Below are 57,481 nucleotides of genomic sequence, written 5' to 3'. Positions count from 1 at the left end.
AGACCTGCGTGTGGCCGCTGTACGAGGTGGTTGAGGGCAAGTATATCCTCAGCTATAAGCCCAAGAACAAGCTGCCGGTGGAGGAGTATCTCAAGATGCAGGGCCGCTTTGCCCACATGTTCAAAAAGGGCAACGAGTGGATGATCGAGGAAGTTCAGAAGGAAGTCGATAAGAATTGGGAGGAGCTTTTGTTCCTCTGCGGCGAATAATTTATTTCATACACTTACCTCTTGCATATATACTTTCCCGTTTTGGCCGGAGGGCGGACGCAGTGATGCGTCCGCCCTCTGGCCATCTGGCTTGCTCTGCTGGGATGGTTTTTGCGTCGTGGCAGATAAAGAGGTCGGTGCGATAAGACATGACCGCAACATAAAAGTCTTATGCTGTTGAATTTACTTTTCCCGAAAGAATCAGCGCCAGCTTATAACAGATATGGCCGTATACGGCTTCAATATATGAAGGGATACCGCATGGCAACCTCCCTACTCTTCCGGTCTGTATTAGTATGCAATAAAGCGATAACGCCTAGAAAGCAGCCATAAAATGCAGGTTTAATCAATAAATTTCGCGTCAACTAAATGACAACAGGTATAACCATTATCCTCATAGGTCTGAAAGACACCTGTGACGGTAATCTGCGAACCCAGCTCCGGATAATCATCCGGGTAAGTAAAATCACCATCCAACACAAATTCCAGTCCCTGCTGGCAGCAGGCAGTCGCGTCGGCAATGACACAGGCATAGTATACCGGTTCGGGGTCTAGTTGTCCGTTTTCATCCACGTATTGACCGACCGCAAACTGACCGCGCATTTTGACCGTCTTGTCAATGTAATCCTCCGGCGTAAACATCATGTTGTAGACCTCGGCGTAGACCATCGTACTGCTGAGAACCGTTAAATCGACCACATCACTTTCATCGGACGCAGGCGCGGAACCCTCTGTCTGCTGGGAAAATTCGTTTTGATTGGAAGCTGCGGGGCTTGAGTCCCCACCCGCAGACACGCCTGATTGCGTACCGCACCCGCACAGGCTGCAGCACAGAATGCATACGGCGAAAAATAAGCAGACTGTCGTTTTCATTTTGCAATGCCCCCCATCACGGCTCCTGCAAGCCAAAACATGATAAATCCTCCAATGTCAATGGCGACAATGGTTGATCCTACCGGTGTACCGGCAAGAATCGAAATCAGTATCCCAATAGCGGCACAAACAACCGAAAAGATGGCAGAGCAGATAATAACCGAACCAAAACTCTTGAAAATCCGCATAGAGGACAGCGCCGGGAAAATCACCAGTGCGGAGATCAGCAAAGAGCCCACAAGGTTCATAGCAAGAACGATGACAAGCGCAATGACGATGGCAATTATTAAATTATAGAAATTCGCCTTTGTTCCTGTGGCCTGGGCAAAGTTTTCATCGAAGGTAACGGCAAAGATTTTATGATAGAGCAGCAAAAATACCGCAATCACAAGCACGGATATTGCCACACAGAGCCAGACCTCCCCCTTGGACAGCGTCAAAATCGAGGTTGAGCCAAACAGAGTGGAGCAGACATCGCCGGTCAAATTGGCCGAGGTGGAAAAGAGATTCATCAGGAGGTAGCCAAGCGCCAGCGCGCCCACAGAAATCATAGCGACGGCTGCGTCTCCTTTGATTTTTGTGTTCTGGCCCGTGCGAAGCAGCAGAACTGCACAAATTACCGTAACAGGAAGGATTAGCAGCATATTGCTGGTCAAATTCAGCACAGTTGCAACCGCCATGGCCCCGAATGCCACATGGGAAAGACCGTCTCCGATAAAGGAAAAACGCTTCAACACCAGCGTAACCCCCAGAAGAGAGGAACAAAATGCAATCAGGATACCCACCACCAACGCATAACGCACAAACGGGTACTGAAAATAGAACATTAGTTTATCGAGCATCCTGAGCGCCTCCTTCCATCATCACAAAAGCCTTGCCAATGGGGGTTTGCAGATAATCGGCAGTTGTTCCGTAAAAGAGCGGCTTGCTGCTGATGTGCAGAATATGACTGGCGTACCGGGTTGCGGCCGCAATGTCGTGAGAGATCATGATAACGGTGATTCCCTCATCACGATTCAGCTTTTCAATCAAAGCATACATTTCCGCTGTAACCTTGGGATCAAGCCCCGCAACCGGCTCATCCAAAAGCAGCAGCTTTCGGGTTGCGCAGAGTGCCCGGGCAAGCAGAACGCGCTGCTGCTGACCGCCGGAAAGTTCTCGGTAACAGCGCTTTGCCAGACTCGCAATCCCCATTTTTCCCATATTCATTTCCGCAAGGGCCTTTTCCTCTCGGGAGTAGTAAGGTCTGAATCCGCAGCGATTCAGACAGCCGGACAAAACAATTTCTCGAACAGATGCAGGAAAATCTTTTTGAACCACGGTCTGCTGTGGCAAATAGCCGATCTCCGTCTGCTTTAGGCCGTCACCTGTCGAGATCTGACCGGACAGCGGCGCTTTCAGCCGGAGTATTGTTTTCATGAGTGTGCTTTTTCCCGACCCGTTTTCGCCAACAATGCACAGATACTCTCCGGACTCCACTGTGAAGGTCAACCCTTCAACCACTTTTTTGCCCTCATAGCCCAGCGACAAATCTCGACAGGTGAGTATTGCCATGTTTATTCCTCCTGCTGTTTGAACTGCTCGTCAAACCATTTTTCAAACTCGTCCATCACAGCGTCCAAAATATCTTCTGATTCGATATTCAACAGTTCAATGTCATTTTCCCCATGTTCAATGAACCGGTAAAAGTACACATCTTCGGATTCCTCCCCGGGCGGCGTCAGGGCAAGGTATTCAAGACCGTCGATTTCGATTGTGACAAGGGGCTGGAGCTGGAGGACGGAATCGTCCTCCAGCGTGAGCGTAATCAACCCGTGACCGGGATTGCTGTCATGTGTGTGGTGTTCCGTCATCCGTTCAGCGCCTCCGTCAAAACATGAAGATTTTCTTCCATAATCGAGAGATAGGTCGTTCCGCTGCCGACATCCGCAGAAGTCGTGGACTGCATCGAATTCATTACCAGTACAGACTGGTTTTTCTCTGCCGTATTCTCAATAATGGTTTCCGCAATTTTATGCTGGGCGCCTTCGATGGTCATCACGCTGGTAAGGCCAAGTTCATCAACCTTCCTTGCCAGAAATGCAATTGTTTCAAAACTGGCCTCTGTTTCTGCGGAGCAGCCCACAAAGGCGGCATAATAATCAAGGTCGTAATCGTCCACCAGATAGCGGAAGGGGAAGCGGTCGCCAAACAGCACCGTATGGAATTGAGCGCGGTCAACGACAGACTGATATTGCTCGTCAAGAGAATCCAGCTGGGCGAGATAGGCCTTTGCATTGGCTTCATAAATGTCTGCATTTGCGGCGTCAATCGTCTCAAGCTGCTTGGCAATATAATTGCAGAGAATCTCCGCGTTTTTCAGAGACAACCACACATGCTCATCGTACTCCGGCTCCGCCTCCACTTCTTCGCTCTCTTCTTCCGCCTCGGCCTCCATGCCCTCAACGACTTCTTCTTCCTTCACGGTGTCGCCAAGTACATCCAGCAGGTTAATTACCACCATGTCTTTGTTGGTTGCTTCTTTCAAGGCATCCTCAACCCACGCGTCGGACTCTCCTCCCACATAAATAAACAGGTCGCAGGTGGAAAGTTTGATAATATCGTCAGCTGTGGGCTGGTAGCTGTGCAGATCCACACCGTTATCCAGCAGCATCGTGATCTCTGCATTCTCAGCCGTGTCGCCAAGGATTTGCTTTACCCAGTCGTATTCCGGGAAAATTGTGCAGACCACGCTCAGTTTCTCCTTGTTTTCGCTGCTTGCAGAAGAAGTGGACGGGGTAGACGCATTGGAACAACCCGCAAGAATGCCGACCAGAAGGACAAGGGACCATACGAGTGCAATACCTTTTTTCATAATAAGAGCCTCCAAATTTTAGTTGTATTTTGAAAAATGGGCGCAAAAATCCAAGGAGTTTCTATTCCCCAAAAGGGTATAGAAATTCCTTGTTCAAAACACAGCTTAATTCAGAAGCAAGACCTTTAAGGAAACAAGCGTATTCAAATAGCGCTTGGCTTCATAATTGCCAAGCGCCGGCTCAACAGCAAACCGAGAAAGCTGAATCGTGGCAGTAATGGCAGCCGCAACAGATGTGGTCTGAAGCAGCGTGACACACATTGCGATTTCAGCGCAAATGGGGCAATCTGCCCCAGTGCAGTCGTGGTCGGATTCGGCGGCAATAAAGAAGACGGAAAAAGCCATCACAAAACAAAAAAATGCGGAAAGAATCAGCGCGGCCAGCTTTGTTTTTCTGCTATGTGTCATGCTTTTTCATCTCCTTCCTTATTTGCATTCTTTACAAACACCGACTAACACGGTGGCGTGCTCATCCAGTACAAAGCCGTTTTTCGCCAAAAGCGCCGTCAAATCCGATTCTGCCGATTCGTTTTCCAAATGCATGATCTTCCCGCATTTCTCACAGCGCAGATGGAGTCTGTCACAGCAGGTTTTGAATGGCGCATATTGATATAAGCTCTTTCGCCCCGTGGACTCTATGGTCTTTTTAAGCAGATCGTCGCGCACCATTTTATTAAGATTGCGGTAAATGGCGCTGCGGCTGATGGGGGCCTCCGGCGGTAAGCCACGAATTATATCATCAATTGAGAATTTGTGTTCTTGATTCTCTTGGAAAAACCGCAGCAGTGTCTTGCGCTGCTCCGTTTGATATTCCTTCACAAGCCCGCCTCCCAATATTTGCGATTTAGTCGCAAATTTTATTATAATTTAGAGAAGCACGAAAGTCAATGTTTTTGCGGACATTTCTCAAGCAATTCAGCATATCTACGGCATAGGGTTTCCAATACGAAAGCAAGCCCCATCACGGACAAGAGCCTCCCTCTTGCAGAAGAATAGCAGCAGCGGCCGCTGAAAGCCGTCTATACGATGGTATTATTTTTTTTGAATTATGTCCGATATAGAGTTAGATGTAACTTTTACAATAAAATTTGGGCACAGCGTGAGCGCAACTCAATCCGCTCGCTGCTGCGGCCTGCCGAGGAGGAATACGGTGAGCAGTAAATATATTGTACGGCAGCCAATCAAGGACCGGGACAGCACCGTCATCGGTTATGAGCTTCTCTACCACGGGGAAAATCAGGCGTTTGGCGGCGACACGTCCGTAGCGGAAGAGGGGAGCGTCGCCGGCGCGCCCACTGCTGCGTCCAGCGGCACATCGACGAGCAATGATTTTGCCGCGGCAAACGCGATCTATAACTTTTTAACGCTGAATACAGACAAGGCTTTGGCAGGCACGCTGAATTTTATGACCTTCACGCCTACCCTGCTGATGAAAAAAGCGCCCCGGCTCTTTAAGCAGTCCGAACTGGTCATTCAGATTGATGACAATGTGATTATCCATCCGCTGGCGATGCACTTTATCCGCCAGTTCATCAAGGAGGGGTATCAGATTGCTGTGAACGAATTTCAATTTGCCCCCCGTTATCTTTCTTTGATAGGTGAAATTCATTACATTAAACTGAATTTTGCCACTGCGCCGGTTCCGACCCTGACCAACGTCATAGAGCTTGCACACAGCATGGGAAAGCGGTGTATTGCTACAAACATTACCAGCAGTGAACTTTACGATTGTGCCGTCAAGCTGCATGCAGATGCGCTGGAGGGTCCTTTTGTAGCGGAGAAGCTCTCTTCCAAGGCACATGCCGTGGGGTATCTGCAAAGCAACTTTTTCCGATTGATGGTTGCCGTCACGAGAGACGAGCCGGACATCGATGAGATTGAGCAAATGGTTTCTCAGGATGCCTCTCTGGTTTTGGGGCTTCTGCGTATGGCCAACTCCGTTTATTTTTCCTCAATGCACCGCTCCACAACAATCCGTCAGGCGATTATGACGCTGGGACTGGGACAGCTGCGCCAATGGATTTATCTGCTCAGCGCAAGCAATGCGGAAAACGAAATTGACCCGTCTTCTGAAGAATTCTTGAAGCTGTCTTTCCAGCGGGCCAATTTTTGCAGTGATCTGGTCGAATATATCCGGGATTCGCTCTCCATTTCCAAGGGAGACGCCTATTTGCTCGGTATGTTTTCTACGCTTGGATACTTGGTAGACGCACCCATGGAAGAGATTTTGACCGAGGTCCCCGTTGCGGACGAGGTGAAAAACGCTCTGCTTCACCAAGAGGGCACAGCCGGAAAGTTGTATGCGCTGCTGCTCAGCTATGAGCGGGCGGACTGGGATCAGATCAGTGCTCTGGCAAACGAACTCCATATTCCCACCAATCTGCTCACCAGTCTGTATTTTGACTCGGTGGACCGCGCCAATATTACTTGGGCACGGATTACCGCTCCGGACGATGTTCCTCAGCCCGATGAGGAAGCGTAACGCCAACGCTGAACCGGCAATTGCGGAAAACCCATCCGCCAAGGCGAAGGGGTGCGTTATGGCCGTCGGCGTGTACGTCACCCCCGTGTACTTACTACATGGAGGTCAAGCGCCAGCAGGCCCAAAGCGTCAGCGTGCCCAAGGGCATCAGCTATAAGCCCAAAAACAAGCTGCCGGTGGAGGAATACCTCAAGATGCAGGGCCGCTTTGCCCACATGTTCAAAAAGGGCAACGAGTGGATGATCGAGGAAGTCCAGAAGGAAGTCGATAAGAACTGGGAGGAGCTTTTGTTCCTCTGCGGCGAATAATTTGTTTTTGTGCGCGATCAATAACGTTTCCTTTAAGGAAGTATGAAAACCAAACTAGCTTACCGGCAAACAAGCAGGTTGCAAATGAAAATTGGGCAAGAAGCTTTGGCTTCCTGCCCAATTTTTTTGCCCTTATTATCTTATATGCGTGGAGAAATGTATCACACCGTAGAGCCGCCGTTTTTGGTGGAATTGCTAAACCCGTGTAAGCTTTGTTTAACGTTTCAGCTCCTGTACACCCATTATAGATAAAAGCATATGCAAAGCGAGACTGGCAAAATGGGAAAGAAAACGGAGCGTTGATCGTCCGCGCCTCCCCTCCCGATGCAAGACATTAACGGACAATTACGGGGGCTTTCCGTTCTTGTGTTTTGGCTTAACCCAAATGTAAGGCGCTGCCTCCGTCCACATCTGCGGCCAGATCGTTATAAAACACAGCATAGCCAGATACGTTTTCCAGACTAGAGAGCGCCGTGCCATCGCTTACAGTGGGATATCCCTTGCCATCGTAGTTCAGCGTTACCCAGCCGCCGCCACTGGCAACAATAAGATCCATCCATTCGCCTTCCATTGTATCGCCTGCAATCACCGGAGCCTGAATTCCGGAGAGGCTCTGCATGGCAGTCAGCTTTCCGTCCTTTTGGGAAGCGATCAGCATGGAACTGCCGCCGCTGCCGCTGGTATAGTCCCCTACAACCAACGCCAGAACTTCATCAGTTCCGTCTGCGTTCAGATCCACATAATTGTAGTAATACCGGGTGTCTGCCTGAGTCTCCTCGGGAATGGACCATTCGTCGATAATAAGCTTTTCCAGTTCTTCGTTTTTTGCCGTCTCCGAAGGCATGGGAACCGCAACGCCGATGTCATAATCCAAGGTAGGGGCGTTTTCGGTGGAAACGGCGGCGGATTCGTCGGGGTGGGTGACTTCCGGATTTGACATGGGCTCTTCATATTCGGCCTGTTCTCCACAGGCAGCCAGCACCGCAGCTGCTGTGATTGTCAGCAGCATCAAAGAGACTTTCCTTGCATTCATAATGATTTCCTCCATAATTTTCAATTCATCAAGCCATTAGGAACGCCGCCGTCTGCCACCCACAAGGCATCTTGAAATTTTGGGGCCGGATGGCAACACAGGAACGATGACTGTCTCTGGCAGGTCCACTTCTTGGCTATCTTGACAGCATAGCAAGCGGCTCTTTATTTTCTCTGTGCAAAACCTTAAGATTTGGAAAGGTTTGTGACTGCACAAAAAACCACCCGCCCTGTAATATGCTCCTTCTATGGAGGACAGTGAACGGTATCCCGTCAAAGTGAACGTAATGATAATTCCCTTGTATTCAAGAACTTTGATAAAGCGGTTAAGGCTATCCTGAAGCTCACTCACTTTTTATAGTAACGGAGGTTTTCAATCTACAAATAGAACCTTTTACTCTAAGCTTGAACAGGCCGGTGATGATTCAGAGTATGCCCCATGTGGCACACTGCATTGATAATGGTCCCATGGAGAGGTCCCGGGTCATCCTACTGTCCTCTTGATAGGTTGCAGTTCATTATTCGCTCAGTGGCAATATTACGACAAATTCCGTGCTGCGTCCGGGCGCTGGGAACATCGCCAGAGAAATTGAGCCTCCGTGCTTTTCCACGATTCGGCGAGTGATGGCCAGTCCCAGCCCGCTGCCGCCTTTGGAGCGGGAGTCATCCCCCACTGTAAACGGCTCAAAGATGGCTTTTGCCTTTGCGGGTGGAATCCCTGTGCCATTGTCCCCCACGGTCAGCCGGACGGCGCGTTCCTGAAGGCACACTTCAAAAAACAGCAGTGTGCCCGGCCGATTGTGACGCAGAGAATTCGACAGCAGATTATCCAGTACCCGTCGAAAGTGAAAGGGGTCCAGCCGCACCCAAACAGAACTTTCGGGAACATCCGGCTGCAGGACAAATCCAGCAAGGTCGATCTCATCATATTTCTCCGCCAGATACTCCCGGGAAAATTCGCAGAGGTCAGTTCGCTCTAAGTGCAGAGCAAACTCCGGGTGCTCTATTTTACTGTACTCATGAAAGGCGTTAATCAATTCCGTCAGAGACGTAGATTTGGTTCGCACGGCACGAAGCACCTTCTCCATCTCTTCAGGCGAAACCTTCCCGTCGCAGATAGCGTCGGCATAACCGGCAATGACCGTGATAGGGGTCTTCAGATCGTGTGAGATATCCGCAATCAGCTTCTGCCGCCCGTCATCCAGACGCCGCCGCTCCGCCTCGCTTTCTTCCAACCGAACAGACAGCCGGTCAAAGCTCTCCCCTATCCGCCGGATCTCTTCAGGTCCGCCACAGTCTCCCACTCGAACCGGACAACCCTCAGCCTGCGCCAGAATCGCCGTATTCAGCCGATCCAGCGGATGGCGGATGCGCCTGTTCATCCACCAGATAAATCCCCCTGTCGCCGCAAGGTAAAGTGGGATGAACAGAAGCCAGATCTGCTGCGAATTTTGGTATGCCTCTTGATACCCCTCCTGTGTCCATCTGGGAGCACACAGCAGCACTGTCAGCTTTTCCCCCTGTTTCCCGGTAAATTCACTGCGAAAAAGTTCCTTTCCCGCAGGCTTTTTCCCAGTCAGATAATCCAGTTCGCTGCGCGTATAGCCACTGCGCCCGTCTCCAAATCCTCCGTCAAGCACCTGATAGTCCGCGTCCAGCATCATAATATGTTCCATGGTCATATATCCGTCGTCATCGTAAGTGCTTTGGGTCACCAGATACTGTTTTCTGCCATCGCGCCAAATCTCCGCCATATTTACATAGACGTCTGCACCGTACTCAGGAACGCACGCCACTTCACTGGGCGTTAAGGACATATCCTCCGCGTTTCCCGAGGAGTAAAGAACGGTGCCCGCGCTGTTCAGGATCAAAAAGGCACTTTCCTTCCCTGTCAGATTGAATTGAAGCCGGTCATATTTTTCCTCAGCCAGCGCGGGGTCATCCAGCAACGCCGACCAATCCGCACCCAGGTATATCTGATTCAGGCGGGCAGTCCAAAGAACGTAAATTCCAACGGATATTGTCAGCAGCGTCAGCGTAAAAAACAGATAATTTCGGGTCAACAGCGCAAAAAGGCCACCCCGTCTGTGCCTACTTTTCAATCTTATAGCCCAGTCCTCTCACGGTCATGATGTATTTAGGGTCCCGGGGATCATCCTCGATCTTTTCCCGCAGCTTGGAGATATGAACCATCATTGTGTTGTCGTCGCTCTCAAAAAATTGACCATTGACGGCCTCATAGAGCTGCACCTTCGTGAAGATCCGCCCGGGAGAACGCATGAGGTGAGCCAGTATTTTATATTCCGTAGGAGTCAGGTCGACAGGAACGCCGGACATTGTCAGTTGAAAGCCGCGGGTGTCCAGCCTCAAATCCCGAACCGTCAGGACATCGCTTTCGGTCATGCCCGCACGGCGAAGCAGCGCCCGGACACGAGCCACAATTTCCAATGGGTTGAAGGGCTTGGCTATGTAATCGTCCGCGCCCAGATTCAGGCCCAGAATTTTATCATGATCCTGCGTTCTGGCTGAGAGAATCAAAATTGGAATATTACTCTCCGACCGCAGCGCTTTGATTACAGAAAAGCCATCAAGCTCCGGCATCATAATATCCAGAAGGATCAGATCCGGCCGTTGTTCCCGGGCTTGCAGCAATGCCGCAGTGCCGTTTTCCGCCTCCGTGACGGAAAACCCTTCGCTCTCAAGATAGAGTCTGAGCATTGCACGAATGTCTTCATCGTCCTCTGCAATCAAAATCAATCCCGCCACATTTTCACCTTCCTCTGTACACAGCTTTTTTAATTTTACCATAGCGGCTTATAAATTTCCATCAGGATTCTTTTGGCGGGCCCACACAGAAAGAGGGACGCGAAATTAGCTGCTTTTCCATAGAGGTAGAAAGTAAATCACAGCGAGATTTCGAATTCCTGTTTCAGGCAGCACGAAAAGGTGCTTTAAAAGAACAATATTGGAGATATTTTGCAAATCTTCCCGCAAAAGGCAATTATCCACTGAAACGTGATAACGTAGAAATATTGGGATGTATTCGGTTCTATCAGGATGAAACGGCTTATCAACGAATTCCGCCTCTTCACATTCGAGAAGAACCGTTTATAAAAATTGCAGGGCGGCTTGCCTCAGTGACCTGTGACTGGTATGAAACAGTACAGCGGCTCCGTCAAGAAGCACTCTCCAACCTGCTCATATCCAAGGCAGTACGGATACCACAAGACGCAAATGCCTTGGGTCGCCGTGATGGAAAGAGCACTGGCGGAGGGCTATTATAGCCGCCCCGCGCTGGAGAAGCTGCGGCTGCGTCAGGAGCGGCACATTCAGGGTCCGGTAAGCTGCGGGAAGATGGTGCAAATCTCGCCGAACAGAAGCATCGCCCCAACCTGTTTGACGACACCGGACTGTGACGGCAGACGAATGGGACCCAATCATGAAGCGTTTTCCGGAAGGACACCCGGCTCATAATACTTTGCTGCTGGCCTACCGCTGCGGATTCCGTTTGGATGAGGTGTTCGGCTTGATGTGGCCAGATATTGACTTTGAACAAGCGGACGATTACATTGAACAGTCAGATTCAGATGGACGAATCCGTCAAGCAGCGGGTCTTTCCCGTCCCTAAATGGGACTCTTATCTGACAATCAGTATGGATGCAGATACTGCTGCCGTTCTCAGGCAGGAAGTGGAAAAGCAGACACGAGCCCGTGCCTATTATGACGACCTCTATACAGCAATGACCGTCCTGAATGCACCGGCAAATGCGTTCATGGATGGCGGAATTCTTTCGACTGATTCTACTGAACTCCCCGTTCAAATGGTCATGTCGCGTGAAAACGGTCAATTCATTCACCCGCGTATCTTGCAGCATGTGGGTCGAATCATCCATGGTACTTACAAAGCAGGAATGCCGGTAATTTCCGCTGATTGGGACTTTCACTCGCTGCGGCACACGCACGCGACTGCCTTGTTGGAAGCCGGCGTTCCTCTTGCAGTCATTCAAGAGAAACTCGGCCATACGAACCTTGAAATGACCGAGCGCTATACCAACCATATCACAGAAACCATGGACGAAGATTCCCGCAATAAACTGCAAGGGATGCATTCGTAGCGGCGTTGCTTTCGAGTTTATACGTACACCGTAAAAAAGCGTGGACAAATTGTAAACAAAACGCCAAAACCGCCCGATTCCGTCTGGAATCGGGCGGTTTATTCTTGCCTGAAAAGTTACAAAAACAGCGTTTTTCCTTATTTCTTGCTCTCTGCCACGGCAACTGCGACGGCCACGCTGGCTCCCACCATGGGGTTGTTGCCCATGCCGAGGAATCCCATCATCTCCACGTGCGCGGGGACAGAGCTGGAACCGGCAAACTGCGCGTCGGAGTGCATCCGGCCCATGGTGTCGGTCATGCCGTAAGAAGCGGGGCCGGCGCCCATGTTGTCGGGGTGCAGGGTGCGGCCCGTGCCGCCGCCGGAGGCCACGGAGAAGTACTTCTTTCCCTGCTCCACGCACTCCTTCTTATAAGTGCCCGCCACCGGATGCTGGAAGCGGGTGGGGTTGGTGGAGTTGCCGGTGATCGACACGTCCACGCCCTCGTGGTGCATGATAGCCACGCCTTCCCGCACGTCGTCCGCGCCGAAGCAGCGGACGTTTGCCCGCTCGCCCTCGGAATACTTGGTCTCCCGGACGACCTTCAGCTCGCCGGTATAGTAATCAAACTGGGTCTGGACATAGGTGAAACCGTTGATCCGGCTGATAATCTGAGCGGCGTCCTTGCCAAGCCCGTTCAGAATGACCCGCAGCGGGGTCTTGCGGGCCTTGTTTGCGTTGCGGACGATACCAATGGCGCCCTCAGCGGCGGCAAAGGACTCGTGACCCGCCAAAAACGCGAAGCACTTCGTCTCGTCCCGCAGCAGCATGGCGGCAAGGTTCCCGTGGCCCAGACCCACCTTGCGGTCCTCGGCAACCGAGCCGGGGATGCAGAAGGACTGCAAACCGATGCCGATGGCCTCGGCGGCCTCAGCGGCGTTCTGCACGCCCTTTTTCAGCGCGATGGCCGCGCCCACGCAGTACGCCCAGCAGGCGTTTTCAAAGCAGATGGGCTGAATGGCCTTGGTAATTTCATAGGGGTCGAAGCCCGCAGCCTTACAGATCTCGCGGCACTCCTCCACGGAGCCGATGCCGTACTCCTTGAGGACAGCGTCGATCTTCTCGATTCTTCTTTCATAGCTTTCAAACAGAGCCATTTTTCGTGTCCTCCTTTCTTATTCCTGCCGGGGGTCGATATATTTCGCGGCGTCATCAAACTGGCCGTAATGAGACTTGGCCTTCTCCAGCGCCTCGTTGGCGTCCGTGCCCTTTTTAATGGACTCCATCATCTTGCCCAAGTTCACAAACTCATAGCCCACGATCTCGCTGTCCTTGTTCAGCGCCACGCGGGTAACATAGCCCTCGGCCATTTCCATATAGCGGGGTCCTTTTTCCTTGGTGGCAAACATCGTGCCAATCTGGCTGCGCAGGCCCTTGCCCAAATCCTCCAAAGACGCGCCGATGGGTAATCCGCCCTCGGAAAACGCGGTTTGGCTGCGGCCGTAGACAATCTGCAAAAACAGCTCGCGCATCGCGGTGTTGATGGCGTCGCACACCAGATCGGTATTCAGCGCCTCCAGAATGGTCTTGCCGATGAGGATCTCAGAGGCCATGGCGGCGGAGTGGGTCATGCCGGAGCAGCCGATGGTTTCCACCAGCGCCTCTTCAATCACGCCCTCCTTAATGTTCAGGGTCAGCTTGCACGCACCCTGCTGCGGGGCACACCAGCCAATGCCGTGGGTCAGGCCGGAGATATCCTTGATTTCCTTGGCCTGAACCCATTTTCCCTCTTCGGGAATGGGAGCCGGGCCGTGATACGCGCCCTTAGCCACGGGACACATATGCTGCACTTCCGTAGAATAGATCATAAAGAACGCTTCCTTTCCTGCGATTTTTCAAAACAGGCGCAACTTCGCATCCTGTCGTTGGATTCCGCAATTATTATACTGGTAAACGATTAACCTGTCAAGGAAGGAACATCGGTTTCTTTTTGAATTTTTAACAAATTCAATGCGTTTTAGCCAAAAAAGTCATTCTGTCCGGGCATTGAGTTTTCTCTTCTTGCAAACGGATGCAAAAACGCCGTCCCGCTGGAAAAACAGCGGAACGGCATTTTCAATTTCGTGCTTACAGCAGGTTCATCAGGTTAAAGGCAATCACCAGTCCGGAGAACACGATGGACACGGTGGAGCAGAGCTTGATGAGGATGTTCAGAGACGGGCCGGAGGTATCCTTGAACGGATCGCCCACGGTATCGCCCACGACGGCGGCCTTGTGGCAGGGAGAACCCTTTCCGCCATGGTGTCCGGACTCAATATACTTCTTGGCATTGTCCCATGCGCCGCCGGCGTTGGACATAAACACCGCCATGGCAAAACCGGTGACGGACACACCACCAAGCAATCCCACCACGCCGGTGGGCCCCAAAATCAGGCCCGTGGCAATGGGAACGATGATCGCCAGCAGAGCGGGGGCCACCATCTCATGCAGCGCGCCCCGGGTGCAAAGACCCACGCAGGTGGCGTAATCCGGGTCGGTGGTTCCTTCCATAATGCCCGCAATCTCCTTGAACTGGCGGCGGACCTCCACCACGATGGACTGGGCCGCGGTCTGGACGGCGCTCATGGTGAACGCGGAGAACACAAAGGTCAGCATCGCGCCGAGGAACATGCCCACCAGAACCGTGGGGCTGGTGAGGGTGAAGTTCAGCGTTTCCGTGGTGCCGTTCTGGATGATGTTGACATAGGAAACCAGCAGTGCCAGCGCGGTCAAAGACGCGGAGCCGATGGCAAAGCCCTTACCGGTAGCGGCCGTGGTGTTGCCCAGAGAGTCCAGCGCGTCGGTGCGGTTGCGAACCTCTTCGGGCAGACCCGCCATTTCGGCAATGCCGCCGGCGTTGTCGGCCACAGGGCCGTATGCATCCGTTGCAAGGGTGATGCCCAGCGTGGAGAGCATACCGACGCCGGCAATGCCGATGCCGTACAGTCCGCGGTTGAACGCCTCGGTGAACATACCGGAAGCATCCACAATGACGCTGGAGCCGCCTGCGGCGAAATAGCTGATAAGCACCGCCGCGGCCACGATCAGAATGGAGGTCAGGGTGGACTTCATGCCAAGGCTCAATCCGCCAATGATGACGGTGGCAGAACCCGTCTCGGAGGAGGCCGCCAGCTGCTGGGTGGGCTTATAGGTGTCGGAGGTGTAGTATTCCGTGAAGTACCCGATGGCGCAGCCGCCGATCAGGCCGCAGAGAATGGCGATATACACGCCCCAGCTGCCCAGAATGTAGTAAGTCAGCGGAGCGGCCACGATGGCAGAGAGCACCGCCGCGGTATAAGTGCCGGTGCGCAGGGACTTCAGCAGAGACTGCTGTGTGGCGTTTTCCTTAGTCTTGATGAGGAAGGAGCCAATGATGGAGCAAACGATGCCCGCCACTGCCAAAAGCACCGGCAGCAGCAGTCCGCCCCAGCCGTATCCGCCCACAGCGCCCAGCGCGAAGGTTGCCAGAATGGAACCCACATAGCTCTCGTACAGATCCGCGCCCATACCGGCCACATCGCCCACGTTGTCGCCCACGTTATCGGCAATGGTGGCGGGATTACGGGGGTCATCTTCAGGAATACCCGCTTCCACCTTGCCCACAAGGTCGGCGCCCACGTCGGCGGCCTTGGTATAGATGCCGCCGCCCACACGGGCAAACAGCGCCATAAAGGACGCGCCCATGCCGTTCATAACCATGATGTTGCCCAGCGCCACGGGGTCATTGATCCCAAAGCCAAAGTGCAGCAGGTGGAACCAGATGGAGATATCCAGCATACCCAGACCCACCACGGTGAAGCCCATGACGGAGCCGGAGGAGAACGCCACCCGCAGGCCCTTGTTCAGTCCCTCCGAAGCCGCCTGCGCGGTCCGGGCGTTGGCATTGGTGGCAATCTTCATGCCAATGAAACCCGCCAGCATGGACCACACACCGCCGGTCAGGAAGGCGAACGGGGTAAATTTAGAAAGCATCTTGCCGTTGGATGCAAACGCCATAATCAGCAAAACCACAAATACCACCGCAAAGACCTTTGCAACCGTGGTATACTGATGCTTAAGATAAGCATTGGCGCCCTCTCGAATAGAGGCCGCAATCTTTTGCATTTTCTCCGTTCCCTCGGAGTAACTCATCACCTTGCCTTTTTGCATCCAGGCAAAGGCGATTGCCAGCGCAAAGCCGACAAACCCAATCCAGAACATGTTTTCCATTGTTTTTCCGCTCCTTTTCTCTCGATAGCTTTTTGTTAGCTATCATTACGTCGTTTTTTATTGTAACATAACGAAAAAGATTTGCAAGAAAATATTGTCCATTTTCTTTCCTGATTTTTTCCACTTTTGTCAGTTTCCTGTTTTCTGCCCCAATTTGTCTTTTTTCCTGAGAAAAAATAAAAAAGAGCGGACAGTGTCCGCTCTTTCTATATTGCGTTGATTCGCAAACTATGCGTCTTTCGCACAGCTCAGTATACCAGTTCAAAATCCGTGAAGACCCAGCGGCCGTTTATGTTCTGATAGGGGAAGGCATAGCACTCCACGCCTATCACCGCGAGCTGGTCTTCATCCAGCAGATCGACCGTCACATTGATGCGGTACGAACCGTCCGCCTGCTGCTCCACTGCGGCGGACGCACTGCTCTTTTTCGGGTCTGCCTCCCGCCCGCCGGGGCGGACGTACAGCTCGCCGTCGATATCACGATACCGGGGTGCTGCTGTGTTTTCCGGAAACAGGCTGTCGATCACCTCTTGCGAAAAAAGACTTCCAAGATAGGTTTTCAAATCATCCAGCGTATCAAATCCGGCATACTGTACCCGTTGATAGCCAGCTCCGCCCTCCTTTACCACCGGCCCGCCACAAGGCAGAGGGTTCAGGTCAAACCACTCATAAGCCGTGATAGCCCGGTCATAGGCAACCAGAATCTCCTCCTCCGTCAAAAGGCGATTGGCTTCCTCGGTCTTTGCGGTGCTCATTGTCTCCGCCGATTCAGCGGTCGCTTCTGCCGCCGGGGCAGAAACCACCGCAACCGCATAATCCCCGCCGCTGGAAGTGGAGGAGACAGCCGCCTGCCGCTCTTCCGCACCGCAGCCGGATAGGACGAGCGCGGCCGCAAACAACGTTGCGTACATTCTTTTTTTCATAGGTCTTCTCTCCCAATCAGGTTTTGGATCAACACACTCTCAAAACCATTCCTTATTTTAAGGTATCATAAAGCGCTTCAAAAATCCACTTATTTTCCTTACTTTTCGACAAAAACAGCGAATTTTTTAATCAGCGGGAGGGAAATCTCTCTTTAATAATTATTTTATTACAAAAGCCCGGCTCAAGTTTTTTACCGGGTAATCAAAAAACGCCGCTGAGGCTGTCCCTCCTGCGGCGTCAAATCCATCTTAATTCACTTTTTCCGTTCATCGGCAGCGGCCTGCCGGGGCGCGTCCGCCTCCGGTTCAGGTCCAATTTCTTCCCAAAAAAGAAAAAACCCACGCTTTTACAAGCGCGGCTCCGTTGCTGCTTTAGCGATCGCTGGGAACCAGTGTGGCAGTGCCATAAATCAGGTCGTCCAGATCAAACGCTGTGAACTTTTCGTTCTGCATCATTGTATGCGCCTCCTCTCTTTTCTTTTGTTAACTTCATTATAGCCACCTTTTTCAAAAAAGCAAGTGTTTTTTGGCACTTGTTACAAAAATTTAACATTCTTTTATGTGCCTTTAACAATTCGCCTACCCTTCCGAGCGCAAACCCGTTCAATTTACGTGTTTTTATCCGTTGGGAGGGAAAATTTCTCTTTCGTCAGTTTTTACGAGGGGGCACTCTGAAAGGGCGGATTATTTTTTGTTCTTTGTTGAATTTTCATCTCGTCAAAAATTGTGGAATCATGGTATAATAGCAGCAATGCGGTTCTTAATTATTTCCGCAGCAACGCTGTATGTACACGGGAAAACGACCGCAGAACGACTAATCCAAATCCATATATTTTTCCGCGACAGCGCCTTGCGTTTGTGGTAAAATAACCATTGGACTGCTGTGATACTTGATTAATAAAGATATCCTGTGACGGCGCTTTGCGCCTGTGGTATGATTTAAGAGCTGCTCTTATATGAATTTAACATCGGGCCGCGCAGCGCACTGCGCCGCGGCTGTAACCGCGCCGCACCCGGCGCGAAAAACGGTTTGAAGGACGCTGCTGATGAAAAAAGCAACCAAGCCGCGCCATCGTCTGGTGCGGACGGCACTGATCCTGCTGGCGTTGGCAGGCTTTGTCTTCTGGGACAACAACGCACTGGAGACGAACCGGGTGGAATTCATATCCCGCCGCCTCCCCGCCGCGTTTGACAGATTTACCATTGTCCAGCTTTCGGATCTTCACGGAAAGGAATTCGGCAAAGAGAATGAACGACTGCTGAAGGCCGTTCGGGAAGAAAACCCCGACCTGATCGCCGTCACCGGCGACTTGGTGGATGAATATACAGAGCATCCCTTGGAATATGCCGCCAAGATCGGCGGCGCGCTGGCGGCGCTGGCCCCCACCTATTATGTAACGGGAAACCACGAGTGGGCCGCCCGGCAGGCGGAAGACATCTGCGCCGCGCTGGAGAGCGCGGGTGTGGTTTGCCTGCGTAACGAAACCGTACCCATCGCGCGGGGAGACGCGCGGTTCCTTCTCTCCGGTGTGGACGATCCCAATGCTTACGCCGACCAGAAAACGCCGGAGGATGTGGCGCAGGAGCTGCTGAACACTCACGGCGAAAACGATTTTCGTCTTCTACTGGCCCATCGGAACGACCGGTTTCCCTCGGAGTATTACCGGCTGGGCTATGATTTGACGCTGACGGGACACGCCCACGGCGGCGTTATCCGCCTCCCCTTTACCGATGGATTGATTGACACGCATCAGGGCTTTTTCCCCTCCTATACGGCGGGGTTTTACACGGTGGAGGGCGCAGAGCTTTTTGTCTCTCGCGGGCTTGGCAATATTTTCCCTTCTTTGCGTCTGTTTAACCGACCGGAGGTCGTTTCCCTGACGCTGCGCTGCCAAAACTGATTTCAGTTCCTTTTGGGGGACTTTTTTCGAGGATTTGCTATGACGGAATTTCATGCCGGACAATTTGATATCGCAGTGATTGGCGCGGGCCACGCGGGAATCGAGGCGGCGCTGGCCGCCGCCCGGCTGGGTTTTAAAACCGTGATTTTCACCATCAATCTGGACGCGGTGGGCAATATGCCCTGCAATCCCGCCATCGGCGGCACCGGTAAGGGCCATCTGGTTCGAGAGCTGGACGCCATCGGCGGCGAGATGGCAAAGGCCGCCGACGAGTGCTGCATCCAGTACCGCCTTTTGAACAAGGGCAAAGGCCCGGCTGTCTGGTCCCTCCGCGCGCAGGCAGACCGGCGAAAGTATCAGGAGCGGATGAAGCACACGCTGGAACGGCAGGAAAACCTCACCGTCCGGCAGGGCGAGGTGGTGGAGCTTCGGGCCGAAAACGGCGCGGTGAGCGGGGTGGTTCTTGCCACCGGCGCAGTGTTTGCCGTGAGAGCTGCCATTCTTGCCACCGGCACCTATTTAAAAGGACGCACACTGATTGGCGAGTGCATCGAGTCCTCCGGCCCCGATGGGATGCACGCGGCAAACCGCCTGACCGATTCCCTTTTGCAGCTGGGTCTGCCCCTGCGCCGGTTTAAAACCGGAACACCCCCCCGGGTGAATGCGCAAAGCGTGGATTTTGACGAGATGGAGCTTCAGCTCGGAGACGAGTCCCCCCTTCCCTTTTCTTTTACAACCGCCGCGCCCCCGGTGAATCAGGCGGTGTGCTATCTTACCTGGACCACGGAAGAGACGAAGCAAATCATCCTTGCCAATCTGGACCGCTCACCGATTTACGGCGGCGTGATCGAAGGCGTTGGTCCCCGATACTGTCCTTCCTTTGAAACGAAGGTCGTCCGCTTTCCGGATAAAAAGCGGCACCAGCTGTTTGTGGAGCCGATGGGGCTGAACACCGAGGAACTGTATGTGCAGGGCTTTTCCTCCTCCATGCCGGAGGAGATTCAATTGCAGATGCTTCACAGCGTCCCCGGCCTCCGTCACGCGGAGATGACCCGCCCGGCTTACGCCATTGAATACGACTGCGTAGACCCGCTGTCCCTCCGCCCCACGCTGGAGTCCAAGCAGGTGTCCGGGCTGTACGGCGCGGGCCAGTTCAACGGCTCCTCCGGATACGAAGAGGCCGCGGTGCAGGGCTTTATGGCCGGCGTCAACGCGGCGCTGAAGCTCAAGGGAGAGCCGCCGGTGATCCTCTCTCGGTCGGAGTCCTATATCGGCACCCTGATCGACGATTTGGTGACCAAGGGCACCGAGGAGCCTTACCGCATGATGACCTCCCGCAGCGAATACCGTCTGCTGCTGCGTCAGGACAATGCCGACCAGCGTCTGACGCCGATTGGCCGCCGCATCGGACTGATTTCGGACGAGCGTATGGCCGCGGTGGAAGAAAAGTACCGGCGGGTAGAGCGGGAGATCAACCGCCTGACCCATACCGGAACCGCCCCCTCCCCGGCGCTCTCCACCTTTCTGGCGGAAAAGGAAACTGCCGACGTGACCGACGGCTGCCGCCTGATCGACCTGCTCCGCCGCCCCGGCATCCACTATGAGGAGCTGGCCGCTTTTGATCCTGACCGCCCCGCCCTGACCCCCGCTGAAATGGAGCAGGTGGAATTAAACGTGAAGTACGAGGGCTACATCCGCCGTCAGGAACGGCAGGTGGAAGAACTCCGCCGCATGGAGGGCAGAACACTGCCGCCGGATTTGGACTATGGCGCCATTGTGGGTCTTCGGCTGGAGGCCCGGGAAAAACTGGCCGCCGTCCGCCCCGCCGACATGGGGCAGGCCTCCCGCATCTCCGGCGTATCCCCCGCGGACATTGCCGTTTTGATGATTCACCTCAGCCGCTGACTCCGTTTTTTCCGGATTCAGCTGGAACCCCATGTCTCCAAAGGCCGCTGTGCCGTTTACTTTCAGGAAAAGGAAGTTATACTATGATTCTCGACCTGACGCACACCATCCGCGAAGATATGCCGGTCTATCCCGGCTCGCCTCAGCCCACGTTTAAGCCCTCCGGTAATTTGACCCGGAACGGCTATCGGGAGACGCTCATTCAGTTCGCCTCCCACACCGGAACCCACATGGACGCGCCGTCCCACATGCTGGCCCACGGGTCCACGCTGGACGTGCTGCCCGTGTCTCAGTTCTGCGGTCGGGCCGAGGTGGTGGACGTGTCCTTCCTCCCGCCCGGAGGAACGATCACGACGGAGTTTTTGCGCAGTCTCAACGGCGCGGTTCTCTCCACCGACTTTGTGCTCTTTTACACCGGCTGGGAGAAAAAGTGGGGGACCGACGCGTATTTTGACGACACGTTCCCCGTCCCGGACAAAGAGGCGGCGCAGTATCTTGTCTCCTGCGGCCTCAAGGGCGTCGGGACCGACGCGCTGAGTGTGGATACCTTGGCGGCCTCGGACCGGCAGGCTCACAAGACGCTGCTGGGCGGCGGACTTGTGATTGTGGAGAGTCTGTGCCTGCGCAAGGTCGTGGGCCGGAAGGACATGATGTTCTTCGCGCTGCCCATGAAATTTATGGACGCTGACGGCGCGCCCGTCCGCGCCGTGGCCGAGTTCCGTGATTTTTCTGAAAAGGAAGAAGGCTCTGACGCATGAAAAAATTTCTTGCGATTCTAGTCTGCAAGCTGGGGCATTTTATCGGCGGCTTTGTGGGAAAGGGCAGCTCTATGCCCGGCAAGTTCGCACTGAAAATCTGTCCGTATATCTTGCGGCAAGTGACTCTGCCCCCCTACATCATTGCCGTCACCGGCTCGAACGGCAAGACCTCCACCGTGGAGATGATTGCCGCCATTTTGCGATCAGAGGGCAAGAATGTGGTCTACAACGAAGAAGGCTCCAACCAGATTGAGGGCGTGACCACCACCGTGCTGACCCATTCCACCTTCGGCGGGGTGATGAAGGCCGACGTGCTGTTGATCGAGTCCGATGAGCGGTACGCCGCCCACAGTTTTAAGTTTTTCCACCCCACCCACTTTGTGGTCACCAATCTGTATCGGGACCAGCTGACCCGTAACGGCCACCCCGAGTGGGTGTTTGACGCGCTGCAGCCTGCCATGTTCCCCGAAACGCGGCTGATTCTCAACGCGGACGATCCACTCTCCTCCTGCTTTGGCGTGGGGCGGGACAATGTGGTGCGGTTTGGTCTGGACCGCTGTTCCCTCTCCACAGAGGAGCCATCCGGCGCGTATCACGACGGAGCTTACTGCCCTGTTTGCAAATCCCCCATGGAGTACCGCTATTATCACTTCAACCACATCGGCGCCTATCACTGCGAAAACTGCGGCTTTGTGCGGCCTGATTCTGTGGACTACACCGCCACCGATCTGGACCTTGAAGAGGGCCTGCTGACCATTGACGGGGCGCTTACCATCCATCTGGCCTTCCGCAGCATCTACAACGTGTACAACATTCTGGCGGCCTACGCCGTATGCCGGGAGTGCGGCGTCAGCGCGGAGCGCATCGGAAAGGTTGTCAACAATTATATCCTCAAAAACGGGCGCATGGTTCGCTTCCTTCTGGGGGCACACCATGGAATGCTGCTGACCAGCAAGCACGAAAACTCCATTGCCTACGACACAAACCTCCGCTTTGTCCGCTCTACCGAAGACCCCTGCACGGTGGTGATTATTGTGGATGCCGTCAGCCGCAAGTATTACACCAGCGAAACCAGCTGGCTGTGGGACATTGATTTCGGTCAGTTGAACTGCGAGCATGTGGAAAAGGTGCTGCTCTGCGGGCAGTATGCCAGCGACCTTGCGGTTCGCTTTTCCTTCACCGACGTGCCGCAGGAGAAGATTGAGCTGCATCCCGACATCACAGAGGCATGCGCTTCTTTGAAAGAACGCGGGGCGGAGGACGTGTACGTGCTCACCTGCTTCTCCGACCGGGACAAGCTGCTCTCTCAGGTGGAAAAGGAGGCGGTGTGAGATGGAACTTCGGTTTTTGCATTTTTACCCCGACCTGATGAGCCTGTATGGAAGCTGGGGCAATTTGGCGCTGCTGCGCCGGCATCTGGAGGATCTGGGCAATACTGTGACGGTGGAGGAAATTCGGCCCGATCAGGAAGCCTGCCTTGAACATGCGGATTTTATTTTTATGGGTGCGGGGACGGAGCGCAGCCAAAAGGCCGCGCTGGCCGATTTCTCCCGCTTTGGAGATGAGATGCGCCGTGCCGCCGACAGCGGCGTGACCATGCTTTTCTGCGGAACTGCCATGCAGCTTCTGGGCCAGTCTATCACAGACGCGGCGGGAAAGTATTTCATGGGCGTGCGGGTTGGAACTTTCAGCAGTACGCAGGGGAAGAAACGGTTTGTGGGCGACGTATACGGCCACACGGACCTGTATCAGTCCCCCGTTGTGGGTTTTATGAACTCCTGCACGCTGATTTCCGGCGTTGTAACGCCGTTGGCTACGGATTTGTCCATGGGCTTTGGCAACGAACAAGAGCACGGACCGGAGGGCTTTCGGAAAAACAACGTGTTTGCCTCCGAGTTGACCGGTCCCATTCTGGTGAAAAATCCGCCGCTGATGCGCAAGGTAATCGCTGCGATTTACGACCACCGGGGCGAGGCCCTGCCGGAAACGCTCCCCACCTACCCCATGGAGGAGGAGAGCTATCGCATTGCCTGCCGGGAACTGAAGGCCCGGGCCGAGAAACCGTAAGTTGTTTGATAAATTGAACCGCGTCTGCCATCCCAAAAAATGGCGGACGCGGTTTTGCTCAATATTCGGCGCACAGGACAAACATAGATTCCGATCCATGCCCAAGACCGGTGGTTCGGAATTCACTCCATCGTCTCAACCAAATTTTTTACGATGCGCCCGGTAAGGCCCCAGACAGAGTGACCCTCCCAGTGCCAAATGGGCACCTCTGCCTTCCCCGTCTCCCAGCGATAGTCGGCGGGAACGCCCACCTCGTCATAGGGAAAGTCCGCCGGAACGTTGGGTTCCAGCGTATAGGTATAGATCTTGGGCGGCTGGGTGCGGAAAAATTCCAGCGGCACGGTAAAAACCGATTCCACTTCCGCCGCCGAGGGCCGCATGGCCGCAAGACCCGCAGCTTCCAACAGCCCCACCACCGGCTCCAGAGAAAATTTTCCTGCTTGGCTGAGATAGTCCGACCGGCCCAACAGCTGAATGTGGGCTGGGGAAATCCCCAGCTCCTCCTCCGTCTCCCGCAGGGCGCAGATTTCCGCTGTCTCTCCCGGCTCCATTCGTCCGCCGGGAAAGCAGACTTCGCCCCCCTGCCGCCGCAAAGAGGTCGCCCGGACCTCAAAAAGCAGGTGCAGCCCGTTCTCTTTTTCCACAAAAGGACACAGCACCGCACACGCGTACTTCCGCCCCAGCAGTCCCGGTGTGCGGTCCCGCCAAAGGGTTTTCAACGTCTCCGTCCTCATCCCAGCAAAAAGGAAATGGCCTGATGCTGGTTTTTAATGTCTACCGACGGTACGGCGGGGGCATACTCTCCATCAAGGGACCACGGCAGTTCCTCCTCCGTCTCCACATGGATGGAAGACACATGGCGGAATACCAGCCCACCTTGATCGTACTGCTGATTCAGCAGGGCCATAATCAAATTGTTCAGGTCAATGGGCGTTTTAGGGCTGGGGATCAGCAGCATTTCAAACAGTCCATCGTCCAGCACCACCCGCTCCGGGTCCAGCTTCATCAGCCCGCCGATGGAGGTGGAGTTGCATACCGCGCCAAACAAATATTCCCCGTCCAGCCGCTCTCCGTCGGCGGTAATTCGGACCTGATAGGGGCGCAGGGTGTTCAAATCCTTCATGCCCTCCAGAATATAGGCAAAGTGCCCCAGCGCGTTTTTCGCGGCTTGAGACGCCGCGTAAGAACTGCGGACAAAGGCCCCGAAGGAGGCCACGTACACAAAATACCGCTCGTTCCACCGTCCTATATCCAGCTTTTTCGCCTCGCTGGCCATGGCGGTCTGGGCCGCCCGGACGGAGTTGGTTGAAATGCGGAGACTGGCGGCAAAATCATTGGTGCTTCCGCGAGGCAGATAGCCCAGCACCGGCGGCTTTTCCAGCCGCATCAGCCCGGCAACGGTTTCATTCAGCGTGCCGTCGCCGCCCACGCAGACCACCGTGTCATACTTTCCACCTTCCGCCGCAACCGTTTCCGTGGCGTCGCCCGGTCCGGCGGTATTATGAATATTCACCAGATACCCCGCGTCGGAGAAAACCCCCAGCGCGTCAAACAGCGGGCCGCGGGACTGCGTCTTTCCCGAACGGGGATTTACAATCAGAAGCATCCTTTTCTCTTTCATTCCTGCGCCTCCTGATGCGAAACAAGCCGTAAAGAACTTGTAAATTCTTGAAATACAAGGGTATTTCAGTCGTGTGAATCAGTATAGCACGCCCGGTGCGGTATTGCAATTCTCTTTCCCCGCGTGTTACAATAGAGTTTAATCAAAAAATGCAGCCCGCGCAGAAATGGCACGTCAGCCGCAAAAAGCGGGCTGCTCCGTTTAGCGGCAGAAATCATCAAAGGAGGCGAAGCCGCATGCGGCAGAGCAGATATTGGAAGGTAGGCGTCACCGTATTTTTGACCGCCGCGGCGGTCCTTCTGTTTTACGATCTTCTTTTCGGTCACCGGGCCGCGGTGGTTCTGGTTGCGCGGCTGTTCACCGCGCTGGAACCGATTATTTACGGAGCCATGATCGCCTATCTGCTGGCTCCCATGGTGGACTTTTTTGACCGGCACATCTCCCCCAGCCGAATGGCCGCCGCCAAAAGCGACGGGCGCTTTCGCGCCCCCGGCGTTCGGGCGGTGAGTCTGGTTCTGACATGGATTGTCATTTCGGTGTTTTCCTATCTTCTTTTGAGCTTTCTTCTGCCGCAGGTTTATAAAAGCATTTTGCGCCTGATCGATAACATGGAGACTTATTACAACACGATCAACACATGGATCACCGGTCTTTTGGAGCAGAATCCCTCTTTGGAGGGCTGGGTAGCCGAACAGCTCAACGCCTATTACAAGGACTTGTCCAGCATTATTACCAATCAGGTTCTGCCGCAGGCACAGATGCTGATGTCCGCCGTGAGCGGCGGCGTTGTCTCGGCGCTGGGCTTCTTGAAAAACCTGCTGGTGGGCATCATTGTCTCGGTTTACTTGCTGGGGACCAAGGAGCGCTGTGCGGCCCACTGCCGCAAACTGGTGTGCGGTTTGTTCCGCCCCTCTCAGACTGTGTGGATTTTCCGCGCCGTGGGCACGGCGGATCGCATCTTCAGTGGCTTTGTCCGGGGAAAACTGCTGGACTCCCTCATCATCGGCATTATTTGCTTCTTCTTCTCCAACATTTTCAACTTTCCCTATACGCCGCTGGTATCTGTCATCGTGGGCGTCACAAATATCATTCCCTTTTTCGGCCCGTTCTTGGGTGCGATCCCCAGCCTGTTCCTGATTTTGCTGGACTCCCCCATCAAGGCGCTGTACTTCCTGATTTTCATTCTGGCTTTGCAGCAGGTGGACGGCAACATCATCGGCCCCAAGATTTTGGGCGACCGGACGGGCCTTTCCAGCCTTTGGGTCATCATTGCCATTCTGGTGGGCGGCAGCTTCTTCGGTGTGCCGGGAATGTTCTTCGCCGTGCCGGTATTTGCCTGCTTCAACACCTTCGTGGACTTCTGTGTGAACTCCAAATTGAAGAAGCGGGGGATGCCTTTGTCCGTCTCCTCCTATCAGGGAGAAGTTCCGAAATCCGAGAAAAAAGAGACGAAAGAGCACGACGGACTGTAAAATTTTCTTGCAATCAGCGCTCATATCGTGTACAATACGGCCTTGCGGGGAACGTTATTTTTATGACGAACCCGCAAGGCCCCTTTTTGGGTCAAAACTGAATAGGAGCCAAACAATTTTTCAAACCCGGTCGACCCATTTGGGCGGCCAGGGGAAGGAGAAAGCAATGAAAAAACGCATTTTGGCAGGACTTCTGGCGACACTTCTGTGCGCCGCACTCTCCGGTTGCGGAGGCGGCAGCGAGAATGGCAGCACGCCGGGAGCACAGAGCAGTTCGGGCAGTGCCAGCCCAACGGCCACGGCGACTTCCATCACCGTTGGCATCGCACAAGATTTAGACGAAAGCCTTGACCCACACCTCACGGTATCGGCAGGGACCAGAGAAGTCATGTTCAACGTATTTGAGGGGCTGGTAAAGCCCACTCCGGACGGAGATCTGATCGACGCGGTCGCGAAAAGCCATGAGGTATCCGATGGCGGAACTGTGTACACCTTCACTTTGCGAGACGGTGTGAAGTTCCACAACGGCGCGGCAGTGACAGCAGACGATGTGGTCTGGTCCATTCAACGCTGCGCCGACACCGGCAAGGGCACTGCCCCGCTGGTGGAGGCGTTTTCTAATATCCGGTCCGTGGAGGCCACAGACGAAAAAACAGTGGTCATCACTCTGGGTGTCTCCGATAACGAATTTTTGGCGGCTCTCACCACCGCCATTCTCCCCGCATATTCTGACCAGCAGTCCACGGCCCCCGTTGGCACCGGCCCCTTCAAATTCGTTTCCCGCACCATTGGAGACTCCATCGTTCTGGAGCGGTTTGACGATTATTGGGGCGAGAAGCCGTCTCTTGAAACCGTCACATTCAAAATTTTTGAAAGCGGCGACGCGCTGGTGCTGGCGCTTCAAAGCGGCGCGGTGGATCTGTGCGCTCACCTCACGCCGACGCAGGCGGCCCAGCTGGGCGATTCTTTCACCGTTTTGGACGGCACCATGAATCTGGTGCAGGCCTTGTATCTGAACAACGCGGTAAAGCCCTTAAACGACGTGCGGGTGCGTCAGGCGCTTTGCTACGCCGTGGACAAGCAGCAGGTGATCGATCTTGCCTCCGACGGAACCGGCAAGGCGCTGGGGTCCAGCATGTATCCGGCGTTCACCAAGTATTTTGACGATTCTCTCACCAATTATTACACACAGAATGTGGAAAAGGCCAAATCCCTGCTGGCAGAGGCCGGATATCCCAATGGCTTTGACCTGACGATTACCGTTCCCTCCAACTACCAGCCCCACATCGACACCGCGCAGGTGCTGGTGGAACAGTTGAAGGCCGTGGGCGTCAACGCGGAAATTGAACTGGTAGACTGGAACACCTGGGTCAGCCGGGTCTACACCGACCGGGAATATCAGTCCACGGTGGTGGGCGTGGACGCAAGTTCCATGACCGCCCGCGCCATGCTGGAACGGTTTACCTCCACCTACGGCAAAAACTTTATTAATTACAACAATGCGGATTATGACGCGCTGTTTCAAGAAGCACAACTTGTCACCGCCGCCAATGACGGGCAGGAGCAGACGGCGCTTTACAAGCAGATGGAACGGAATCTGACGGAGAACGCCGCCAACGTCTATTTGCAGGATTTGGGCGATCTGGTGGCCATTCGCAGCGATCTCACCGGCTATCAGTTTTATCCCATTTACGTGATGGATTTGTCCGGCGTGAAGGCCGGGTAACCTTTTAAAAACATGCGCCAAAAAAGGAGGCGGCTACCGTGAAATACGCAGTGAAAAAACTGGGAACATTCCTGCTGACTATGGTGGTCGTCTCCTTTTTGGCCTTTGCGGCATTTCAGCTGGTGGCGGGAGATCCCGCCACCAATCTGCTGGGCACCGAATCCACTCCGGAAAAGGTGGCGGCTCTGCGGCATGAAATGGGGCTGGACCGTCCCTTTCTGGTGCAGTACGGCAGTTGGCTGGCCGGCTTTGTAACCGGCGATCTGGGGCAGTCCTATTCCGGCGGAGCGGTCACCGATCTGCTGGCGGCCCGCCTGCCGGTGACGCTGATTCTGAGTGGGATGACTTTTTTGCTGACGCTGGTGTTGGCCCTGCCGCTGGGACTTCGCTCCGTCCGCCATGGCGGCGGGGTTCGGGGCGCGGCCCACACGGTGGTCAATCAATTTCTCATGGCTCTTCCCCCTTTTTTTACCGGCATTTTGCTGACGTGGCTGTTCAGCATTCTGCTCCGCTGGTTTCGCCACGGCGCGTTTCCCGGCTTTGGGACAAGCGTGGGCGGCTCCCTTTGGTATCTGCTGTTCCCCGCCGTGGCGATTGCCGTTCCCCGTATTGCCCAGACCATTCGGATGCTGCGCAGCACGGTGCTGGCGGAGATGGACCGGGACTATGTCCGCACAGCCATTGCCCGGGGCAACGACCGCTCCGGCGTTTTATACCGCCATGTGCTGAAAAACGCGCTGGTGCCGGTGGTAACGTTTTTGGCCCAGACCATGGCGGAAATTGTGGCGGGCAGCATTGTGGTAGAGCAGGTATTCAATCTGCCGGGTCTTGGGCGGCTGCTGCTGACCTCCATTTCCGGACGGGATTATCCCACCGTGCAGGCTATCGTGGTAATTCTGGCATTCTGGGTGGTTTTGGCAAACACCGTGGCGGACCTCATTAACCAGCGCATCGACCCAAGATTGCGAGGTGCGCGGACATGAAAACGATTCAAAAAGCTGTCCGGGATCACCGAAACGGCTTCTTTCTGGCGGGCTGCATCATCACCGGCATCCTGCTGGCCCTGATTTTACTGGGCGCGGTGTGGACGCCGTATGACCCCACCGCTATGAACGGCAGTGAAAAACTGCTGGGGCCTTCCCTGTCCCATCTGTTTGGAACGGACAACTTCGGCCGGGACATTTTTTCTCGTGTTTTAAAGGGCGCGGGGGTCACGGCTCTGGTCGCGGGAGGGACCGTGGCCATCGGCGGAGTGTGCGGCATTCTGATCGGCGCGCTCACCGGGTATTTCGGCGGCGCGGTGGACGAGCTGCTCATGCGGTTTAACGATGCGATTACCGCCTTCCCCAGCATTCTTCTGGCGTTGGTGTGTGTAACCCTGTTCGGCTCCGGAAAGTATCAGGTCCTAATGGTTTTGGGTGTGGTCTTTATCCCCAGCTTTGCCCGGGTTACGCGGACGGCGTTTCGCGCCCTGCGGGATGCAAATTACGTCCAGAGCGCCCGCCTCATGGGCGCAAAACCAAGCCGCATTCTTTTTGTCCACATTCTGCCCAACACCCTTCCTGTGCTGCTGCCCGCCGTCACCATCGGCTTTAACAACGCCGTACTGGCGGAGGCTTCTATGAGCTTTCTGGGCCTTTGCGGGCAGCCGCCCGACGCGTCCTTAGGCACACTTTTGTCCGAGGCGCAGGGAATGCTGGCCACCGCTCCGTGGTACGCCCTTTGCACCGGCGGATGTATCGTGGCGCTTATTTTCGGCGTGGGCCTCATTGGAGAGGGTCTGCAAAGCGGAAGGGGGGAACGTAATGCTTGAAATCCGCAACCTCCACGTAAAATTCCACAGCCGCTGCCGCGAGGCGGTATCCGGCGTTTCCCTCACCATTGCCGATGGGGAGATTTTGGGCCTTGTGGGAGAATCCGGCTCTGGCAAGTCCGTCACCGCCATGTCGGTGGCAGGTCTGCTGCCCCGAAAGCAGTGCGATTACTCCGGAGACATTTTACTGGACGGCATGGATCTGCTCCACACTGACCGCGCCGCCCTGCGGAAAATTCAGGGACGGGACATCGGTGTGGTATTTCAAGAGCCTCAGTCCAGTCTGGACCCGCTGATGAAGGTGGGACGGCAGGTGGAGGAATGCCTGCTCCTCCACACCGACCTTTCCAAAGAGGAGCGCCGCGCCCGAGTTATAACCGCCATGACGGCGGTGGAGCTGCCAAATCCCGAGGCCCTCTATGACAAGTATCCTCACGAACTGTCCGGCGGAATGCTTCAGCGTGCGATGATTGCCGCCGCGGCGGTGACCCATCCCAAGCTGCTGCTGCTGGATGAACCCACCACCGCGCTGGACGTAACCATTCAGGCCCAAATTCTGACGCTTTTAAAAAAGCTGAACCGGGACTACGGCATGAGTATGCTCTTTATCTCCCACAATCTGAATGTGGTCCGCAAGCTCAGTTCCCGCGTGGCGGTGATGCAGACCGGCGTGATTGTGGAAACCGGGGCTACGGAAGACGTTTACGCCCATCCCCAGCACCCCTACACGCAGAAGCTGGTGGCCGCCATTCCCACCCGGAAAAAGCCGAATTTTTGATTGCGTATTACAATATTCGACTCCGATATTACAAATTGTATTTATTTTGCGCCTATTTTGAGAAAGGAGCCGCCCGATGAACGAGGAACTGACCCTGTCCGTCCGCCACCTCACCTGCGGGTATCGCGCCGGGGGCGGCCTGTTTGAAAAAGCCGTCCGGCAGGAGGTCTTGCGGGACGTGACGTTTGATCTCCGAAACGGCGAAATTCTGGGTCTGGTTGGCGAATCCGGCACGGGCAAATCCACGCTGGCAAAAGCCATTTTGGGGATGGTACGGCCCGATTCCGGGGAGATCATCCACCACACCAAGCGGCCCCAAATGATTTTTCAGGACCCGTACAGTTCGCTGAACCCCGCCTATACCGTGGCGTGGATATTGGAAGAGCCTCTGCGCATCTTCGGCAAGTATGACGGGCCGGAGCGCAAGCGCCGGGTGCGGGAGATTCTGGACCGGGTAGAACTGCCGGAGGAATGCCTCGCGGCAAAGCCCTCGGAACTTTCCGGCGGGCAGCGCCAACGGGTGTCCATTGCGGCGGCGCTGATCCAGCGGCCAAAGTTTCTCATTGCCGACGAGCCGGTGTCCGCGCTGGATGTGACCATTCAGGCGCAGATTTTGCAGCTTCTCAAAAAACTGAATCAGGAGCTGGGACTCAGCTACCTTTTCATTTCCCATGACTTAAATGTGGTCTATCAGCTGTGTGACCGGGTAATGGTGATGAAGTCCGGCCAGATTGTGGAGCAGGGGTCTGTGGAAGAAATTTTCAATCATCCCCGGCAGGATTACACCCGCCAGCTTTTGGCGGCGGAGTGAGGGGATGAAAGCATTCTTTCTGCGGCATAAAAAGCTGCATATCTGGCTCTTGGCGGAGCTTTTGCTTCTGACCGTCTTTTTCGCCGTCCAGTCCAACCGCGTTTGGATGACTGCCCTGACGCAGCGCGTCTCCAATCCCGTCCGCCGGGCGCTGGGGGCCGTCTGCTATCGCGTTTCCTTTTCTGTGGCGGAGGTCTTGTGCGTTTTTCTGGTGGGATTCATCGCGGTCTACCTGCTGGCCGGCCTGATTGCCGTTGTGCGGGCAAAGGGGCGGCGAAAGCAAGTGCTATACAGCGCGTTGCTCGGCGCGGCGTGTATCGGTCTGACGATCTGGGGAGCTATTTGCTGGCTCTGGGGCGTTCAATATTATGCGGACGGCTTTCAGGTCCAATCCGGCATTTATGCCGAGGAGGTGGCTCTGGAGGATCTGGACGCGGTGACCCAGTTTTTTGCAGACCGGCTGGCAGAGACGGCGGATCAGGTGGCGCGAGACGAAGACGGCTTTTTCGCCGTCCCCCGGGAGAACATTCTGCAAGAGAGTACACAGGTCTATCGCGTTGTCTCTGAGCAGTTTCCGTTTCTCAGTTTTCAAGACCAGCCGCCCAAAGCCATCCACTTTTCCAGCCTCATGAGCATGCTGGACTTCACTGGTGTCTACTGCCCTCTGACCGGCGAGTGCAACGTCAATGTGGACAGTCCCGCCGTCTTTTTGCCCGCCACCGTCGCCCATGAGCTGGCCCATCAGCGGGGTATTGCCTCGGAGCAGGAGTGCAATTTTATCTCAATTTTAGCCTCCACCACTTGTGGCTTGACGGATTACGCCTATTCCGGGTGGCTTCTTGGATATGTACATCTGGGCAACGCGCTTTACTCTGCGGACCGCGACCGCTGGCAGGAGATTTACGCGGGCCTTCCCGACGCCGTCCGTGCAGACCTGCTGCACAATAACGCGTATTGGGCGCAATATGAGGATGCCCCCGCCAAAAAGGTTGCCAACAAAGTCTACGATGGCCTGTTGAAAACCTATGGCGATAAAAATGGGATGCGAAGCTACGGAACGGTGGTAGACCTGCTGGTGGTATATTATAAATAAAAAACCATCGTGTAACTCCGGTCAACAGAAACACCATGGAAACAAGCGTCAGGGCCGGGGAAGTTTTCTTCCCCGGCCCTGACGCACCATTTACTCCAAAGTCCTTTGGCGTTATTCTTTTTCAGGAAGGTAGCGCAGAATCACGCGCAGCAGCACCTGCTGATCCACCGGCTTTGCCACATGGGCGTTCATGCCCACGCGGAGACAGTCCTGCACATCCTGCGCAAACGCATTGGCGGTCATGGCAATGATGGGAATTTTCCCGGCCTGCGGGTGCGCACAGGCGCGGATGGCGGAAGTCGCCTCGTACCCATCCATAACCGGCATTCGAAGATCCATCAAAATTGCGTCGAACGTCTCCGGCGCGCTGTGGCAGAAAATCTTCAGTCCCTCCTGCCCGTCTTGGGCGCAGACAACGGCCGCTCCCGCATCCTTCAGCATCTGCTGCGCCACGATGCGATTGATCGGATGGTCCTCCACCAGTAAAATTCGGCGGCCTTGCAGACATTTTTTCGGAAGAACATCGGACGAGCGGCCCCGCCGCGCCAGCTTTTCCACCTCATCAGGCGCTACAAACGCCAGCGGAATCTTCACAACAAAGGTGGTTCCCTTTCCCGGCGCACTGGTCACATCCATTATGCCGCCCTTGTAATCCACCAGATTTTTCACGATGGAAAGGCCAAGTCCCGAGCCTTCCGTTCCGTTGACCTGTCTGCTTTTCTCCCGGTAAAAAGGATCGTATAGATGCGACAGGGTTTTGGCGTTCATCCCGATGCCGGTATCCGAAATGGTATAGCGGAACCAACCCACATTTTCGCTCTTCGGCGAAAGTTCCTTGACCTCCAGCGTCACGTTTCCGCCGGCGGGAGTAAATTTCACCGCGTTTCCCAGCAAATTTTCTAAAATCTGCTCAATGCGAAGCGCGTCGCCCACGCAGGCATCGTGTTGGATGTTGATGGAAAAGTGAAATTGAATCTTTTGCTGATCTGCCAGCATCTGGGTGCGGTCCGTCAGCATTTGGAGCAGCGTTGCGTGGGAAAACGGTTCCTTATTCAGGACCAGCCGTCCGCTCTCAATCCGGCTCATGTCCAGAATATCTCCGATCAGGTCCCGCAGATGGTTGGAAGAATCCCGGATAATTCGCAGAGATTTTTCCACCTGCACCGGATCGTCCCGGTGGGTCAGGGCCAGATCGGTCATGCCCACGATGGCGTTCATCGGTGTGCGGATATCGTGGCTCATGGCGGAGAGGAAATCCTGCTTAGCCCGGTTGGCGTCTCGCGCCAGTGCCAGCGCGCTGCGCAGATGCTCCGTCCGCTGTTCCTCATCCAACTTGGCGCGGGTAACGTCGCTGCGCACAGCGCAGACGCTTTGCCGGTCCGCTCCGCCCCATGTGACGCTGACCTGTTTATAGTGCCGCTGCCCGCTCTGGCGGACCTCCACAATGAAGGAATAACCCTCCGGCTCCAGTTTCAGCCGCGCCATCATCTGCTCTAAACTCATATTTTGAAGCAGCTCCTGCCGCTGATCCTCCGGAACGTCACAGTCGGTAAAAAGCTCCTTCTCCATCTCGGAAACGCCTTGACGCACCAGAGGCGGACGGTCCATCAGGATCGTCTGGCGGGAGTAGAACAGGCAGGAATCCATCTCCAGCGAGACGAAGGCCAAAAACTCAAAGGTCTGGGCCAATATTCGCAAGAGTGCCTGCTGCTCTCGCAGAGAGTCTGTGATATCCGTGCGGGCAAAGCAGAACCAGTCCATCCGTTCATCCATACGGAATACCAGCGCGTTTTTCGCCTGAACGCCGCTTTCCGAACGGGTGGAATAGTGAAAGGAATACGAAGGACCTTTGTCCAGCCGCGCCTTTATGTAAGCAAGGTCCAGCATTCGGGCGCACTTATCCCGATCCCGGGGAATGGCCTCGTCCAAAACCAGCTTTTTCAAAAGCCGTGTGCAGTCTCCCGACTCCTGCGGCTGCTCAAAATTTCCGTCTGCCGGGCAAAGATTCCAGTAGCGGTTCTGCACAAAATCCAATCCCAGAATAAAATCGTAATTGTCGCTGACCAGCCGCTGCTGCATCTGGAGCACAAGATGCTTGCTGGTCATATCCCACACCGACAGGATGCCCGTCAGATTCCCGGTGCCGGGAATCGTGGTCGTTTCCTCAATCACATGCACATAGCGCCCAGAGGACATCTCGGGCGACCGGGCAAAGCAGTCGTATTCCGTGAGCGTCTCATCCCGCTGGTGCGCGGCAATAAGCGCTTCGTTGGAAAAGCGGTCCAAAAATCCCGCCCGCTCTTTTTCATCCGGAATGGCAGCGGCAAATTTCTCGATCATTTTTGACCGCAGGCGGTTCGGCCGATTCTTTATCCGACAGCCGGTGTAACCGCGAATTTCCAGCACCCGGTCCTCTGTGATATCGCTGCGCGTGGTGATGATGGCGCCGGACTGAAGATCCTCCCGGTAGTGCTGAAGCATATTCGTATGCTGGCGCTGAAGGATCTCCTGCCGCCGGACCTCTTCCGTCATATCGGAAAAGACGGCATACACGGTGGTACTCCCCTCGTCAGGGAGAAAACTGCAATGGTTGCGCACCCAGACATATCCATCGCTGCCTTTGCGGATGCGATACATCATCTGGCAGGAATCACTTCCATCCCGGATGCACTGCTCCAACGCTAGGTACAGCTCTGTCCGGTCATCCGGGTGAACTCCTCCCAGCGCATCCCGCTCATACAGCGCCATCGCCTGATTGCGGGGCATTCCGGTCATTGTTGCAAAACCGCAAGAGAGGAATTCCGTGATATAGGTTCCGTCCGGACGGCGGCGCATCACCGCCATGCCGCCGGGCATGTTCCGCACCAGCGTCTGATAATAGCGGTCCAGCCGCGCCCAGTCTTTCCGTTGGCGCTTTTCCGCCGAGATATCGCTGATGTACTGGATATAGGCGGGACTTCCGTTCCAGTCGATGTGCTGGGACTTGACGCGATAAACCCGCTCCGGCAGGTCTGTAAACCGAACCTCCCGTGCGCCGTCCGGCAGTCCGCGGGCCATCGGGCAGCACTCACAGGGCCGCTCCCTTCCATGAAGGGTTTGATAGCATTTTGTCCCTAGATGAATGGTGCGCTGTCCGCCCCAAACCGCATGTTCACCGCCCACATATAAAAGGTTCATGTCGTCGGCGTCAATCACATAGACTGCGTCCGTAGTCTCGTCGCTGACGCGCTGCATCATAGAGCGATCCGTTGCGCTGGAAAAGATGGCAAAAAGGAGTGTTTTCCCATCCTGCGTCACGGGGCCGGCGTTGACCCGAATCCATAGAAGTTCTCCGTCACTGCCCCGCAGGCGACAGGCAAGGCGGGTGGGCCGGCCGGTGGAAAACGCATTAAAAAACGCCGTTTCCACATGTGCACGGTCCTCCGCGCAGACGATCTCAAGTGCACCTCTGCCCATCATCTCATGATATTCGGCGGGTGGAAATCCCAGAAGGACGGGAAGCCCGTCCGACCAAGAGCAGGCGGAAAACACACCGTTTTCCAAACTGTACAGACAGGTTCCTCCCGCCAATGCGTCCGTCAAATATTGATTTTCCTGCTGGCAGAGAGCGGCATCTCTTCTCTTTTTCTCTCTCACGTTCATAGGCCGCCTCCCTTTCACGCAATGACAAATTCGTGCAGCGCGCGGTACAGCACCTCCGGCTCGATGGGTTTGGCAAGGTGCGCGTTCATTCCCGCCGCCAAGCTCTTTTGCACATCGTCTTCAAAGGCATTGGCGGTCATGGCGATAATGGGCGTCAGCGCAGCGTCCGGACGGTTGAGATTGCGGATGGCCGCCGCCGCGGAAAGCCCGTCCATCAAGGGCATTCGAATATCCATCAACACCGCGTCGTAATAATTCAGATCAGATTCCCGATAGAGTTCCAGCGCCCGGAGTCCATTTTCAGCGGTATCCACTTGAAATCCAACTCGCTGCAAAAGTTTGACGGCAATCTCCGTATTCAGGGGATGATCCTCAGCCAGCAGAATGCGCCGTCCCTTGAAATCGTAAGTTTTGGGGCTGGATTCTGTTCCCAGCCCTGCCTTCCCGGAATAAATCCGCTCGAAGGCGGACTCCAGCGTGGACCGAAACAGGGGTTTTCCGATCAGCAGATCTACGCCGGCGGCATGGGCCTCTTCCTCAATGCCGCTGCAATCATAGGCCGTTATGATCATAATGGTGATCTCCGGTCCCGCGATGGTTCTGAGATGCCGGGCCGTTTCAATGCCGTTCATCTTCGGCATTTTCCAGTCAAGAATCACGGCGTCAAAATGCTGGCTGTCTTCATGCATCTGCCGCACCCGTTCAATGGCCTGCGCGCCGCTGTCCACGCCCTCGGCGGTCGCGCCAATCTCCCGCAGAATCTGAACGGTATTCTGGCAAACGGCGGCGTCGTCATCCACCACCAGAACCCGCATCTCCTCGTAGCGGATGGGCTTTCCGCATCGGCGCGTCTCCTCCGCCCCTGTCTCCAGCCTTACGTCCACCGTGAATTCAGAACCCACATTTTGAATGGAACGGACGGTAATGTGCCCGTTCATCATGTCCACAATATTCTTTGAAATGGCAAGGCCCAGTCCTGTGCCGCCGTAAGTCGTGGTGGGGCCGCCGCTCTCCTGCATAAAAGGATCAAAAATTTTTGGGAGAAAGGTCGGTGCAATGCCGATCCCCGTATCCGTGATGATAAAGCGCAGGGTGGCGGTGCTTTTCGCGTGCTGGATGTGGGCGGCCGAAAAAGTGACTTTTCCGCCGCCTGCGGTAAATTTCACAGCGTTGGACAGGATGTTGATGAGCACCTGCTGGAGCTTCATCTCGTCACCCACGAAACGATCTCCCAGTCCCGCGCTCATGATACATTTAAACTCCACACCCTTTTGATTCGCCTGTGCCCGGATCATATCGGTAACGGAGGAAATCATGCGTTCTAAGGAAAACGGCGCGCTCTTGAGCAGCATTTTCCCGCTTTCAATGCGGCTCATGTCCAAAATATCGTTAATCAGTGCCAGCAGAAACCGGGAGGAAACGCCGATCTTATGCAGGCAGTCCGCCACCTCCTGCCGATTGTCTCCCGCTCCGGCGGCAATGGTGGTCATCCCGATGATGGCATTCAGAGGCGTACGAATCTCGTGGCTCATGCGGGAGAGGAAATCGCTTTTGGCCACGTTGGCCTGCTCCGCCGCCTGCAAGGCGGTCAGCAGCGCCTCCCTCTGGCGCTGTTCCTGTTCAATGATATCGGTGATATCCATGCGGCTCAGGCAGACATGGCCCGTAATCTGGTCGATGTAGGCAAGGCTGAATTTTTTATACCGCAGCCGCCCGCCCGCGCGATTGGGCACCGTGAAGGAATAGGACGCGTCCTTTTCCAGTCTGGCTTGAATATTTTCAAAGTTCAGCTGTTTGAAAAACTCCGCGCAAAACGGCTCCGGAATTGCGGCGGTCAACACGTTGAGGCACTCATCGCGGAAGCTGCCCGCGGCAGGCACGTTGGCAAAGTCCGGTGCGCCCTGCGCGGCAATACGATAGTGGTCGTTCAGAATATCCACGTCCATCAGAAAATCAAAGTCCATGGTGGACGCCCGCTCCAGCAGCCGCCGAGAAAGCCACTCCTCCGTGATATCAAAGCTGTAAAGAAACAGCGTCAGGTGATTCGTCTCCGGTGTGAGGTAGGTGCGGGCCACCGTCCGGCACCAGATCGTTCTTCCATCGGCCCATCTGCGGCGAAATTCCAGACTGTGATCCGTCTCGCCGCGGGCATTGGCGTCCATGAGGTGCCGACGGGAAAATCGATTCAAAAACCTGTCCACATCCTCTTGGGAGAAGGCGCTTTGCGCAATGTAACGCAGCGCCTCATCCACGCTTGTAGAGGTGAAGTACGACTCCACCGCAGAGCCGCCCAGACCAGAATAAGACTCAAAGACATCCATGGTCAAATCCGCCTGCCCCTTGGCAATCAGATTGGGGGCCGCCAGTTCTGTGGCATATTCGGATTCCCGCTGAAAGCGGGCGCGGATGCGGCTGCGCTCCTCCACCTGCTCGGTGGTATTTGTGAGGACACAGAAAAGAATCGGATCGTCCCCGTCCACGCCGCCGGTGAGGTGGCCCCGCAGGCCAATCCAAATCACCGTGCCATCCCAGCGGATCAGCCGGCATTCCACATATACGGAACCGGACCCTCCGGCCAGCTGCGCTTGGAACGCGGGAAGAACCTTTTCAGCGTCTTCCGGCTCCATCAATGCCAGAAGACGATTGCCCATCAGCGCAAATTTTTCGCCGGTATACCCAGTGATGTCATACAGCACGTCGCTGGTTTCCAAAACCTCCAAGCCCTCCGCATAGCGGCAGCGCAGCAGGGCCCCGGGGATGGTGTTCAGAAGCTGGCGGCGTTCCTCCTGTGCCGCATGCAGCGCAGTGATATCCACGCAGACGGAGATGATTGCGGCCCTTCCGTTTTCCGCCGTCACGCTGCGGCCAATGTCGTGAACCCAAATATATTCGCCGTTTTTCTTGCGCATCCGGTATTCAATTGTGTATTCGCCTTTGGCGGCAATCTGCTCCTCTACCTGACGCAGCATTTCCGTCCGGTCATCCGGGTGCATACAGTTCCCAAGTGAGCCGGAGATATCGGAGACAAATTCCGACTCGCTTGCATAGCCCAGATAGTCCAGCATGCGCTGGTTGATATAGTAGAACGGAAAGTCCGGCTCATGGTAAGCGCCCACCATGCCTCCGGCGGTGGCCTCGTCCAAAAGCTCGTTGCGCTGGCGGTTTAGATTTTCCATCACCAGCGTCTGGGGATAGTGCTCCTCGCCGCGCTGATTGCCGGCGGCCTCAGACGCATGGATATGGCAGATTCGCCAGAGGTCGTTTTCCATCCGCAGAAGCATAGAGGTTCGCAGCCGCCAGCTGTACTGCTTGTTCTGGAGAAGAAACTCCATACTCACACAGGCGCAGTCGGCATTCATCCTCTGCTCCTGCGGATGAAGAAAGACGATGCGAAACGGCTCGGGCTGTTCCCGGGAGTCCTTCATCAGATAGTCTCGCATGGCGGCAAGCCCGCTGGCAATTTCGCCGCCGCCTGTTCCGATCATATAAATATCGCCGGAAAGATACTGCTCCGCAGCCTCTGGATCACGGCGGCCAAACCAAATCCGCAAAAACTCCTGTACCTGCCCAATCGCTTCTTTGCTCTCTTTCATTGGCGGTATCTCCTCTCTTGCAAAGCCGCAAATGCGGCTTTGCCCCTCTCTGTCTGCGCACTGATTGCGCAAAGTGCGCTCCGAGGAATGGTTCAGATAAAGCAGACGCCCTTTTGATTGCGTTTTGCGCGATAGAGCGCCCGGTCCGCGCGGGCAAACGCATTTTCAAAAGATTCGCCCCTTTGCATAATTGCAAGGCCCGCCGAGCAAGATGCGGCACATCCCCCCGCCTTGCTCAAATCGGTGTCGCGAAATGCCTGACAAATCTCCTGCCCTTTTCGCAGCGCAGTCTCCACCACGTTCATTTGCAGAATCACCGCCACAAATTCATCCCCGCCGATGCGGGAGAGAATGTCGCCGCTGCGGGTGTGGGACCGGAGTACGCAGCTGAACTGCCGCAGCATCTCGTCGCCGCCGGCATGACCCTTGGAATCGTTGCAGCGCTTGAGATTATCCATGTCAAAAATAAAAATTGTGGCATTCGCCTGATCCAAATCTATCTGATCCATCGCATGATTCAAGCCCCGCCGGTTCAAAAGTCCGGTAAGGTAGTCCTGATAGGCCGCAGCCTCAAGCAATCGCGTTTTTTCCAGAATATCGTCATCCTTCAGTTCATTTTTCTCCTCAAAATCGTCCACATCCTGAAGGAACCGCTCAAACTCCCGCTGGGGGAGCGGCTGAGAGAAATAGTATCCCTGCCCAAAATTGCAGCCCACGCTCCGCAGCTTTTCCACCTGCTCCAACGTCTCCACGCCCTCGGCAATCACCTGCAGGTCCAGCCACCGGGCAAGGCTCACCACAAAGCTGAGGATGCTGCGGCGCTTGTTGCGCTCCTGCCCCTCCTGCAAAAACTTCAAATCCAGCTTTAAAATGTCAATAGGCAGTTCGTTGAGCATGTTGAGCGAGGAATAGCCGCTGCCGAAATCATCCATTTCAATGATAAAGCCCGCGCGGCGGAGCTTGGCCACCACGTCGCACAGCTGCTGGTGGTTTTCCGTATAGGCCGTCTCCGTAATCTCCAAATGCAATAGGGAGGGCTTGATCTGGTGTCGCCGCCGAATATCCACCAGAACTGTCTCCAAGTCGGCATTGTAGATGTCCGCGCGGGAGACGTTGACGGAGATGGGAACCAGCGGAAGGCCCCGCAGATCCCAGTCGTGTATGGTGACGGCCACCTCTTCCCAGACATACTGATCCAGCCGGGTAATAAAGCCGTTCCGCTCAAAAAGCGGCATAAACTTTTCGGGGGAAATTGTCCCCATGGTGGGGTGGTTCCATCGGACCAGCGCCTCCGCACCGCAGATGCGGCTGTTGCGCAGGTTGCATTTCGGCTGATAATAAACTTCAAACTGCCGCGCGTTCAGTGCGGACTCCATACTGTCCGCCATGGCCTTTTCTCGCAGACGATCCTGACGCAGCCCATCGTTGTAAAACGCCACGGTCTGCGCATATTGCCCCTTAATGGAATCGCACGCCAGCAGCGCTCGGTCGCACATCTGCTCCACCGGCAGCCGAACGTCGTTGACTGCGTAAACGCCCCACTTCATGAAAAACCCGCTGACGCCGGACTCACAGCGAATCCGCTCTGTGGCGCGGGCCAGGGCGGGTGCCAGATCAAAGCTGCCCCGCTCAATCATACACACAAAAATATCCGCCCGCAGCCGTCCGCACAAATTTCCTCCGGGCAAACCGCTCTGCATTTCCCGGGCCATCAGGCGCAGCACCTGATCGCCCACAGCCAGACCGAACACCTCGTTGACAAATTTGAAATTCTCCGCATTGGCGCAGAGCAGATCATACTGCGTGTTCGGATTCTGCCGGAGCGCCTGCCGTACCCGCTGGTAAAAAAACGCCTGACTGTACACTCCGGTGAGTCGGTCGTATTCCATCTGGTTCATCAGCGCCGCCGTCTCCCGCAGAGAGATGATGCTGGCGGCCCGATGCAGAATCACAGCGGGCTTATAGGGCTTTGTGATAAAGTCTGTGGCCCCATGGGCCAGCGCCTCCACCTCGTCTTCTTCCCCGTCGCTCTGGGTTGCAACGATGACGGGAATTGCAGAGAGAATCCGGTCGGTTTGCAGCTTTTGCAAAAAAGTGTAGCCGTCCATCACCGGCATCTGGATGTCAAGGAAGATCAAAGAGACGTCCTGATCCTCCCTGTTTAATAGATCCAGTGCTTCCTGCCCGTTGGCAGCCTCCAGCGTTTCATAATCCTGCGAGAGGATTTTGCAGAGTGTCAGGCGATTGGCGATATTGTCTTCCACCACCAAAATCTTGCGCCTTGTATTCATTCGCTTTCCCCTCCCTCGTCCGTCTGCATGGTCTGTGGCTGATGGAACCACCAGCTGTCCGCACATTCGGGCGTTTCCCGCCGAAGCATCCAAATTCAGCCCCGCCGCGAAAGATGACAGCGGCAGAATATATTATGTCTGGAATTTATGATATATTATATAGTCCCTGCGTTGAAATTACAACGCTTTCCGGCATTTTCTCCCGCACTTTGTCCCCATGCGCAACGTGCCGCCTCATTTTCAAGCAAGACTTGAAAATGAGGCGGCACGTTATGTTAAACGGGGTTGGCCCGCAGATATTCCAGCCACTTTTTGCATCCGGCAGCATTCAAATGAACCCCATCCGTGGTAAGATTCTTGGGCAACACTCCGTTTTCATCTGCCACGGCGGAAGCTACATCCAGAAAAATGCAGTCCTCTTCGCCCGCCACCTCCTCCAGCAGCTGGTTGAACAAAATGATGCGGGTGTTGTTCACATAGCTGTGCTTCTGGTCCTGCTCTGCGCTGACGGGAGGCAGGGACTGGATGACCAGTTTTGCCTCCGGATGGTCGGCACGGATACGGTGGATGACTTTGGCATACTGATTGGTAAAAGCCTCCGTGCGGTACCAGCCCAGCTCGTTGATCCCAAGCATGATGTAAATCTTTCCGTAGGTCCCGCCGGAAAGAGCGTCCAGAATCGTCTCCTTTCCGTTGGGTCCGTCCTGTGTGGCTTTTTCCATCACCGTCTGTACGGTGGCGCCCACCGCGTAAAAATAGGTCCCCTCTTTCAGACCGCTGTAAAGATGAAAACCCTCTGTTCGGGAATCCCCCACAAAGGCCGCGTCTGAAAAATCAGTTTCCTGAACAGGAACGGCCTTTGGCTCCGGTTTAACCGGTTCCACTATCTCGGGAGTATCCTCCTCAGGCGGCAAATCCAGCGGCACGGCAACGTTATCCTCCCAATCGTCCGGCAGTGCCTCCGGCTCAGAACAGACCTGAGCCGCCGCCGCGACAACGGACGCCATGGGAGCATCCAGAGTGGGTGTCAACAGAGTTGTGACCGTGAGCCCCAGTACCAAACACAGCGCCAGCAGGATACCGCCCCCCGCCCTTCTTCTTTTCCTTCTTTCTCGCTTTCCCGCCATATCATTCTCTCCTTTGCGTGGTCGTATCTTTTATTTTATAATAATAAGACGTGGAAAAGAAGGAAAAAGTGAAGACAAATTGGTTAAAAATAATGACAAATAAAATGGAAAAAGTTACATCAATTGGTGGTCTTAACCACCCTCCCCTTTTTTGCTCTTGCAGTACGTGCGGCGACGGTTCCCGCCCCGCCGTAAAACGCCGTTTTTATTTCGTAGAATTTTTCGAATACGAACGGAGGGACTTGCAACTTTCTAAAAAATGTGCCATAATACTATCCTAATGTTTATATTGCAAAGCATCTGTCGTGGATTTTTTAAAGTTGCCGCCGTCGCAGCCATTTTGGGACATATTGGGACGGTTATAACGACGCTTCTTTCCGATGCGGCACTTTCCCGCCGCGCAAGTCAACTAAATATGGAGCGGTATCGAAGTGGTCATAACGGGACTGACTCGAAATCCACTCGGTCAGTTGCCTTGAAAATGCAGGAAACCCTTGAGTTTATGCGGTTTTGCGGGATTTCAAAAAATTAGCTTTTTAGCGATTTCTACGGTTTTTCTACACTTTGCCTTGACTTCTACGCGGGGCTTGGTGTATTAAAATAAATATGGAGGCGTATCGAAGTGGTCATAACGAGCCTGACTCGAAATCAGGTTGTCCTCACGGGCACGTGAGTTCGAATCTCACCGCCTCCGCCAGGGGCCTGTTTGCGGTCAATGTCCGCAACAGGCCCTCCATTTTTTTGCCTTTTCTACGCTCTCTTTTGAGGGCGTTTTTTTGTTTGTGTAGAAAACGGATATGCCTGAGCCCTTGCCCTATAAGGCTTTTCCGTATTCCCATAAGGCAGTCCGTAGAAAATTAGTTGATTGCTGCAAGTCCAGTAGGTTCTGCCACTCGGTTTCTTTCAAACATCCCATCCATAACCAATCCGGATTCGATCTGTGCGTGGAAGTCCAGGTGAGAATAAATGTCTGCTGTGGTCGAAAAGGTGCTATGCCCCAGCCATATCTGGATTTGTTTCATTGATATCCCATTTGCAAGCAGTAAGCTGGCGCAGGAATGTCTTAAATCGTGGAAACGGATTTTTTTGAGGTCGGTTTTTTCAAGCACCCAGCTAAAGTGATCCGTTACATAATTAGGGCGCATGAGCTTCCCTGTTTGGTCGAGGCAGATGTAGTCGAGATAATCCCGGCAGTAAGAGCGTTTGAATAGCTTTCTGTACATTTCCTGCTTTTCCTTTTCTGCAAGCAGTAGCTTTTCCACCGATGGCAGCAACGGAAGGGTGCGGAAGCTGGATTTGGTTTTCAGTACATCTTCCCCGACCGTTATGGTTTTGCCATCTACCGTGTCCTCAATCACCTTGTGCTTGATGGAGATGGTTTTTTGTTCGAGGTTGATCGCATCCCACTTTAATCCGAGAACTTCGCTTCGGCGTAAACCATAGTAAGCTGCCAGCTTCACACAAATCTCCAAGGGATCATCTGATATCGCATCAAACAGTGCCATCATTTCCTCTGCGGAATAAAACTGAGCCTGATATATATTCTTTTTTGGTCTGTCTACCCGGTCAGCAGGGTTACTGTCGATGATCTCCTTTTTCACCGCATTCTGTAGTGCTCTGCGGAGGACTGCGTGATAATGGATAACCGTGTTCGGTGTGTGGCCCTCATCAAAAATTGATTGATGGAAGTCCTGAATATGCTGTGGGGTAACCTCCCCCAAGGTGATGTCCAGCTCGATAAAGTACCGATTGATTCGACCATCCAGCATGGTTTGATAGCCTTTAAATGTTGTTTTGGCTATCGTCGGCTTTGCTTGAATCAGCCATTTTTGAAGGTAGTCGGTAAACAATACATCCGCTTGAGGATTTCGTTTGCCCTCGATCAGTTCTTTGGCTCGTTCCTCGGCTTCGCGACGCTCCTTTTCTTCCTGCTCCTGTTCATACTCCAACCGGATTTGGTCAAAGGCTTTCTTAGCTTTCCTGTCGCTGGTTCCCGCTACCGGCAGTCCGGTGGGAATCCACTTGGTTTTTCTTTTTCCGTCTACTTTGATATAAAGGACGGCGTAATAAGTATTGTTCTTTTGCTGTAGGCAGCCTGTTATCATTGTTATCCTCCTTTGAAATAACAGCGTATTTGCCTACCATTGACAACATCACAATACCACAGAAGGCATAGGATAGCTACTGTTTTACGCGGAAGCAATCCAACGGATTTTTCTACGGTTTTGGGTCAATAATAAGCAAAAAACCATATCAACCAATCTTGATATGGCACATTTCTTCACTCAGCAAATATTCAATGACGCATGCTTTGGGAATCTTATAGGTTCGTCCAATGCGAACACTATGTATCTCTTTTTCCGAAAGCAATTTATAAGCCAGTTTCCGGCTGATGCCGCCGAGCATTTCTCGTAATTGATTTACCTCGACTACGTCGGGGTATTTTTCAAACATGATTGTTTTGTTGTTCATAAAAATTCCCCCTCATAATAAAAGCGCCGGACTTAGTCCGACGCTGATAGAAAGTGCTTGGTTGATTTCTTCCATAGCCTGTTCATCCAACCTGCCGATCCAGCCCCGAAGCCGTGTCCGATCAATGGTGCGTATCTGCTCCAGAAGTGCAAAGGACTCTCTGGACAATCTGCCCGCTCCAGTAATAGTTGCATGGGTGGGCAGAGGTTTTTTGGGTCTGCCGGTGATGGCACAGACGATGGTGGTGGGACTGTGGCGGTTGCCTATGTCATTTTGCAATATAAGTACGGGACGGATGCCCCCTTGCTCACAGCCCACAACAGGGCTTAAATCGGCGTAGTAAATATCGCCGCGGCTGATTCCTTGTTTTATCATGTTCAAATTTTGCACCTCCTTGGTTTGAGTTTCCTCTGCTTTTCTTAATGGCACAAATATAGGGATCGCTCTACTGTGAGCTTTTCCGCTGGCAGAGCGATCCCCATCGCTTCTGACATTAAGTCTTTTTTCTGTAATAACGGTGCTTAATTCGACACTACTCCCCAAGCACTCTGTACAGAGCATATGGTGCTTTGCACAATAAAGGCGACGGCCTGAACTGCGGCTGGCTTCACCGCATCATGGGAATCTCACCCCCGCCAGGATCTCTGCCGGCTGCCCTCATTGCGTGATCCCCCGGTCAGGGGGGCTGTGACTGGACAGAAGTATCAATATAGGCTGACGGAGTCATTGCGAGACAGGCTGCCACAGCCTGTTTTCCGGTCGGATGGGTACCGCTCTGCACCTTATTTGGCCGTCTTTGATAGGAGCAGAAAGAAACGAGCGAACAAAAAAATAAGTGATTTCACTTTTCTTGCTGCCTGCCTACAGGTGGTCTTGGCGCATCCTCCGGGGTCGCTTTTCCCTTTCAGGGTCCGTCAGCTAATGTATTCAGGTCATCGGATATGAAATTTTCAAAGTACGATTGAGGGAATGGGAAAAACCCCCTCACTACTAATCCGGTTTCGTGAGGGGGTCTACAAAAAATATTTTTACTTTTCCATCATTTTTTTTAGCTTCAGCCGAATCTGACGGTCCCGATAGCTGATGGTCTGCTGCTTGATTCCGGTTTCTCTCTCCAGCTCCATCTGCGTTTTTCCTTGATAATACAGGGAAAAAATCAGATTCTGTTCCTCTTTGGAAAGTTGTGCTATGCATTGACGAAGCCGCTGTGACATGAGCTTGTCCACTACCATACAAATGCCTGTTTATATGTAGGTTTTGTATGCCTAAAATTAACAATAAAAAAACCTTTGAGAAAGGAGATTTTATGAATAACAATGAAACAACAAGTAAAGAAAACCTATTTGATGTTTTAAATCTGTTAGAAGATTTAAATATAAAATATTGGATTGATGGTGGTTGGGGTGTTGATATCCTGACCGGAAAGCAAAATAGGGATCATAGAGATATAGACGTTGATTTCGATGGGGAATCTGAGGAAACCTTATTGGCTGAACTAAAAGATAAGGGATATAAAATCACGACTGATTGGAGTCCTGCACGCATTGAGCTGCATCACCCGGAACTTGGCTATATAGATATACACCCTTTAATAATAGATGAAGATGGAAGTGCCAGGCAGGCTGATCTGCAAGGCGGCTGGTATCATTTTGAAGCAAAATGGTTTTCTTCTTCAATATTTGAAGGTAGAGTGATTCCATGTATTTCGGCAGAGGCTCAGAAAATTTTTCATAGTGGATATGAATTGAGGGAAGTTGATCATATCGATCTGAAAAATCTTGAAGCGCTGAAGAGAGCAATCTATTTAATCACCGGGGTTATGGCGTCCGGAAAATCTACAGTCGCTCAATTACTTGCCTTAAAAATGGAAAAAGGAGTGCATCTGCGGGGCGATATATTTCGTAAAATGATTGTTGCCGGACGGGCTGACATGTCCGTACAGCCCTCCGAAGAAGCTATCCGACAACTGCATCTGCGTTACCGCTTGGCAGCTGAAACGGCAAAAACCTATTATGACAGCGGTTTTTCCGTTGTTTTGCAGGACAACTACTATGGTGAGGAACTGCTCCGCATGTTGAAGATGTTAGAGAATTACCCTGTTCATGTAATCGTATTGTGTCCAGATGTGGAGACTGTAAAAAAGCGTGAAAAGATGCGAGGAAAAACTGGCTATACCGGTTTTTCACTAGAAGCTCTGCATGCGGATTTCATGAGAAAAACCCCAAGAATCGGATTCTGGCTGGACAACTCAGAGCTGACGCCGGAACAATCCGCTCGGGATATTCTATTGCACTTCGGTGAATAACGGTGAATAAGTCACATTAGATTGAACACTATTGATAATTTTAATGTCCGAAAGGGAGTAACATAAATGAATAATATACTGATTGTTTATTATTCACTTTTTCATAATACGGCGAATTTAGCATTGGAAATAGCAGTACAGACAGGTGGAACATTAAGAGAATTGATTCCCGATACGAATTATTCCTTTGAATATAATACTGCTGCTAAAGAATTAAGGGATCAGATTTCTCGAGGCTTTTGTCCAAAATTAATATCTGGAAATGAACCAATAGACGGTTATGAAACAGTATTTATAGGATCACCCAACTGGTTCAAAACTTTAGCTCCGCCAGTTATGAGTTTCCTTAGACTGAATGATTTTACGGGTAAAACAATAATACCCTTTTGCACACACGGTGGTGGAGGATTCGGCCAAATTGCAAATGATATAGCAAAAGAGTGCCCGAAGTCAATAATACTACCCGGCATTGCTGTAAATGGCACTGTCATATCGGAAGAGGTCATGAATTGGCTTAAGATGATAGAATATGAATTATAAAATCCCATTTTAAGGAGGTATCTTATATGCAATATGGTCCCGACCCTAACGCCTTTTATCCAAATGAAACAATAAAAAGCGTATGCTATATCAAGAATGTTATAACTCGCTCCAATATCATCGTCGGCGATTACACGTATTACGACGACATTAACGGAGCGGGGCGGTTTGAAGAGCACGTTACGCATCATTATGAGTTTTTAGGCGACAAACTCATAATCGGAAAATTCTGCGCCATTGCCAAAGGTATCGAGTTTGTAATGAACGGTGCCAATCACAGGATGTGCAGTGTCACCACCTACCCATTTAACATCATGGGCCACGGTTGGGAAAAGGTGACACCGACGCTGGAAGAACTACCGTTCAAAGGCGATACCGTTGTCGGAAATGATGTGTGGATTGGGCAGAATGTCACGATTATGCCCGGAGTGCATATTGGGGATGGGGCGATCATTGCAGCTAATTCCGTTGTAACAAAGGACATACCACCTTATTATATCGCCGGAGGCAATCCAATCAGAATCATTCGGAAGCGGTTTGATGACAACCTCATCCGCTATCTGCTGAAGCTGAAATGGTGGGATTGGTCTGCTCAAAAGGTTTTCGAGAATCTTGAAATCCTATGCAGTGATGATCTGACAAAAATAAAGGAAATCAAGTAACCTATTATGATAACGCAATAAATCACACTTTTTAGGAGACAATTTAATCATGGATATAAAGAAGATTACGGCTAACGGCAATGAAATAGCTATTGTAAACAGCGATGAGGTTTGTATTTCAGATGTGCAGTCCGCACTGGATTTCATGATGTCTGTAAATTATGAAACAGGAAGCCATTCCATTATATTGAACAAAGATGCGGTGACCCCGGACTTTTTTGTTTTGAGTACGAAGATTGCCGGTGAGATTTTACAAAAGTTTATCAATTACCAATTTAAGTTTGCGATTGTTGGCGACTTTTCCGGCTATACAAGCAAGCCGCTGAAAGATTTTATATATGAAAGCAATAAAGGAAGAGATATCTTCTTTGTGTCTTCCGAAGAAGATGCTATTGAGAAATTGAGCAGAACATAATCCGTTTCATATCTTGAGATTGCAGTTAAAATATAGTATAATAATTCAAAGTAAAAGCGGGGTAGAAATATGTATTTGATATTCATGTAATTTAGTTTTTAAGCACTGCCCTTTTTAGGGTTTATTTGTTGTGCTTAAAGACATATTTACATGAGTATATCCTCGCTTTTGAAGATCTCCTTGTAAAATTATGCCTTTCTGCACGAACAACGCTTAGGCAGTTGTTCGTTTTTAATTTATATAAGGAGATTTCTATAATGAACAGAATAAAAAATTGGAAGAAACAATTTGTTGTAATATACACAGGACAGGCTTTTTCAATCTTGGGTTCTGCCGCAGTGCAGTTCGCTGTTATCTGGTGGCTGACCATCCAGACTGAATCCGCAATCACCTTGACGATTGCATCCTTAGTTGCCTTTCTCCCCAATATGTTAATCGGACCCTTTGCCGGTGTATGGATCGACCGATACAACCGCCGAACAGTAATGATTTTAGCTGACGGTCTGGTAGCTGTATCCAGCATCATCCTTGGTGCAGCATTTTTACTTGTGGAAACACCCCCTATTTGGTTTATCTACATTGTTTTATTTTTGCGTGGATTGGGGAATACCTTTCACGGTCCAGCTATGCAAGCGGCGATACCCATGTTTGTGCCAGCAGATATGTTGACCAAAGCAGGGGGCTGGGGAAATATGATCCAATCAATATCCAACATGATGGGGCCTGTGTTGGGTGCTGCGCTTATGTCATTTCTACCTATTTCCTCCATTATGATTGTGGATATACTGGGAGCCGCTTTTGCGATAGTTTGCCTCCTATTTGTTATAATTCCGGACATTCCGCAAACCAATGAGAAGATGAGTGTATTGTCTGACATGAAGCAGGGCTTTATCGCAATGAAAGCAAATAAGCCTTTAATGGCTGTGTTTTTCCCCATGCTGCTGATGACCATACTTTATATGCCCTTAGGTTCTCTGTTCCCTCTGCTGGTACGCAGCCACTTTATGGGCGAAGCATGGCACAATAGCATTGTGGAATTTGTCTTTGCAACCGGATTGCTTCTTTCATCTTTGGTTATTGGTGTATGGGGCGGCATGAAAAGGAGGTTTTTCATGGCATCCTTAGCTATTGGCTTAATGGGTCTGGCTACACTGATTAGCGGAGCGTTACCGACAAGCGGTTTTTGGATTTTTGCTATATGCTGCTTCTTCTTGGGTGCCTCTGGCACATTTATGAATGTTCCTGTTATGGCCTATGTTCAAGAAAGCATTGCACCTGAAATGATGGGCAAGGTGTTTTCCCTTTTGATGACAGCCATGACTCTTTCTATGCCGATAGGCTTACTTGTTGCGGGTCCGGTTGTTGAGGTTATAGGTGTAAACACATGGTTTTTCTGGTCAGGCGTCGTGCTGATGGCAGACGCTATTCTCTGCCGCCTTCTGACACGGCGCTATGACAAAGAAACTATGAGACCACAAGCGGATTGAAAAGAGGACGTAGTTGACGATAATTTATAGTGATGGGCTTCTTGGAGTGCAAAACAAAGTGCTCAAAGTTGCTGGGTTCACAGCATTTAACAGTATTAATCTCAGGTTATAATAATCTTTCTATTATAGTAAAGGAGAATATCTATGACACCTAATAGCGAAAATAAACGAGTATGGTTTATTACCGGAGCAAGCAAGGGGCTTGGCTATGCTTTTACATGCGCCGCCTTGAAAGCCGGGGATAAAGTTGTTGCAGTCGCAAGGACGATTGATAATTTGGCGAAACTAAAAGAAACATATCCAGAAACCTTGCTGCCATTAAGCCTCGATGTTACAGATAGGGAGGCTGTTTTTTCTACGGTTGAAACAGCAGTTAAACATTTCGGCAGGCTTGATATTGTTGTTAATAATGCGGGTATCATGACTATGGGTATGATTGAAGAACTAAACGAATCCGATGCTCGGAAACTAATGGACACAAACTTTTTTGGAGCTCTTTGGGTCTGTCAGGCAGTGATGCCCTATTTGAGGTCGCAGCGTTCTGGACATATCATACAGATTACAAGCATTGGCGCTATTATCTCGGGTCCGATGTCTGGTATTTACAGTGCAAGTAAATTTGCGCTGGAAGGAATGAGTGAAGCCTTAGCAAAAGAAGCGGAACATTTCGGAGTGAAACTCACTATGGTGGAACCAGGAGGATACTGGACAGATTTATACACTTCGATGAGTTACAGCAATCCATTAGATTCATACGGTACACTTCGCGATGAGCTGGCGAAACAGTATTCCGAAGATTCGATCGATAGTGATCCTTCCTTGGCAGCGGAAGCCCTTATGAAATTAGTAGCCAGCAATAATCCGCCTTTGCGGCTTATCCTTGGTAGCATGGTTTACGATTTGGCACTGGATACCTTAAAAGCACGGATGGCTACTTGGGAAGAATGGGAAGCTCTTAGCCGTGCATCAGAAAAGGCTATTCCTGCACCGGAGAGATATGGAGTATAATACCAAACAGGGGTTTTGAGGCAAGGACGAAACTATACGGATGGCAGTTATTTGCGTCCGATTTTTACATTCGGCAAGTATTTTGAACAGGATGGAAAGACACTATTACCCCTTTCAGTGCAAGTCCACCATGCAGTTTGTGACGGTTTCCATGCAAGTCGTTTTATAGATGAGTTCCAGGAATTAGCGAATGACGATGGCCTATGGAGGCTGTAGGTAAATGAAGCTAACTATGAAACGAGGAAGTGATCATATGCCATCAAAACAAGATAGTAACAGCTCCATGCCTACAACCGATGAAGAACTGCAAAAGAACATGGTTGGAGAGCTGAAACCGCATAACGCCCCTATCACCCTTGCCGAATATGATCTAAGTTGGCCTGAACTCCCGGCATTGGAAGCAGCCGGCTACACGTTGCGGATTCGGGAGTCTGACTGGTTCGAGCATCGTCTGTTTAAAGGACCCGATACCGACATCAACCTGCATGTGTTCAGTTCGGGTACATCTGAGATTAATAGAATGTTGCGCTTTCGAGATTGGTTACGGTCCAATGAAACCGACCGGGAGAAATATGCGCAAGTCAAGCGAAGCTTGGCAGAAAATAAGTGGCGGCATGTTCAGCACTATGCGAATGCCAAAACATCAATAGTACAGGAAATCATGGAACGAGCGAATGGTAATAACACTTAAGGAGACTAATGAATGATTAATAATTTAGAGATAAAAAAGTTAAGGTTGGAAAATGGAGAAACATTGGCTTATAGAGAGGCCGGGAATGGGGATAACATTTTGATTCTGGTACATGGAAATATGTGCTCGGGACTACATTTGCTTCCCATAGCTGAAAGACTGCCTCCAAATTTTAAAGCCTATATCGTGGATTTGAGAGGATTTGGGGATAGCACTTATAATAATAGAATAGATTCTATAAAAGACCTTTCTGACGACCTATATGCATTTGTGAATTATTTAGGACTAAAGAATTTCACAATGCTAGGGTGGTCTGCTGGAGGAAGTGTGTGCTTGCAATTTGGTGCCGATTATCCAGATATAGTAAAAAAAATCGTACTGATAGAGTCTGTAGGTTACACTGGAAGTCCGCTGTTTAAAAAAGATGCTCAAGGAGAAATACTAATGGGGCAAACTTATGAAGACAGGACAGAAATGGCCAAAGATCCGGAAGTTGCTCCTTGCCTTCGTGCAATTGAAAATAAGGATTTTGACTCTATGAGTATTTTATGGAATAGAGCCATTTATTCAAATCGTAAACCCTTACCCGAAGATAATAAACTGTATATCAATGCAACCTTAAAACAGAGGAACTTGGTAGATATTTATTGGGCGTTGGCCTTATTTAACATGTCAAATAAACATAATGGATATTCAGCGGGTGATTGCAGAATAAATGAAATAGAGGCTCCGGTACTGAGCTTTTGGAGTGAAAAGGATATAATAATACCAGAAGCTACAGTAAGAGAAACTGTTGAAGCTTTGGGAGACAAAGCTGAGTTGATGATTATTAAAGATAGTGGACACTCTCCTTTAGTTGATTGCCCTGATTTGCTGATGAAAAAGATCAGCAATTTCATAATATAATTCGGCTCAGGCATATATGAAATTGCTAGAGCCTGTACCAAATTATTTATGGGGCTTGGTGTAGAAGTTGAAGTTATAAAGCCTTTGTAAATGCGGGAAAATATACGCAAGATGCAGAATATACAAGAACAATATAAATAAATTACCTATATTCACTCCATCTTGTCCACAATAATTTGTAGTTTACAAATATAGCGTTTCTTGTGTTACACAAGAATATATAAAGCAACACTTTATTCTTTTTCTGTAATAAAATTTGTTAGAGTGAGAGGTTCTGGTGGGTTCACGGTGAACCGCACCTGGGTTCAGCAGAAGAACGGAATACCTCCCTGGCGGGAAATCCGCCCTTTTGCTTTACCATCCCCTGCTATTTTCTTAAAATGAGACGGTTGGAGCTGTTGCTTCCATTCTCCCGGTAGCGCGGCTCCTTTTCGATCAGCTCAGCTCTGACCAGATCATGGATTGCGCGTTTAACGGTACTGCGGGAAAGCTGCAAGTCGGAGGCAATCGTTTTTACCGCAGGCCAGCAGTCCTTACCTTTTCCTGCCCGGTCACAAAGGTATAGATAGACAGCTCTCGCCCGATGGGGAAGCTCATCGGGCGAGGCTGTATAAATGTGGTTGAAGTAGCTCATGGGAACCTCCTTTACGTTTTGAGCACATTGCGGCGGCGCATGGTGTTTTCAGACGGTTCTGCCACCGGGGTATGAAGGGTTCCTCTTCCGGTGGTTGGTTCCAGCATCTCCCCGGTTTCTTCGTCCACCATAAGGCAGGTCGTGTGCTTGCGGACGATGTTTTCCTCCAGCATCTGCTTATCGGCGTAGACCACCTTTCGGTGCGCTTTTTCCTCCACGGTATAGGGCTCTCCGAAACGGATACCCCAATCAAGGAACAGCCGCAGCTTTGTCCTCATGGGATGGGTGCCGGTTTTCATCACAACAAAGTTACCCTTGGGAATGGATTTGAGTTCGTCAGGCGTCATGAGGGGACGCTCCATCATCTGCAAGGACTGGCTGGGATCATTCTTTCCCCTGCTTACGCTGCCGCTCATGACGGTGCGGCTGCCCAATGCCTTACTCAGCACTTCGGCGGTCTGACTGTTGGGAGCGAAGCCGCCGAAGATGGTGTCCTGGCAGTTGTCCACGATGATTTCCGAACCCTCTTTGCCGTAATTCTTTTCGAGCTGACCGAAGGACTGTATGATCGGTACCATCGCAAGCCGGCGTGAGCGTGAGGCACTGAAAATTAATTCGAGCGATTCAATGGCCGGAAGCGTTCCGAGCTCATCGCAGTAAAACATCACGCGGTTTTTCAGCTTGCCGCCGTTTTCATCCGCAACCGCGAGGATCTCCCGGTAGAGCTGCTGGATCATAAGACTGACCATAAAATACTTGGTCAAATCTTCTTCGGGGAGCACGATAAACAGTGCGGATTTTTCATTACAGAATTTCTCCGCATCAATAGCTGTTTCAAAGCAGAGTATCTGCTCCATTTCGGAGTCGAGAAAAGCATTCAGACGGGACAGCACGGTGGAGAGCACCGATGCCATGGCCTGCTCCGCAGAGTTGAGAGCGGCTCCTGCAAACCAGCGGGCCTTGTGGTCGGACGGGAGCTTATCCATGAGGAGCTGGAACTGACTTTTTCCCTTTACCTTGCTGGGGGCCAGCAAGTCCTGCACTAATTTGAACACACTGATGATATGACGGCAGTCTACCTTTTTCCCATCTATCTCAGTAGGAGGAAGATACTCGGCAATCAGCAGAATCACCGAGGACAGGAGTCCTTCAGCGGCATCATAAAAAAACTGATTTTGTCCGTAATTCTCCCCACTGGCGTTGATGATGGTTTTGGAGATAATCTTGGCGTATTTCTCTGCTTTCGCCTTTGCTACAAGGTTATTTTCGTCGGCAAGGTACGCATCCATGTAGGTGTTCACCAGATGGAGCATATTGTTGCCGTCTGAGCGGGTGGGGTTTCGAAGGTCGATGACCGCCACATGGTAGCCGTAGTGGTCGCGGGCAATGGCGCCGTAGTTGCGGTAAAGATCGCCTTTCGTGTCGGTGGTCAGAAAACTCATGCCGGAGGCACAGGCATACTCCAGATTCGGGTACAGGAAAAATGCCGTCTTGCCCACGCCGGATGCGCCGATCATAAGGCAGTGGATGTCGTCGGTATCCACCAGCGCCGTGACCTTGTTCTTCGCACCTATACTGCCGAGGATGATACCCTGATCTGAAACAGCGGGGCGGGTTTCTCCCTTCCGCCACAGCTCCGGCTGAAAGGGGATGTGCTTATAGATGCTTTTTATTTCCTGCTTGGTGGAAAACCGCGCCGTACCATGCTGTCCGTCACCCACCGTGCGGGACTTGATTCCGTTGAGGGTGTAATAATGGGCCAAAAGAGAAAGACCGCCGATGACGAGAAACATCACGGCGGCCGCAGCGATTAGGGTATAGACTTGAGATGACATGGAAGACTCCTTTCTTTTCGGTCAATTTGGTGGTAAAATGGTTAAACGGTTGTAGCTTGTTGAAGCATATAGAGCAGCAATAAATAAGAATTTGAAGTGTAGTTTTTTTATATGACATTTAAGCAAAGAAGAACTATTCAAAGGAGGTTTAAAATGAGTGTATTTTTTTATGGCTGCATTACTATGGATGGCTATCTTGCTGACAAAAATCATAACCTGGACTGGCTTTACCAAACTGGTGCAATAGAAGAAACCGGTTATGAAAACTTTTATAAAAGCATGGATATTACTATAATGGGCAAAAGAACATTTAATGAAATTAAAAACACAGGGAATATAGGCAGTCTTTATTCGACTACTAAAAATTACGTTTTTACACATGCTGAAAGATTATCAGTCAGCGAATTTATTCCTATAAATTGTGATGTTGTCAAATTTGTAAAACAAATAGAAAATGATAAAAATATTTGGATTATTGGAGGAAACACGATATTAGCCCCACTGTTAGATAATGACATGGTAGATAATATGACAATACAAATTGCCCCTGTGTTATTAGGGAAGGGAATACCGTTGTTTTCACAAAAAGAAGTATTGAGGCGATTTTATTTGAAAGAAGTTAAACAATACGGACAATTTGCAGAATTAATTTATAGTAAAATATAGTTTGTTACAGCTTTTCAAAATCCATTGCCTTTACCATAGTCTGGTCATATGAACTGCGATCTGGTGAGCAAGCCAAATTTTCATAATCAGCATAGCTGCCAAGTGCAACTTTTTCTGTAAGTGTCAGACTTTTTAGGAGCAGTCAATACTCTTGACTGCTCCTTTTTGCTATGCCATCCGCATTTCAAAGCCACTCGACTTTTGCTGTATCGCTTCTATCAAATCGTCATTCCAGTCCT

49 protein-coding genes, 1 tRNA gene and 3 pseudogenes are annotated in these 57,481 nt (G+C 52.3%); 28 read left to right on the top strand and 25 right to left on the bottom strand.

Going from position 1 to position 57,481, the window contains the following annotated elements; translation table 11 throughout:
* A pseudogene (locus ON16_RS00495) lies at positions 1-209 on the top strand (pyruvate ferredoxin oxidoreductase); the annotation flags it as partial.
* Between the two features lie 342 nt (positions 210-551).
* On the opposite strand, the gene ON16_RS00490 reads toward ON16_RS00495, so the two are convergent.
* The 7 genes from ON16_RS00490 to ON16_RS00460 form a co-directional block, all read right to left on the bottom strand.
* A complete protein-coding gene (locus tag ON16_RS00490; RefSeq protein WP_051131441.1) occupies positions 552-1,082 on the bottom strand; it encodes a hypothetical protein in 531 nt (176 codons plus the stop codon).
* Positions 1,079-1,924, bottom strand: a complete 846-nt coding sequence (locus ON16_RS00485; RefSeq protein WP_040658534.1) for a metal ABC transporter permease — start codon at positions 1,922-1,924, stop codon at positions 1,079-1,081. Before ON16_RS00485 ends, ON16_RS00490 begins: the two co-directional genes overlap by 4 nt.
* Entirely contained in the window at positions 1,914-2,636 is a 723-nt protein-coding gene (locus ON16_RS00480) for a metal ABC transporter ATP-binding protein (RefSeq protein ID WP_040658532.1), read from the bottom strand. The genes ON16_RS00485 and ON16_RS00480 overlap by 11 nt, the downstream gene beginning before the upstream one ends.
* A 2-nt stretch (positions 2,637-2,638) precedes the next feature.
* Positions 2,639-2,935: a DUF1292 domain-containing protein gene (locus ON16_RS00475; RefSeq protein WP_040658530.1), complete on the bottom strand. Its 297-nt coding sequence runs from the start codon at positions 2,933-2,935 to the stop codon at positions 2,639-2,641.
* On the bottom strand, positions 2,932-3,936 hold the full coding sequence (locus ON16_RS00470) for a metal ABC transporter substrate-binding protein (RefSeq protein WP_040658529.1): 1,005 nt from the start codon (positions 3,934-3,936) through the stop codon (positions 2,932-2,934). Before ON16_RS00470 ends, ON16_RS00475 begins: the two co-directional genes overlap by 4 nt.
* Positions 3,937-4,041: 105 nt before the next feature.
* Positions 4,042-4,344, bottom strand: a complete 303-nt coding sequence (locus tag ON16_RS00465) for a hypothetical protein (protein WP_040658527.1) — start codon at positions 4,342-4,344, stop codon at positions 4,042-4,044.
* A gap of 18 nt (positions 4,345-4,362) precedes the next feature.
* Positions 4,363-4,755 carry a Fur family transcriptional regulator gene (locus ON16_RS00460; RefSeq protein ID WP_040658526.1) on the bottom strand — a complete coding sequence of 131 codons (393 nt, stop codon included), beginning with the start codon at positions 4,753-4,755 and terminating at the stop codon, positions 4,363-4,365.
* A 331-nt stretch (positions 4,756-5,086) separates the two neighbouring features.
* On the opposite strand from ON16_RS00460, the gene ON16_RS00455 reads away from it, so the two are divergent.
* Both ON16_RS00455 and ON16_RS00450 read left to right on the top strand, forming a co-directional pair.
* The gene (locus ON16_RS00455; RefSeq protein ID WP_040658525.1) at positions 5,087-6,418 is read left to right on the top strand and encodes an EAL and HDOD domain-containing protein; all 1,332 of its coding nucleotides are present in this window, start codon (positions 5,087-5,089) and stop codon (positions 6,416-6,418) included.
* Between the two features lie 146 nt (positions 6,419-6,564).
* Positions 6,565-6,726 (top strand): annotated as a pseudogene (locus ON16_RS00450) (pyruvate ferredoxin oxidoreductase); the annotation flags it as partial.
* Between the two features lie 376 nt (positions 6,727-7,102).
* On the opposite strand, the gene ON16_RS00445 reads toward ON16_RS00450, so the two are convergent.
* From ON16_RS00445 to ON16_RS00435, 3 genes are all read right to left on the bottom strand, one after another.
* Entirely contained in the window at positions 7,103-7,759 is a 657-nt protein-coding gene (locus ON16_RS00445) for a hypothetical protein (protein WP_051131440.1), read from the bottom strand.
* 517 nt (positions 7,760-8,276) lie between these two features.
* Complete coding sequence (locus tag ON16_RS00440; RefSeq protein WP_243441735.1) at positions 8,277-9,821, bottom strand: HAMP domain-containing sensor histidine kinase; 1,545 nt, start codon at positions 9,819-9,821, stop codon at positions 8,277-8,279.
* 28 nt (positions 9,822-9,849) lie between these two features.
* The gene (locus ON16_RS00435; RefSeq protein ID WP_051131439.1) at positions 9,850-10,566 is read right to left on the bottom strand and encodes a response regulator transcription factor; all 717 of its coding nucleotides are present in this window, start codon (positions 10,564-10,566) and stop codon (positions 9,850-9,852) included.
* 444 nt (positions 10,567-11,010) lie between these two features.
* Here ON16_RS00435 and ON16_RS15725 point away from each other — a divergent pair, with 444 nt between their 5' ends.
* Together ON16_RS15725 and ON16_RS00430 are read left to right on the top strand one after the other, a co-directional pair.
* Positions 11,011-11,232, top strand: a complete 222-nt coding sequence (locus tag ON16_RS15725; RefSeq protein ID WP_207643782.1) for a hypothetical protein — start codon at positions 11,011-11,013, stop codon at positions 11,230-11,232.
* A 95-nt stretch (positions 11,233-11,327) separates the two neighbouring features.
* Positions 11,328-11,873 carry a tyrosine-type recombinase/integrase gene (locus ON16_RS00430; RefSeq protein ID WP_158441594.1) on the top strand — a complete coding sequence of 182 codons (546 nt, stop codon included), beginning with the start codon at positions 11,328-11,330 and terminating at the stop codon, positions 11,871-11,873.
* 137 nt (positions 11,874-12,010) lie between these two features.
* On the opposite strand, the gene ON16_RS00425 is transcribed toward ON16_RS00430, so the two are convergent.
* The 4 genes from ON16_RS00425 to ON16_RS00410 all read right to left on the bottom strand — a co-directional run bounded on the left by ON16_RS00425 (position 12,011) and on the right by ON16_RS00410 (position 17,023).
* A complete protein-coding gene (locus tag ON16_RS00425; protein WP_040658518.1) occupies positions 12,011-13,009 on the bottom strand; it encodes a GGGtGRT protein in 999 nt (332 codons plus the stop codon).
* 18 nt (positions 13,010-13,027) lie between these two features.
* Complete coding sequence (locus ON16_RS00420; RefSeq protein WP_040658516.1) at positions 13,028-13,720, bottom strand: iron-sulfur cluster assembly scaffold protein; 693 nt, start codon at positions 13,718-13,720, stop codon at positions 13,028-13,030.
* Positions 13,721-13,979: 259 nt separating this feature from the next.
* A complete protein-coding gene (locus ON16_RS00415) occupies positions 13,980-16,100 on the bottom strand; it encodes a sodium-translocating pyrophosphatase (RefSeq protein WP_040658515.1) in 2,121 nt (706 codons plus the stop codon).
* Between the two features lie 248 nt (positions 16,101-16,348).
* Positions 16,349-17,023: a hypothetical protein gene (locus ON16_RS00410; RefSeq protein ID WP_040658514.1), complete on the bottom strand. Its 675-nt coding sequence runs from the start codon at positions 17,021-17,023 to the stop codon at positions 16,349-16,351.
* Positions 17,024-18,069: 1,046 nt separating this feature from the next.
* Here ON16_RS00410 and ON16_RS00405 point away from each other — a divergent pair.
* The 5 genes from ON16_RS00405 to ON16_RS00385 all read left to right on the top strand — a co-directional run bounded on the left by ON16_RS00405 (position 18,070) and on the right by ON16_RS00385 (position 23,654).
* Complete coding sequence (locus ON16_RS00405) at positions 18,070-18,924, top strand: metallophosphoesterase (RefSeq protein ID WP_040658513.1); 855 nt, start codon at positions 18,070-18,072, stop codon at positions 18,922-18,924.
* A gap of 39 nt (positions 18,925-18,963) precedes the next feature.
* Positions 18,964-20,829: a tRNA uridine-5-carboxymethylaminomethyl(34) synthesis enzyme MnmG gene (gene mnmG, locus ON16_RS00400; protein ID WP_040658510.1), complete on the top strand. Its 1,866-nt coding sequence runs from the start codon at positions 18,964-18,966 to the stop codon at positions 20,827-20,829.
* Positions 20,830-20,912: 83 nt separating this feature from the next.
* Positions 20,913-21,587 carry a cyclase family protein gene (locus ON16_RS00395; protein WP_040658508.1) on the top strand — a complete coding sequence of 225 codons (675 nt, stop codon included), beginning with the start codon at positions 20,913-20,915 and terminating at the stop codon, positions 21,585-21,587.
* Positions 21,584-22,918, top strand: coding sequence for a Mur ligase family protein (locus ON16_RS00390; RefSeq protein WP_040658507.1), 1,335 nt, complete (start codon positions 21,584-21,586; stop codon positions 22,916-22,918). Before ON16_RS00395 ends, ON16_RS00390 begins: the two co-directional genes overlap by 4 nt.
* Before the next feature lies 1 nt (position 22,919).
* Entirely contained in the window at positions 22,920-23,654 is a 735-nt protein-coding gene (locus ON16_RS00385) for a type 1 glutamine amidotransferase (protein WP_040658501.1), read from the top strand.
* 122 nt (positions 23,655-23,776) lie between these two features.
* Here ON16_RS00385 and ON16_RS00380 read toward each other — a convergent pair whose 3' ends face one another.
* Together ON16_RS00380 and ON16_RS00375 are read right to left on the bottom strand one after the other, a co-directional pair.
* Complete coding sequence (locus tag ON16_RS00380; protein WP_243441734.1) at positions 23,777-24,373, bottom strand: NUDIX hydrolase; 597 nt, start codon at positions 24,371-24,373, stop codon at positions 23,777-23,779.
* A gap of 11 nt (positions 24,374-24,384) precedes the next feature.
* Positions 24,385-25,275 carry a diacylglycerol/lipid kinase family protein gene (locus ON16_RS00375; RefSeq protein WP_040658498.1) on the bottom strand — a complete coding sequence of 297 codons (891 nt, stop codon included), beginning with the start codon at positions 25,273-25,275 and terminating at the stop codon, positions 24,385-24,387.
* A 236-nt stretch (positions 25,276-25,511) separates the two neighbouring features.
* Between ON16_RS00375 and ON16_RS00370 the strand changes: the two genes are divergently transcribed.
* The 7 genes from ON16_RS00370 to ON16_RS00340 all read left to right on the top strand — a co-directional run bounded on the left by ON16_RS00370 (position 25,512) and on the right by ON16_RS00340 (position 32,968).
* Positions 25,512-26,747 carry an AI-2E family transporter gene (locus ON16_RS00370; RefSeq protein WP_040658497.1) on the top strand — a complete coding sequence of 412 codons (1,236 nt, stop codon included), beginning with the start codon at positions 25,512-25,514 and terminating at the stop codon, positions 26,745-26,747.
* A gap of 166 nt (positions 26,748-26,913) precedes the next feature.
* Positions 26,914-28,473 carry an ABC transporter substrate-binding protein gene (locus ON16_RS00365; RefSeq protein WP_040658496.1) on the top strand — a complete coding sequence of 520 codons (1,560 nt, stop codon included), beginning with the start codon at positions 26,914-26,916 and terminating at the stop codon, positions 28,471-28,473.
* Between the two features lie 38 nt (positions 28,474-28,511).
* On the top strand, positions 28,512-29,456 hold the full coding sequence (locus tag ON16_RS00360) for an ABC transporter permease (protein ID WP_040658494.1): 945 nt from the start codon (positions 28,512-28,514) through the stop codon (positions 29,454-29,456).
* Positions 29,453-30,286: an ABC transporter permease gene (locus ON16_RS00355; RefSeq protein ID WP_144032015.1), complete on the top strand. Its 834-nt coding sequence runs from the start codon at positions 29,453-29,455 to the stop codon at positions 30,284-30,286. The genes ON16_RS00360 and ON16_RS00355 overlap by 4 nt, the downstream gene beginning before the upstream one ends.
* Entirely contained in the window at positions 30,279-31,064 is a 786-nt protein-coding gene (locus ON16_RS00350) for an ABC transporter ATP-binding protein (protein ID WP_051131438.1), read from the top strand. Before ON16_RS00355 ends, ON16_RS00350 begins: the two co-directional genes overlap by 8 nt.
* Before the next feature lie 76 nt (positions 31,065-31,140).
* Complete coding sequence (locus ON16_RS00345) at positions 31,141-31,875, top strand: ABC transporter ATP-binding protein (protein WP_040658490.1); 735 nt, start codon at positions 31,141-31,143, stop codon at positions 31,873-31,875.
* A 4-nt stretch (positions 31,876-31,879) separates the two neighbouring features.
* On the top strand, positions 31,880-32,968 hold the full coding sequence (locus ON16_RS00340) for a DUF3810 domain-containing protein (protein WP_040658488.1): 1,089 nt from the start codon (positions 31,880-31,882) through the stop codon (positions 32,966-32,968).
* Positions 32,969-33,079: 111 nt separating this feature from the next.
* On the opposite strand, the gene ON16_RS00335 is transcribed toward ON16_RS00340, so the two are convergent.
* From ON16_RS00335 to ON16_RS00320, 4 genes are all read right to left on the bottom strand, one after another.
* Positions 33,080-36,610, bottom strand: coding sequence for an ATP-binding protein (locus tag ON16_RS00335; protein ID WP_051131437.1), 3,531 nt, complete (start codon positions 36,608-36,610; stop codon positions 33,080-33,082).
* Between the two features lie 14 nt (positions 36,611-36,624).
* Complete coding sequence (locus ON16_RS00330) at positions 36,625-40,203, bottom strand: response regulator (protein ID WP_040658487.1); 3,579 nt, start codon at positions 40,201-40,203, stop codon at positions 36,625-36,627.
* Between the two features lie 92 nt (positions 40,204-40,295).
* Complete coding sequence (locus ON16_RS00325; RefSeq protein ID WP_040658485.1) at positions 40,296-42,494, bottom strand: bifunctional diguanylate cyclase/phosphodiesterase; 2,199 nt, start codon at positions 42,492-42,494, stop codon at positions 40,296-40,298.
* A 275-nt stretch (positions 42,495-42,769) separates the two neighbouring features.
* The gene (locus tag ON16_RS00320; protein WP_040658483.1) at positions 42,770-43,621 is read right to left on the bottom strand and encodes a GDSL-type esterase/lipase family protein; all 852 of its coding nucleotides are present in this window, start codon (positions 43,619-43,621) and stop codon (positions 42,770-42,772) included.
* A gap of 608 nt (positions 43,622-44,229) precedes the next feature.
* Here ON16_RS00320 and ON16_RS00315 point away from each other — a divergent pair.
* Positions 44,230-44,318 (top strand) — tRNA-Ser (locus ON16_RS00315).
* A 160-nt stretch (positions 44,319-44,478) separates the two neighbouring features.
* Here the strand turns inward: ON16_RS00315 and ON16_RS00310 are convergent.
* From ON16_RS00310 to ON16_RS00300, 3 genes are all read right to left on the bottom strand, one after another.
* Positions 44,479-45,726 (bottom strand): tyrosine-type recombinase/integrase, encoded by a 1,248-nt coding sequence (locus ON16_RS00310; RefSeq protein WP_040658479.1) that lies wholly within the window; start codon positions 45,724-45,726, stop codon positions 44,479-44,481.
* Between the two features lie 148 nt (positions 45,727-45,874).
* Positions 45,875-46,093, bottom strand: coding sequence for a helix-turn-helix domain-containing protein (locus ON16_RS00305; RefSeq protein WP_040658478.1), 219 nt, complete (start codon positions 46,091-46,093; stop codon positions 45,875-45,877).
* A gap of 12 nt (positions 46,094-46,105) precedes the next feature.
* On the bottom strand, positions 46,106-46,474 hold the full coding sequence (locus ON16_RS00300) for a type II toxin-antitoxin system PemK/MazF family toxin (RefSeq protein WP_081579547.1): 369 nt from the start codon (positions 46,472-46,474) through the stop codon (positions 46,106-46,108).
* Between the two features lie 925 nt (positions 46,475-47,399).
* On the opposite strand from ON16_RS00300, the gene ON16_RS16305 reads away from it, so the two are divergent.
* From ON16_RS16305 to phaZ, 9 genes and pseudogenes are all read left to right on the top strand, one after another.
* The gene (locus ON16_RS16305; RefSeq protein ID WP_081579546.1) at positions 47,400-48,398 is read left to right on the top strand and encodes a nucleotidyltransferase domain-containing protein; all 999 of its coding nucleotides are present in this window, start codon (positions 47,400-47,402) and stop codon (positions 48,396-48,398) included.
* A gap of 66 nt (positions 48,399-48,464) precedes the next feature.
* Positions 48,465-48,938 carry a flavodoxin gene (locus tag ON16_RS00280; protein WP_040658473.1) on the top strand — a complete coding sequence of 158 codons (474 nt, stop codon included), beginning with the start codon at positions 48,465-48,467 and terminating at the stop codon, positions 48,936-48,938.
* A gap of 26 nt (positions 48,939-48,964) precedes the next feature.
* Positions 48,965-49,600 (top strand): Vat family streptogramin A O-acetyltransferase, encoded by a 636-nt coding sequence (locus ON16_RS00275; protein WP_040658469.1) that lies wholly within the window; start codon positions 48,965-48,967, stop codon positions 49,598-49,600.
* A 49-nt stretch (positions 49,601-49,649) separates the two neighbouring features.
* Positions 49,650-50,015, top strand: a complete 366-nt coding sequence (locus ON16_RS00270) for a DUF4180 domain-containing protein (RefSeq protein WP_040658467.1) — start codon at positions 49,650-49,652, stop codon at positions 50,013-50,015.
* Positions 50,016-50,272: 257 nt separating this feature from the next.
* Positions 50,273-51,502: a macrolide efflux MFS transporter Mef(B) gene (gene mef(B) / locus ON16_RS00265; RefSeq protein ID WP_040658466.1), complete on the top strand. Its 1,230-nt coding sequence runs from the start codon at positions 50,273-50,275 to the stop codon at positions 51,500-51,502.
* A 144-nt stretch (positions 51,503-51,646) separates the two neighbouring features.
* A complete protein-coding gene (locus ON16_RS00260) occupies positions 51,647-52,510 on the top strand; it encodes an SDR family oxidoreductase (RefSeq protein ID WP_040658465.1) in 864 nt (287 codons plus the stop codon).
* A gap of 48 nt (positions 52,511-52,558) precedes the next feature.
* A pseudogene (locus tag ON16_RS15245) lies at positions 52,559-52,726 on the top strand (CatA-like O-acetyltransferase); the annotation flags it as partial.
* 4 nt (positions 52,727-52,730) lie between these two features.
* On the top strand, positions 52,731-53,201 hold the full coding sequence (locus tag ON16_RS00255) for a GrpB family protein (protein WP_243441733.1): 471 nt from the start codon (positions 52,731-52,733) through the stop codon (positions 53,199-53,201).
* 12 nt (positions 53,202-53,213) lie between these two features.
* Entirely contained in the window at positions 53,214-54,107 is an 894-nt protein-coding gene (gene phaZ / locus ON16_RS00250; protein WP_040658463.1) for an intracellular short-chain-length polyhydroxyalkanoate depolymerase, read from the top strand.
* Between the two features lie 367 nt (positions 54,108-54,474).
* Here the strand turns inward: phaZ and ON16_RS00245 are convergent, their stop codons facing one another.
* Both ON16_RS00245 and ON16_RS00240 read right to left on the bottom strand, forming a co-directional pair.
* Positions 54,475-54,741 carry a helix-turn-helix domain-containing protein gene (locus tag ON16_RS00245; protein WP_040658462.1) on the bottom strand — a complete coding sequence of 89 codons (267 nt, stop codon included), beginning with the start codon at positions 54,739-54,741 and terminating at the stop codon, positions 54,475-54,477.
* A gap of 11 nt (positions 54,742-54,752) precedes the next feature.
* Positions 54,753-56,576 carry a VirD4-like conjugal transfer protein, CD1115 family gene (locus tag ON16_RS00240; RefSeq protein WP_040658461.1) on the bottom strand — a complete coding sequence of 608 codons (1,824 nt, stop codon included), beginning with the start codon at positions 56,574-56,576 and terminating at the stop codon, positions 54,753-54,755.
* Positions 56,577-56,729: 153 nt separating this feature from the next.
* Here ON16_RS00240 and ON16_RS00235 point away from each other — a divergent pair, with 153 nt between their 5' ends.
* The gene (locus ON16_RS00235; RefSeq protein WP_040658460.1) at positions 56,730-57,242 is read left to right on the top strand and encodes a dihydrofolate reductase family protein; all 513 of its coding nucleotides are present in this window, start codon (positions 56,730-56,732) and stop codon (positions 57,240-57,242) included.
* Positions 57,243-57,481: the final 239 nt, after the last annotated feature.

The organism is Oscillibacter ruminantium GH1, from assembly GCF_000307265.1.
Classification (GTDB): domain Bacteria; phylum Bacillota; class Clostridia; order Oscillospirales; family Oscillospiraceae; genus Oscillibacter; species Oscillibacter ruminantium.
Note: the sequence above shows the minus strand (reverse complement) of the source record. Positions and strands in the feature narration are given on the sequence as shown.

Bases quoted from the DNA above. Each gene is read 5' to 3' on its own strand.
- ON16_RS00260 (WP_040658465.1), top strand. From the start codon at position 51,647: ATGACACCTAATAGCGAAAATAAACGAGTATGGTTTATTACCGGAGCA.
- ON16_RS00310 (WP_040658479.1), bottom strand. From the start codon at position 45,726: ATGATAACAGGCTGCCTACAGCAAAAGAACAATACTTATTACGCCGTC.
- ON16_RS00485 (WP_040658534.1), bottom strand. From the start codon at position 1,924: ATGCTCGATAAACTAATGTTCTATTTTCAGTACCCGTTTGTGCGTTAT.
- ON16_RS00470 (WP_040658529.1), bottom strand. From the start codon at position 3,936: ATGAAAAAAGGTATTGCACTCGTATGGTCCCTTGTCCTTCTGGTCGGC.
- ON16_RS00420 (WP_040658516.1), bottom strand. From the start codon at position 13,720: ATGATCTATTCTACGGAAGTGCAGCATATGTGTCCCGTGGCTAAGGGC.
- ON16_RS00345 (WP_040658490.1), top strand. From the start codon at position 31,141: ATGAACGAGGAACTGACCCTGTCCGTCCGCCACCTCACCTGCGGGTAT.
- ON16_RS00235 (WP_040658460.1), top strand. From the start codon at position 56,730: ATGAGTGTATTTTTTTATGGCTGCATTACTATGGATGGCTATCTTGCT.
- ON16_RS00255 (WP_243441733.1), top strand. From the start codon at position 52,731: ATGAAGCTAACTATGAAACGAGGAAGTGATCATATGCCATCAAAACAA.
- ON16_RS00465 (WP_040658527.1), bottom strand. From the start codon at position 4,344: ATGACACATAGCAGAAAAACAAAGCTGGCCGCGCTGATTCTTTCCGCA.
- ON16_RS16305 (WP_081579546.1), top strand. From the start codon at position 47,400: ATGAATAACAATGAAACAACAAGTAAAGAAAACCTATTTGATGTTTTA.
- ON16_RS00480 (WP_040658532.1), bottom strand. From the start codon at position 2,636: ATGGCAATACTCACCTGTCGAGATTTGTCGCTGGGCTATGAGGGCAAA.
- ON16_RS00280 (WP_040658473.1), top strand. From the start codon at position 48,465: ATGAATAATATACTGATTGTTTATTATTCACTTTTTCATAATACGGCG.
- ON16_RS00415 (WP_040658515.1), bottom strand. From the start codon at position 16,100: ATGGAAAACATGTTCTGGATTGGGTTTGTCGGCTTTGCGCTGGCAATC.
- ON16_RS00305 (WP_040658478.1), bottom strand. From the start codon at position 46,093: ATGAACAACAAAACAATCATGTTTGAAAAATACCCCGACGTAGTCGAG.
- ON16_RS00320 (WP_040658483.1), bottom strand. From the start codon at position 43,621: ATGGCGGGAAAGCGAGAAAGAAGGAAAAGAAGAAGGGCGGGGGGCGGT.
- ON16_RS00245 (WP_040658462.1), bottom strand. From the start codon at position 54,741: ATGAGCTACTTCAACCACATTTATACAGCCTCGCCCGATGAGCTTCCC.
- ON16_RS15725 (WP_207643782.1), top strand. From the start codon at position 11,011: ATGGAAAGAGCACTGGCGGAGGGCTATTATAGCCGCCCCGCGCTGGAG.
- ON16_RS00370 (WP_040658497.1), top strand. From the start codon at position 25,512: ATGCGGCAGAGCAGATATTGGAAGGTAGGCGTCACCGTATTTTTGACC.
- ON16_RS00270 (WP_040658467.1), top strand. From the start codon at position 49,650: ATGGATATAAAGAAGATTACGGCTAACGGCAATGAAATAGCTATTGTA.
- ON16_RS00365 (WP_040658496.1), top strand. From the start codon at position 26,914: ATGAAAAAACGCATTTTGGCAGGACTTCTGGCGACACTTCTGTGCGCC.
- ON16_RS00340 (WP_040658488.1), top strand. From the start codon at position 31,880: ATGAAAGCATTCTTTCTGCGGCATAAAAAGCTGCATATCTGGCTCTTG.
- ON16_RS00325 (WP_040658485.1), bottom strand. From the start codon at position 42,494: ATGAATACAAGGCGCAAGATTTTGGTGGTGGAAGACAATATCGCCAAT.
- phaZ (WP_040658463.1), top strand. From the start codon at position 53,214: ATGATTAATAATTTAGAGATAAAAAAGTTAAGGTTGGAAAATGGAGAA.
- ON16_RS00355 (WP_144032015.1), top strand. From the start codon at position 29,453: ATGAAAACGATTCAAAAAGCTGTCCGGGATCACCGAAACGGCTTCTTT.
- ON16_RS00395 (WP_040658508.1), top strand. From the start codon at position 20,913: ATGATTCTCGACCTGACGCACACCATCCGCGAAGATATGCCGGTCTAT.
- ON16_RS00275 (WP_040658469.1), top strand. From the start codon at position 48,965: ATGCAATATGGTCCCGACCCTAACGCCTTTTATCCAAATGAAACAATA.
- ON16_RS00425 (WP_040658518.1), bottom strand. From the start codon at position 13,009: ATGGCTCTGTTTGAAAGCTATGAAAGAAGAATCGAGAAGATCGACGCT.
- ON16_RS00410 (WP_040658514.1), bottom strand. From the start codon at position 17,023: ATGAAAAAAAGAATGTACGCAACGTTGTTTGCGGCCGCGCTCGTCCTA.
- ON16_RS00390 (WP_040658507.1), top strand. From the start codon at position 21,584: ATGAAAAAATTTCTTGCGATTCTAGTCTGCAAGCTGGGGCATTTTATC.
- ON16_RS00445 (WP_051131440.1), bottom strand. From the start codon at position 7,759: ATGAATGCAAGGAAAGTCTCTTTGATGCTGCTGACAATCACAGCAGCT.
- ON16_RS00385 (WP_040658501.1), top strand. From the start codon at position 22,920: ATGGAACTTCGGTTTTTGCATTTTTACCCCGACCTGATGAGCCTGTAT.
- ON16_RS00330 (WP_040658487.1), bottom strand. From the start codon at position 40,203: ATGAAAGAGAGCAAAGAAGCGATTGGGCAGGTACAGGAGTTTTTGCGG.
- mnmG (WP_040658510.1), top strand. From the start codon at position 18,964: ATGACGGAATTTCATGCCGGACAATTTGATATCGCAGTGATTGGCGCG.
- ON16_RS00335 (WP_051131437.1), bottom strand. From the start codon at position 36,610: ATGAACGTGAGAGAGAAAAAGAGAAGAGATGCCGCTCTCTGCCAGCAG.
- ON16_RS00435 (WP_051131439.1), bottom strand. From the start codon at position 10,566: ATGGTAAAATTAAAAAAGCTGTGTACAGAGGAAGGTGAAAATGTGGCG.
- ON16_RS00405 (WP_040658513.1), top strand. From the start codon at position 18,070: ATGAAAAAAGCAACCAAGCCGCGCCATCGTCTGGTGCGGACGGCACTG.
- ON16_RS00350 (WP_051131438.1), top strand. From the start codon at position 30,279: ATGCTTGAAATCCGCAACCTCCACGTAAAATTCCACAGCCGCTGCCGC.
- ON16_RS00375 (WP_040658498.1), bottom strand. From the start codon at position 25,275: ATGAAAGAGAAAAGGATGCTTCTGATTGTAAATCCCCGTTCGGGAAAG.
- ON16_RS00490 (WP_051131441.1), bottom strand. From the start codon at position 1,082: ATGAAAACGACAGTCTGCTTATTTTTCGCCGTATGCATTCTGTGCTGC.
- ON16_RS00475 (WP_040658530.1), bottom strand. From the start codon at position 2,935: ATGACGGAACACCACACACATGACAGCAATCCCGGTCACGGGTTGATT.
- ON16_RS00240 (WP_040658461.1), bottom strand. From the start codon at position 56,576: ATGTCATCTCAAGTCTATACCCTAATCGCTGCGGCCGCCGTGATGTTT.